This is a genomic window from Streptococcus mitis (genome assembly GCF_901542415.1).
GTDB lineage: Bacteria > Bacillota > Bacilli > Lactobacillales > Streptococcaceae > Streptococcus > Streptococcus mitis_BL.
On sequence record NZ_CABEHV010000004.1, the window covers coordinates 1,921,430 to 1,979,100 of the forward strand.

A 57,671-nucleotide genomic window follows, 5' to 3' on the forward strand; every position below is an offset into this window, starting at 1 on the left:
ATTATTAACCGTTACCGTCCAGAAGGTGAGGGCTTTGTCCGTATAGATACTCAAAACAATATGCCTACCGCAGCGGGCTTGTCATCAAGTTCTAGTGGTTTGTCTGCCTTGGTCAAGGCTTGTAATGCTTATTTCAAGCTTGATTTAAATCGGAGTCAGTTGGCACAGGAGGCTAAGTTTGCCTCAGGGTCGTCTTCTCGTAGTTTTTATGGACCGCTAGGAGCCTGGGACAAGGATAGCGGAGAAATTTACCCTGTAGAGACAGACTTGAAACTAGCTATGATTATGTTGGTGCTAGAAGACAAGAAAAAACCAATTTCTAGCCGTGACGGTATGAAACTTTGTGTGGAAACATCGACGACTTTTGATGACTGGGTCCGTCAGTCTGAGAAAGACTATCAGGATATGCTGGTTTATCTAAAGGAAAATGACTTTGCCAAGGTTGGGGAGTTAACGGAGGAAAATGCCCTTGCTATGCACGCTACGACAAAAACAGCATCACCAGCCTTTTCTTATCTGACGGATGCGACTTATGAGGCCATGGACTTTGTTCGCCAGCTTCGTGAGCAAGGGGAAGCCTGCTACTTTACCATGGATGCAGGTCCCAATGTCAAGGTCCTCTGTCAGGAGAAAGACTTGGAGCATTTATCAGAAATCTTCGGTCAGCGTTATCGCTTGATTGTGTCAAAAACAAAGGATTTGAGTCAAGATGATTGCTGTTAAAACTTGCGGAAAACTCTATTGGGCAGGTGAATATGCTATTTTAGAGCCAGGGCAGTTGGCCTTGATAAAGGCTATTTCTATCTATATGAAAGGCGAGATTGCTTTTTCTGATAGTTACCGTATCTACTCGGATATGTTTGATTTTGCAGTGGACTTGACGCCAAATCATGACTACAGCTTGATTCAAGAAACAATTGCTTTGATGAATGACTTTCTTGTTGATCGTGGGCAAACCTTGCGACCTTTTTCTTTGGAAATTCGTGGAAAAATGGAACGAGAAGGGAAAAAGTTTGGTCTGGGTTCTAGTGGTAGCGTCGTTGTTTTGATCATCAAGGCTCTGCTAGCTCTGTATAAGCTTTCGGTTGATCAGGAGCTCTTATTCAAGCTGGCTAGCGCGGTCTTGCTCAAGCGCGGAGACAATGGTTCTATGGGGGATATTGCCTGTATTGTGGCAGAGGGATTGGTTCTTTACCAGTCATTTGATCGCCAGAAGGTGGCTGCTTGGTTGGAAGAAGAAAACTTGGCGACTGTTTTAGAGCGTGATTGGGGCTTTTCTATCTCACAAGTGCAACCAGCCCTAGAATGTGATTTCCTAGTGGGGTGGACCAAGGAAGTGGCTGTATCGAGTGATATGGTTCAACAAATCAAGCAAAATATCAATCAGAATTTTTTAAGTTCCTCAAAAGAAACGGTGGTTTCTTTGGTAAAAGCTTTGGAGCAGGGGGAATCAGAAAAAATTATCGAGCAAGTAGAAGTAGCCAGTAAGCTTTTAGAAAGCTTGAGCGCAGATATTTACACGCCTTCGCTTAGACAGTTGAAAGAAGCCAGTCAAGATTTGCAGGCTGTTGCCAAGAGTAGTGGCGCTGGTGGTGGTGATTGTGGTATTGCCTTGAGTTTTGATGAGCAATCAACTGAAACCCTAAAAAAACGTTGGGCCGATCTGGGGATTGAGCTCTTATACCAAGAAAGGATAGGACATGACGACAAATCGTAAGGATGAGCACATCCGCTATGCCCTTGAGCAGAAAAGTTCCTATAATAGCTTTGATGAGGTGGAGTTGATTCATTCTTCCCTGCCTCTTTACGATCTGGATGAAATCGATCTGTCGACAGAATTTGCTGGTCGAAAGTGGGATTTTCCTTTTTATATCAATGCCATGACAGGTGGGAGTGAAAAAGGTAAAGAAATCAATCAAAAACTAGCTCAGGTGGCGGAAGTCTGTGGTATTTTATTTGTAACGGGTTCTTATAGCGCAGCCCTCAAAGATCCAGCAGATGGCTCTTTTTCTGTCAAGTATGATCATCCAAATCTCCTTCTTGGAACCAATATTGGATTAGACAAGCCTGTTGAGTTGGGACTTCGGACTGTAGAAGAGATGAATCCTCTTCTCCTGCAGGTGCATGTCAATGTTATGCAGGAGTTGCTCATGCCCGAGGGAGAAAGAAAGTTTAGAAACTGGCAATCGCATCTAGCAGACTATAGCAAGCAAATCCCCGTTCCTATTGTCTTAAAGGAAGTCGGCTTTGGGATGGATGTGAAGACCATCGAAAGAGCCTATGAATTGGGCGTTCGAACCTTTGACCTGTCAGGTCGTGGTGGTACCAGCTTTGCTTATATTGAAAACCGTCGCAGTGGTCAACGTGACTACCTCAATCAATGGGGTCAGTCTACCATGCAGGCCCTTCTCAATGCCCAAGACTGGAAAGACAAGGTCCAACTCTTGGTCAGTGGAGGGGTTCGGAATCCACTGGATATGATTAAGTGCCTGATCTTTGGCGCCAAAGCTGTAGGACTGTCTCGAACAGTTCTGGAATTGGTTGAAACCTATTCAGTCGAAGAAGTGATTGGCATTGTCCAAGGCTGGAAAAACGATCTGCGTTTGATTATGTGTGCCCTTAATTGTGCCACCATAGCAGATCTGCAAAAAGTAGACTATCTTCTTTACGGCAAACTAAAAGAAGCAAATGATCAGATGAAAAAGGCGTAATCACCGCCTTTTTTCCATCTTCAGACCGAGGTGACTTTTTTGAGTTGTGATAAAATAGAAGGGAGAGGATGCACCTATGAGAAAATTTAAAATCTTTTTATTTATCGAAGCCTGTCTTTTGACAGGAGCTCTGATTTTGATGGTTTCAGAGCATTTTTCGCGTTTTCTGCTGATACTTTTTCTCTTTTTGCTTTTGATTCGCTATTACACTGGTAAAGAGGGGAATAACCTTCTTTTAGTGGTGGCAAGCATTCTCTTCTTTTTCATCGTCATGCTCAATCCTTTTGTGATTCTAGCTATTTTTGTTGCGGTTATCTATAGCCTCTTTCTTCTTTATCCAATGATGAACCAGGAAAAAGAGCAGACCAATTTGGTTTTTGAAGAGGTGGTGACAGTTAAGAAGGAGAAAAATCGTTGGTTTGGGAATCTCCATCATTTTTCAAGTTATCAAACTTGCCAGTTTGATGATATCAATCTCTTTCGTCTCATGGGTAAAGATACCATTCATCTGGAGAGGGTGATTCTAACCAATCATGATAATGTTATTATCCTCAGAAAGATGATAGGAACGACAAAAATCATTGTGCCTGTTGATGTAGAAGTTAGTCTTAGTGTTAACTGTCTCTATGGGGATTTGACTTTTTTCAACCAGCCCAAGCGAGCCCTCCGAAATGAACACTATCATCAAGAAACAAGAGACTACCTTAAGAGTAACAAGAGTGTCAAGATTTTCTTGACCACTGTGATTGGGGATGTGGAGGTGGTCAGAGGATGAAAAAACAAGCCTATGTAATCATTGCTCTAACCTCCTTTCTGTTTGTCTTATTTTTCTCCCACAGCTTGCTGGAAATTCTTGATTTTGACTGGTCTATTTTCCTGCACGATGTCGAAAAAACAGAAAAATTTGTCTTTTTGTTGTTGGTGTTCAGCATGTCCATGACCTGTCTCTTAGCCTTATTTTGGCGAGGTATTGAAGAGCTTTCTCTAAGAAAAATGCAGGCTAATCTCAAGCGTTTGTTGGCAGGGCAAGAAGTGGTTCAGCTTGCAGATCCAGATTTGGATGCCAGTTTCAAGTCCTTGTCAGGTAAACTTAACCTCTTGACAGAAGCTCTTCAAAAAGCTGAAAATCACAGTCTTGCTCAGGAAGAGAAAATCGTCGAGAAAGAACGGAAGCGGATTGCTCGGGATTTGCACGATACAGTCAGTCAGGAGTTGTTTGCGGCCCACATGATTTTATCGGGTATCAGTCAGCAGACTTTGAAATTGGATAGAGAAAAGATGCAGACCCAGTTGCAGAGTGTCACAGCTATTTTAGAAACAGCCCAGAAGGATTTGCGTGTCTTGCTCTTGCATTTGCGACCAGTTGAACTGGAGCAGAAGAGTCTGGTTGAGGGAATCCACATCCTCTTAAAAGAGCTTGAGGACAAGAGTGATCTCAAGGTTAGTTTCAAGCAAAATGTGACGAAATTGCCTAAGAAAATCGAGGAGCATATCTTCCGTATCCTGCAAGAGTTAATCAGCAATACCCTACGCCATGCCCAGGCCTCTTGTTTGGATGTTTATCTCTATCAGACAGCTGTTGAATTGCAGCTGAAGGTGGTGGATAATGGGATTGGTTTCCAGTTAGGGAGCTTAGATGACTTGAGTTATGGACTGCGAAATATCAAAGAGAGGATTGAAGATATGGCTGGAACGGTTCAGTTATTGACAGCTCCCAAGCAAGGACTGGCAGTTGATATCCGTATTCCCCTGTTAGATAAGGAATGATAAAGGAGTAAAGATGAAAATTTTACTAGTAGATGATCATGAAATGGTCCGCTTGGGCTTGAAAAGCTACTTTGACCTCCAAGACGATGTAGAAGTTGTGGGTGAGGCGTCCAATGGGTCTCAAGGCATTGAGTTAGCCTTGGAATTGCGTCCAGATGTTATTGTCATGGATATCGTCATGCCTGAGATGAATGGGATTGATGCGACCTTGGCTATCCTCAAAGAATGGCCTGAAGCTAAGATTTTGATTGTGAGTTCTTATTTGGACAATGAAAAAATCATGCCAGTCTTAGATGCAGGTGCTCGTGGCTATATGCTTAAGACTTCTAGCGCAGACGAACTACTCCATGCTGTCCGTAAGGTAGCTGCTGGCGAGCTGGCTATTGAACAAGAGGTCAGCAAGAAGGTCGAATACCACCGCAATCACATAGAACTACATGAGGACCTGACTGCGCGTGAGCGAGATGTTCTCCAACTCATCGCCAAGGGCTACGAAAATCAGCGTATCGCAGATGAACTCTTTATCTCTCTCAAGACGGTCAAGACACACGTGTCTAACATTCTTGCCAAACTTGAAGTCAGCGATCGCACCCAGGCTGCGGTTTATGCCTTTCAGCATCATTTGGTAGGGCATGAGGAGTTTTAGTAGTTATATAAAATAATGTTGGAGAAATGATTTGATTTAGTATCAAAGAAGCGAGTAAGTATCTCTAGCGTGATAAAATAATTTTTTCACAATATTTTTATGTTATTTGTTGACATTCATTTTATAGGGGAGTAAAATAGAGTTAGAAATATTTAGATTAACATATATATTATAAAATATAAAAAATCCGAAAGGAGGTTAAAATCATGTCTCCGTAAATTATCAAAATAAGGTCACTAGAGCGTTAAGGAATTTTGAAGAAAGGATTTTTGTCATGAAAAAATATATTACTTATGCAGCTTTATTACTTACTTCAGGAGCTTTGTTATCAACTACTTATGTAGTTAATGCAGAAACTACAACGTCTACCACTAAAGTGACTACATCACAAACAACTTCACAGTATACAAGCGAGAAAGAAGCAATTGATCAACTTGTTAAAGAAGGTAAAATTAAGGTTGAAGATGCAGAACAAGTTAAGTTGGTAGGATTTTCTCCTAGAGAGTTAACGCAAGTAGAAGGCAATCAAGAAAAAATAGCATTTAATCAAAATAGAGATGATAAAGGAACCTGGATGAAAACAGATGGTCGCTGGTGGTTCAAATATACTTCAGGTGGGTATGCTAAACATTGGGAATGGTTAGATAAGAAATGGTATTATTTTGATGATCAAGGTTGGATGAAATCAAATGAGTGGATTAACCCAGATGGTAATTGGTACTATCTTTCAAATGACGGTTCCATACTAACTGATTACAATAGAGTTAATGGGAAACCTTATTTCTTCAGATCTAACGGTGTTTGCGTAGAAAATAAGGGGCAGGCAATTGCTGAATATGCAGAAACATTTGTAGGGAAATTGCCATACAAATCTAAAAAAGCCACTTTAGATGAGAGTATTGGTGCTGATTGTTCTGGGTTCACCCAAGCAATTCATGCCAGTTTTGATATTTATATTGGTAGATCAACCCAAGAACAAGCTACAGGAGGAAAATTCGTATATAGTGGCTCACAACTTCCTGGAGATTTAATATTGTACAATACCGACGAAGGTTCAAATCAACATGTGAGTATTTATGTTGGTGGTGGTAAGGTAGTACATGCTCCATTTGAAGGTCGTAAAGTCTCTTACATGGATGCTTACTACTTATCATATTCTGTAAGTAGAAGATACTGGGAATAAAATTATTCTTTCTATATCTGTATAATTTTTATAACAGGAGGAAATGGCTATGAAAAAATCTAAACTACTTACACTTGGTTTGCTTGCAGGTGCTGGTCTGCTTTTGTCTATCAATCAAGCACAGGCTGCAGATACTTGGGTAAAAAATGGTGCTGACTGGAATCTTTCACAAGATGGCAGTCTCGCTAAAAACAAATGGGTGCAAAATGCTGGCTCTTGGTACCACTTTGACGGTTCTGGTAAAATGCAGACAGGCTGGCTCAAAGACGGCAATACTTGGTACTCACTAGCAGATAGTGGTGCTATGCGCACTGGCTGGTACAAAGAAAGTAGTACATGGTACTCACTCGCAAATAGTGGTGCTATGCGTACTGGTTGGTACAAAGAAGGGGCTACTTGGTACTACCTAAAAGGCAGTGGCGCTATGGCAACAGGATGGGCAACTGCCAATGGTCAATGGTCTTACTTTGAAAAATCAGGTGCTATGGTAGCAGATAGAGCTGTTCCAGCAAGCGATGGGGAAAGTTATGTCATTGGTAAGGATGGCTATATGTTGACTTTAAAAAATAGCCCTTATAAAGATGATGATATTGTTCGTTTAGGTGATGGATATGAGTATCTGATTAAATCAAAATTTGACGGACATAACTATACTGATGTTATCGTGGCTAAAAATATTTGGTATATCAAACCTGAGTTCAAGAAGTTTTCCGACAAATATGGGGATGAGGTTTCCAATACGATGTTGGCTCTAGTGGATAATAAAGAAGAAGGACAAGAAATTGATCCTAAAGCTGTTATTCGTAATTTCCAAAATCTACCAGGTCGATATTACTTTGGAGCAGATGGTCGTAGAGTATTACCACTTCCAGAGATGACAACTAGATCAGAAATCAAAAAAGTTGGCAATGATGTCTATTTAGAAAATCCAGGTGCACGGCTTAGACTTCCATCTGCTAACTTCACAATCAATAACAATAAACTATACTATTTAGAAAATGAGCAAGGTAAGCTCAAAACAGGTTACTTTGTACTGATTGATGATGGTATGGCTACAACCCACCATCACTTCCTTGTATATGCAGACCAATCTGGAGAAGTTCTTAAGATGAAACGCTTGCCATCAGGATTTTCAGATTATTTTGACAAAGAAATCGATGGTTTCTATGGTCAAAAAATTAAGATTACACAGCCAAATAAGTATGAATATTACAAGGTTCTTGTGGTTAAATAATACAAAACGAATCGCCTAATAAGGGATGTGTGGGCGATTCGTTTTTTACTGTAATCAGCCATCACTAAACATCTTTTATAAAATTATATTCGAATCCTAAAGAAAACTAAGAAGAAACCGTACCTCCCCCATCATTGAAAAGCGCAGTCATTACTTGAAAAAAGTCGCTCATTTATGTTATAATAGACTGTATTTAAAAAATTTTAAGGAGAAATGACAGAATGTCTGTATCATTTGAAAACAAAGAAACAAACCGTGGTGTCTTGACTTTCACTATCTCTCAAGACCAAATCAAACCAGAATTGGACCGTGTCTTCAACTCAGTGAAGAAATCTCTTAATGTTCCAGGTTTCCGTAAAGGTCACCTTCCACGTCCTATCTTCGACAAAAAATTTGGTGAAGAGTCACTTTACCAAGACGTTATGAACGCTCTTTTGCCAAACGCTTATGAAGCAGCTGTAAAAGAAGCTGGCCTTGAAGTCGTTGCTCAACCAAAAATTGACGTAACTTCAATGGAAAAAGGTCAAGACTGGGTTATCACTGCTGAAGTTGTTACAAAACCTGAAGTAAAATTGGGTGACTACAAAAACCTTGAAGTATCAGTTGATGTAGAAAAAGAAGTAACTGACGCTGACGTTGAAGAGCGTATCGAACGCGAACGCAACAACTTGGCTGAATTGGTTATCAAAGAAGCTGCTGCTGAAAACGGCGACACTGTTGTCATCGACTTCGTTGGTTCTATCGATGGTGTTGAATTTGACGGTGGAAAAGGTGAAAACTTCTCACTTGAACTTGGTTCAGGTCAATTCATCCCTGGTTTCGAAGACCAATTGGTAGGTCACTCAGCTGGTGAAACTGTTGACGTTATCGTAACATTCCCAGAAGACTACCAAGCAGAAGACCTTGCAGGTAAAGAAGCTAAATTCGTAACAACTATCCACGAAGTAAAAGCTAAAGAAGTTCCAGCTCTTGACGATGAGCTTGCAAAAGACATTGACGAAGAAGTTGAAACACTTGCTGAATTGAAAGAAAAATACCGCAAAGAATTGGCTGCTGCTAAAGAAGAAGCATACAAAGATGCAGTTGAAGGAGCAGCAATCGATAAAGCTGTAGAAAACGCTGAAATCGTAGAACTTCCAGAAGAAATGATCCACGAAGAAGTTCACCGTTCAGTTAATGAATTCCTTGGAAACTTGCAACGTCAAGGTATCAACCCTGACATGTACTTCCAAATCACTGGAACTACTCAAGAAGATCTTCACAAACAATACGAGGGAGAAGCTGAGTCACGTACTAAGACTAACCTTGTTATCGAAGCAGTTGCCAAAGCTGAAGGATTTGATGCTTCAGAAGAAGAAATCCAAAAAGAAGTTGAGCAATTGGCAGCAGACTACAACATGGAAGTTGCTCAAGTACAAAGCTTGCTTTCAGCTGATATGTTGAAACACGACATCACAATCAAAAAAGCTGTTGAATTGATTACAAGCACAGCAACAGTTAAATAATCTTATACTCTTCGAAAATCTCTTCAAACCACGTCAGCGTCGCCTTACCGTACTCAAGTACAGCTTGCGGCTATCTTCCTAGTTTGCTCTTTGATTTTCATTGAGTATTAATAAACAAAGGCTCTTTGTCAACTGTAGTGGGTTGAAGAAAAGCTAAGCTCGAGAAAGGACAAATTTCGTCCTTTCTTTTTTGATGTTCAGAGCAATAAAAATCCGCTTTTTGAAGTTTTCAAAGTTCCGAAAACCAAAGGTATTGCGTTTGATAAGTTTAATGAGATTATTGGTCACTTCTAATTTTGCATTAAAATAGGATAATTGAAGAGCGTTGATAATCTTGTCTTTATCCTTGAAAAAAGTTTTAAAGGAGGATGAACCTGCTTCAGATTGTCCTCAATGAGTCCGAAGAATTTTTCCGGATCCTTATTCTGAAAGTGAAAAAGCAAGAGCTGATAGAGATTATAGTGGTGTTTCAAGTCTTCTGAATAGCTTAATAGTTTATCAAGAATCTCTTTATTGGTTAAGTGCATACGAAAAGTAGGGCGATAAAAACGCTTATTGCTGAGTTTACGACTATCCTGTTGAATGAGTTTCCAGTAACGCTTGATAGTCTTGTATTCATGAGATTTTCGCTCAAACTGATTCATAATTTGAACACGCACACGACTCATAGCACGGCTCATGTGTTGGACAATATGGAAACGATCCAACACGATTTTAGCGTTTGGAAAAAGCTGTTTAGCCAAGTCATAGTAAGGGCTAACCATATCCATAGTAATGATTTTCACTCGACATCGGACGGCTCTATCATATTTAAGAAAGTAATCTCGAATGAGGGCTTGTGTTCTACCCTCAAGAACAGTGATGATATTGAGCTTATCAAAATCTTGCGCAATAAAGCTCATCTTTCCCTTTGTAAAGGTGTACTCGTCCCAGGACATAATCTCAGGAAGACGCGAAAAATCATGCTCAAAGTGGAAATCATTGAGCTTTCGAATGACAGTTGAAATTGAAATGGAAAGTTGATGGGCAATATCAGTCATAGAATTCTTTTCAATCAACTTTTGCGCAATTTTTTGGTTGATAATACGAGGGATTTGATGATTCTTCTTGACGATAGAAGTCTCAGCGACCATCATTTTCGAGCAATAATAGCACTTGAAACGACGCTTTCTAAGGAGAATTCTAGTAGCCATACCAGTTGTTTCGAGGTAAGGGATCTTAGACGGTTTTTGAAAGTCATATTTCTTCATTTGACTTCCACAATCAGAACAAGATGGAGCATCGTAGTCCAGTTTAGCGATGATTTCCTTGTGTGTATCCTTATTGATGATGTCTAAAATCTGGATATTAGGGTCTTTAATATCGAGTAGTTTTGTGATAAGATGTAATGGTTCCATATGATTCTTTCTAATGATGGTTTGGTTGCTTTTCATTATAGGTCATATGGGACTTTTTTTCTACAACAAATAGGCTCCATAATATCTATAGGGGATTTACCCACTACAAATATTATAGAGCCTAAACAAAAATCCCACCTGAATTGGTGGGTTTTCTGATGCACTATTTTCCAAAAATCTCTTTGAGGTCTGCGTCAGTAATCCCAATCATGGCGGGGATGCTGTCCCAGTTTTCTTCTGTCAGAATGTAGGATTGTTCAGAAGCGCTTGATGTGGCAGTTTCAGAGACAGCTGGTTGCTTTTCTTCAACATTCTCCAATAAATCACTGAAGCGTTCAATCAGATAGGTTTTTCGGGCAGTTCCGATATGTTGAGTAGCATAGTCGAAGGCCTGTAATTCGCCTAATAAGATAAGTTTGCTTTTGGCGCGTGTAATGGCTGTATAGATGAGATTTCGCTCCAGCATACGCCTGCTAGCACTGGTGATAGGTAGGATGACAACAGGGAACTCACTGCCCTGGGACTTATGGATGCTCATGGCATAGGCCAGGCGAATCTTGTACCATTCGTTACGTGGGTAAGAGACCTCGTTGCCATCAAAATCAATGACAATCTCATCTTGCTTCGACTCGGTGTATTTACCAGGAATCAGGTCTGTGATGGCTCCTAAATCTCCATTAAAGACATTGATTTCAGCATCGTTGACCAAATGAATGACCTTGTCTCCCTTGCGATAGTGGCACTGGGGAGCTTCAAAACTGAGTTGGTCTTTTTGTGGTGGATTCAGGAGGTCTTGCATGAGCTGGTTGATGGCATCAATTCCTGCCGTCCCTCGGTACATGGGGGCCAGAACCTGAATATCACGGGCAGGAATACCACTTCTTAGGGCAGCGCCTAAAATCTTTTCAATGGTAGCAGGAATATGTCCGCTAGCAATTTCAAAGTAGGAACGGTCTGCTTTTTTCTGGGTGAAATCAGCTGGCAAGATACCCTGTCGAATCTGACTAGCTAGGGTGACGATGGTTGATTCTTCGCTTTGCCGGTAAATTTTTTCCAAGCGAGTCTGAGGAATCAAAGGAATATGAAGCAGATCCGCTAGAACCTGTCCAGGACTGACAGAAGGTAACTGGTCGCTGTCGCCCACGATGAGGATTTTACTGTTTGAAGAGATGTTGGAGAAGAGTTGATTAGCCAGCCAAGTATCCACCATTGAGAATTCATCTACGATGATAAAGTCGGCATCCAGATAATCTTCCAGATGACTGGTATCATCGTCACCTGTCATTCCCAAGTGGCGGTGTATGGTCGCGCTAGGCAAACCTGTCAATTCATTCATGCGCCGAGCGGCTCGTCCGGTTGGAGCAGCAAGAAGAATCGGCAGATTGCTTTTTTTCCTGAGGTCAAGTCCTTCTAAAAGGGCATAAACAGCGATGATACCATTGATAACAGTTGTCTTACCAGTACCAGGTCCACCTGTCAGAATAAAGACCTTGTTCTGGATAGCATCACAGATAGCTTGTTTTTGAATGATATCATACTCAATTCCAAGCTCTTCCTCGACAGTAGTGATATGTTTTTGAATGGTTTCTAAATCCTGGCTCTTCTGTTTTCCTTTTTCAAGGATACGGACCAAGTGACTGCGGATGCCTTCCTCAGCGAAAAAGAGGCTATTATCAAAGATTTTGGTATCAATCTGCTGAACCTTGTCTTCTTCAATCAGGTAGGAGAGTTCTTGGGCCACTTGGCTGGGATCCAGTTCCACGGGGCGAGAAGATTCAAGGAGATTAAGGGTTTGTTCCAGCAAATCCCGTGCTTCAACATAGGTGTTCCCTGTTTCCATACAGGTCTGAAAAAGACTATGAACTAGACCGGCGCGGAAGCGCTCAGGAGCCTGACTTTCGATGCCTAGTTCTTCCGCTAATTGGTCAGCAATAGTAAATCCCAATCCTTTGATATCCTCAACTAACTGGTAGGGATAATTTTCAACCACATCAAGGGTTTCTTCCTTGTAAAAGTCTTGAATTTGAAAGGCTAGTTTATTGGGAATGCCGTAGTTGGCTAGTTTGGCCAAAACCATCTCCGTTCCGTAGTTGAGACGAAGTGTGGAGACGAATGCCTCGCGATTTTTGGCAGAGAGTCCTGCGATACCTTCTAGCTTTTCCGGGTGTTGTAAAATTTCGTCAATGGTATTGTCGCCATAGGTATCCACGATTTTCTGAGCTGTTTTGAGACCAATTCCCTTGAAATGGCTACTTGAAAAGTACTTGACCAAGCCCTTGCTAGTTGGTTTTGAGCGTTCATACCGGCTGATTTGCAGTTGTTCTCCATACTTGGAGTGCTGGACAATTTGTCCCCAAAAAGTATAGTCTTCTCCCTCAATCACGTCAGCCATGGTACCGGTGACAATAATTTCAAAATCATCAAAATCTTCTGCGTCCGTATCTTCGATTTCTAGGAGGAGGATGCGATAAAAATTGCTGGGATTTTCAAAAATAATCCGTTCAATGGTTCCTGAAAAATAAACTTCCATAAGATTCCTTTGCATAAATAGGTGAGAGTTAATACTCTTCGAAAATCAAATTCAAACCACGTCAGCTTCGCCTTGCCGTACTCAAGTACAGCCTGCGGCTAGCTTCCTAGTTTGCTCTTTGATTTTCATTGAGTATAACTTTGTTTCTATCTTAATCAAACTGGGTAGTGAATAATCATCTTCTCACGATAGAAGAAGAGGCTGAGATTGCTGATTCTCGGCCTCTTAGGTCTCTTAAAATGTTCCGATACGGGTGATTGGCCAGAAGCGGAATTTAGCTTCCCCTGTGATATCTTTTGCCTTGAAAGTACCTACATGGCGGCTGTCGCTCGAAACCAAGCGGTCATCTCCGAGGAGAAGGTATTCTCCTTCTGGAACAGTAAAGCTAAAGTTGGTGTTGTAGTTGACATCAACTGTGAAGGCTTGAGCTTTTTGAGCGATGCTTCTAAAGAAAGTTCCTTTATTTCCCTCAAATCCCTTGCCTGAGTAGGTGCTTTGGAGTTTGTCGTCCTTGAAGCGTTTGATGTAGTCAGCTAGGTAAGGTTCGTCTGTCTCTTTATCATTGATGTAAAGTTTATCGTTTTCGTAACGGATAGTGTCGCCAGGCATTCCAATCACGCGCTTGACGATGTCCTTATTGCCATCTTCCTCATGAGCAACCACGATATCAAAACGGTCAATAGGGAGGTGTTTAACAACAAAGAGGATTTCGCCATCCGCTAGGGTAGGATCCATGGAATGTCCTTCTACGCGGACGTTACTCCAAAAAAAGATACGGCTTAAAGCTAGTAATGACAGAATCAGGAGGAACAATCCCCACTCTTTTAGGAAATTTTTAAATGAATTCATAATTTACCTTTCTAAGCGTTTTTTCGCTTTTTCAGTATTTTTAAAGTGCAGTTTGGCACAGAAGTTGAGTCCCTGCATACCATAGGCTTGCAAAATCTGGCTTGCCACCTTATCAGAAGCCGTTCCAGCTCCACTTGGAAGTTGATAGCCCAATTCTCGTCCCAGATTTTCAAGATTTTCCAGAAAGAGATCACGCGCAATGATAGAAGAAACTGCGACAGCCAAGTATTTGCCCTCAGCTTTTTCTTCTAAGCTGATCGGATTGCTGAAACGATTGGCCTCTTGTGCCAAGTACTTGTCATAATTTTTAGCACTGGTAAAGGCATCAATCACAATTTTCTCAGGCTGAATGCCTTTTTGAAGGAGGAGATAGATAGCCTGATTATGGAGGGCAACCTTAACCGAAACAGCGTTGTAGCGGTCTCCGATGACCTCGTTGTACTTGCTGGGTGAGAGAAGCAGTGCCTGGTGCTGGATTTTTTCTTTGAGGATAGGGGCAATCTGACGGATCTTTTGGTCGGTCAGAGTTTTAGAATCTCCCACACCGAGTTTTCGCAAGAAGTCATGCTGGTCAGGTGTGACAAAGGAAGCCACAACTGCAAGCCCACCAAAGTAGGAACCATTTCCAACCTCATCTGTCCCAATCAAAGGGAGATTTTGTCCGCTGGTTTGCTCTACAACTTGATAGCCAAAGAAACTAGCATATTTCTCAGCTCCTTCACCCTGAATCAAGACCTTTCCAGAAGTATAGATAGAAACCGTTGCTTGAGGTAGTCGCAAAAAGTAGCGAATATAGGGATTCTTGCTGGGAGCCAGACTGGTCTGATAGTGTTCAAGAAAAGCCCGAATCTCCTTTTCGCTTGGTGTGAGTGTTATACTTGCCATAGTTTCTATTGTACCATAAAAGCAGGCAAATTTGTAAAAACTGACAAAGTTAGCGAATTTTGGTATAATATCGTGAGGTGAATTTTATGGCAAATCTAAATCGATTCAAATTTACATTCGGGAAAAAATCATTAACCTTGACAAGCGAACATGATAACCTTTTTATGGAGGAAATCGCCAAGGTTGCGATAGAAAAATACCAAGCAATTAAAGAACAAATGCCTAGTGCAGACGATGAAACAATTGCTCTTTTGTTGGCAGTCAATTGTTTATCAACTCAGCTCAGCCGTGAGATTGAATTTGACGATAAGGAGCAAGAATTAGAAGAACTCCGTCACAAGCTTGTGACTTGCAAGCAAGAACAGAGCAAGATTGAGGATTCCTTATGATTTCACTCCTTCTTCTATTGGTCTTGGCTTGGGGATTTTATATCGGCTATCGGAGAGGTCTGCTCTTACAGGTTTATTACCTGATTTCAGCCATGGCATCGGCTTTTATGGCTGGCCAGTTTTACAAGGGGCTGGGAGAACAATTCCATTTATTGCTCCCTTATGCAAATCCGCAGGAAGGTCAGGGAACTTTCTTTTTCCCATCGGATAAACTCTTTCAGTTGGATAAGGTCTTTTATGCAGGTATCGGCTACTTGCTTGTATTTGGGATAGTTTATAGCATCGGTCGTTTGCTTGGTCTCCTCTTACACTTGATTCCTAGTAAAAAACTGGGTGGCAAGTTGTTCCAAGTTTCAGCAGGGATTTTGTCCATGTTGGTGACCTTATTTGTCTTGCAAATGGCTTTGACCATCTTGGCGACTATTCCCATGGCAGCTATACAAAATCCTCTTGAAAAGAGTATCGTCGCAAAACACATCATCCAGAGCATACCGGTAACAACCAGTTGGATCAAACAAATCTGGGTGACAAATTTAATCGGATAAAAAGGGCAGGAATTTTCCTAGCCCTTTGTTTACAGATTGACTCGAATCTATCAGAATGTAAAAAGCTAATACTCTTCGAAAATCTCTTCAAACCACATCAGCTTCCATCTGCAACCTCAAAACACTGTTTTGAGCAACCTGCGGCTAGCTTCCTAGTTTGCTCTTTGATTTTCATTGAGTACAATACACCTAGATATTCAAAGACAAGGAAATAAAGATGAATAAGAAAATATTAGAAACATTAGAGTTCAATAAGGTCAAGGCCTTGTTTGAGCCTCATTTGTTGACAGAGCAGGGCTTGGAGCAATTGAGACAGCTGGCTCCGACTGCCAAAGCAGATAAAATCAAACAGGCTTTTGCTGAGATGAAGGAAATGCAGGCTCTTTTTGTTGAGCAACCGCATTTCACTATTCTTGCAACCAAGGAAATCGCAGGAGTCTGCAAGCGTTTGGAGATGGGAGCGGATCTCAATATCGAGGAGTTCCTCCTCTTGAAGCGCGTGCTTCTGTCTAGCCGAGAGCTGCAAAGTTTTTATGCCAATCTGGAAAATGTCAGCTTGGAAGAACTAGCCATTTGGTTTGAGAAATTACATGATTTTCCGCAATTACAAGGAAATCTCCAAGCCTTTAATGATGCGGGTTTCATTGAAAATTTTGCCAGTGAAGAATTGGCGCGAATTCGCAGAAAAATCCATGATAGCGAGAGTCAGGTACGCGATGTTTTACAGGACCTGCTCAAGCAAAAAGCTCAGATGTTGACGGAAGGAATCGTTGCCAGCAGAAATGGCCGTCAGGTTTTACCAGTCAAAAATACCTACCGCAATAAGATTACTGGTGTCGTTCATGATATTTCTGCTAGTGGAAATACCGTCTATATCGAACCCCGTGAGGTGGTCAAACTGAGCGAAGAAATTGCCAGTTTGCGAGCAGATGAGCGTTATGAAATGCTTCGCATTCTACAAGAAATTTCTGAGCGTGTCCGTCCTCATGCGGCTGAGATTGCCAATGACGCTTGGATTATCGGCCGTTTAGACTTGATTCGTGCCAAGGTCCGTTTTATCCAAGAAAGACAAGCAGTTGTGCCTCAGCTATCAGAAAATCAAGAGATTCAACTGCTCCATGTCTGCCATCCTCTGGTCAAAAATGCCGTCGCAAATGATGTCAACTTTGGACAAGATTTAACAGCCATTGTCATTACAGGTCCCAATACGGGTGGGAAGACTATCATGCTTAAGACTCTGGGATTGACGCAGGTTATGGCTCAGTCTGGTTTGCCAATTTTAGCAGACAAAGGAAGTCGTGTTGGTATTTTTGAAGAAATCTTTGCCGATATTGGAGATGAGCAGTCTATTGAGCAGAGTTTGTCTACCTTCTCTAGCCATATGACCAATATTGTGGATATTCTTGGCAAGGTTAACGAACATTCACTTTTACTCTTGGATGAGTTGGGAGCTGGTACAGACCCTCAAGAAGGAGCTGCTCTTGCCATGGCTATTCTGGAGGACCTTCGCCTGCGTCAAGTCAAGACTATGGCGACTACCCACTATCCAGAACTCAAGGCCTACGGTATTGAGACAGCCTTTGTGCAAAATGCTAGCATGGAGTTTGATACTGCAACTCTTCGCCCGACTTATCGCTTTATGCAGGGAGTTCCTGGCCGAAGCAATGCCTTTGAAATTGCCAAACGTCTAGGCCTATCTGCAGTTATCGTAGGGGATGCCAGTCAGCAGGTTGATCAGGACAATGATGTCAATCGTATCATTGAGCAACTGGAAGAGCAGACGCTGGAAAGCCGTAAACGCTTGGACAATATCCGTGAGGTGGAGCAAGAAAATCTCAAGATGAACCGTGCTCTAAAAAAACTTTACAACGAGCTCAATCGTGAAAAGGAAACGGAGCTCAATAAGGCGCGTGAACAGGCTGCTGAGATTGTGGACATGGCCCTAAGTGAGAGTGACCAGATTCTTAAAAATCTCCACAGTAAATCTCAACTCAAGCCCCACGAAATCATTGAAGCCAAGGCCAAGTTGAAAAAATTGGCTCCTGAAAAAGTAGATTTGTCTAAAAATAAGGTTCTTCAAAAGGCCAAGAAAAAACGTGCTCCAAAGGTGGGAGATGATATCGTTGTTCTCAGTTATGGACAGCGTGGTACCTTGACCAGTCAACTCAAAGATGGCCGCTGGGAAGCCCAAGTTGGCTTGATTAAGGTGACTTTAGAAGAGAAAGAATTTGACCTCGTTCAAGCCCAGCAAGAAAAGCAAGTCAAGAAGAAACAGGTCAATGTCGTGAAACGAACTTCTGGTCGTGGCCCACAAGCCAGACTGGACCTTCGAGGCAAACGTTATGAAGAGGCTATGAATGAGCTAGATGCCTTTATCGACCAAGCCTTGCTTAATAATATGGCTCAAGTTGATATCATCCATGGTATCGGAACAGGTGTCATCCGTGAAGGTGTCACCAAATACCTACAAAGAAACAAACATGTCAAGAGTTTCGGCTATGCCCCACAAAATGCTGGAGGTAGTGGTGCGACTATTGTGACATTTAAAGGATAAGAAAAAGCAAATGAACATATAAAAAAGAATCAAAATGAATTAGTTAATTGTTTTCTATCAATCAGAAATGGGAGTAATATGAAAAAGTTTTTATTAGCCACAATGCTTTTACTGACACTGGTTTTAGGAGGATGTCAGTATCTACCTTGGAACAAAAGCGCAGAAACACCATCTGATTCAACATCAGATACATCTGCATCAAGTCCAGAGATAGATTACAGCCAATATAACAAGGTTCTCGATGACTATGAAAAAGTAACCAAAGGTACCTTGCCGACCGGTATTGAGGTCAATCCTCTGGCTAGTCAAGTGAAGTCTTCTCAAGGTTTTTACACAGATGTAGTTTACCACAAGACAGATTTGAATAACGACGGAGAGGATGAACTCTTGCTTGCTCTTGAAATGAAGAGTGGCGAAAAGAGTTTACTTGATATTCGTACTTTGAAAGATGGAAAGGTGATCCGTCTGACCAATCAAGAAAATCGTTTAGACCAGATTGGTGAGAGAATGACGGTCGGTATCCTGCCAGACAATTCTCTGCTCTATCGTGGAGCTGGTACAGCAATGAGTCACATCTATGCCCACTACCAATTTAGTGATAATGGCCAGTCCTTGGTGAAGGCCAAGGAAGCTCAAGAGTTAGCAGATCTTGGTGTCGGTTCGCCCATTTCTCTAGAAACCCTAAGTTGGAAGTCAGTTTCAGATAAACTTCCTGGAGGAAGTAATTCAGACAAGGGGACAGCTGCAACAGCATCTTCAACTAGCAAAACAGCTTCAGGGAAAATGGATATAAACGCCATCAAAAATGGAGATTTTTCTAGTATTGAGGGAAGATGGAGTACAGGAAATGGGGGACAGGATCTAGTTTTTAGTAAAAATGGCTTAATAGAACCAGCAGAATTTTATGTGGATATCAATGATGCTGTTTTTAAAGATGGATATATAATTACAAGTTATAAAGCTCCAACTATTAGGGCGCAACTCGATATGATTCCTGCTGGAGTGGTTATTCCGACAGTTACTGAGCCAAATTTTGTAGAAGATGCATCTGATACTAGTAGAGACCGAATGATTATTCACCAAGCACCTCACGCACATGGGAATGCTCAATCCTTCTTCTACAAAGTCAAATAAGAATTTTTTAAAACACATTGACAAAAGCCAACATTTTTTGTAAAATAAGAATCAATTAAATACCAACACCGAATGAAGTTTAATAGAAGTGGGGAATCGTTTGATTTTTCATGACTGTAAATGGACGGAACTCTGGAGAGACCGTAAAGGCACCGAAGGGGCAAGGCAGGCAACTGCTCAAACTCTCAGGTAAAAGGACAGAGCTAGGATAGACCGCTTTTTAGCATTTATCTAAGCATTCCAGAGTACATGTATCTTGCATGTGCTCTTTCTTTTGGGGTTGAAAAGATAGGAGAAGGAAATGTTAGAATTGCTTAAATCAATCGATGCTTTTGCTTGGGGCCCACCCCTCTTGATTTTATTGGTCGGGACAGGGATTTACCTAACTGCTCGTCTAGGACTCTTGCAGGTTTTGCGTCTGCCCAAGGCCTTCCAGCTTATTTTTACAAAGGATAAGGGGCATGGCGATGTATCCAGCTTTGCGGCCTTGTGTACAGCACTCGCAGCGACAGTTGGTACGGGAAATATTATCGGAGTCGCGACGGCTATCAAGGTCGGTGGCCCAGGAGCTCTCTTTTGGATGTGGATGGCTGCTTTCTTTGGAATGGCAACCAAGTATGCGGAAGGACTCTTGGCAATTAAATACCGCACCAAAGACGACCATGGTGCAGTAGCGGGAGGTCCCATGCACTATATTCTTCTAGGGATGGGAGAAAAGTGGCGTCCCCTTGCCATCTTCTTTGCCCTGGCGGGTGTCTTGGTGGCTTTGTTGGGAATCGGGACCTTCACCCAGGTCAACTCGATTACAGAATCTATCCAGAATACAACGACTATTTCACCAGCCATCACAGCTCTTGTGTTGTCTGTCTTTGTAGCGATTGCTGTCTTTGGTGGACTCAAGTCCATTTCAAAGGTTTCAACTACTGTTGTTCCTTTTATGGCCATCATCTATATTTTGGGAACTCTTACAGTTATTTTCTTTAATATTGGGAAAATCCCTGCCACAATCGCTTTAATCTTGACATCAGCATTTAGTCCTGTTGCTGCGGTAGGTGGATTTGCCGGTGCTAGCATTCGGATGGCTATTCAAAATGGTGTGGCGCGTGGTGTGTTCTCAAACGAATCTGGTCTGGGTTCTGCTCCCATTGCAGCTGCTGCCGCTAAGACAAATGAACCGGTAGAGCAGGGCTTGATTTCCATGACAGGAACCTTTATTGACACTCTCATTATCTGTACTCTGACTGGTTTGACCATCTTGGTAACTGGTGTTTGGAGTGGTGATTTGAATGGGGTTGCCTTGACTCAGTCAGCCTTCTCAACAGTCTTTTCACACTTTGGACCTGCCCTTTTGACCATCTTCCTTGTACTCTTTGCCTTTACGACGATTCTAGGTTGGAACTATTACGGGGAACGTTGTTTTGAGTTTCTCTTTGGGGTTCGCTTTATCTGGCTCTACCGTGTGGTCTTTGTACTCATGGTCTTGTTGGGAGGATTTATCGAGTTGGATATGGTTTGGATTATCGCAGATATTGTCAATGCCTTGATGGCTCTGCCAAACTTGATTGCCCTCTTAGTCTTGTCGCCGGTCGTTATTGCTGAAACTAAAAAGTATTTTGACAAATAATGAAATCACACAGCTCGTGTGATTTTTTGCTTTCATAAAAAATTTCTATCGATGCAATTTAAAATATATATTATACAAGGTATAGAATCTGTGATAGACTAGATTTCAACAACATGAAAAGAGGTTTTATGATGACAACATTTACAATTCATACAGTCGAATCAGCACCAGCAGAAGTGAAAGAAGTTCTTGAAACAGTAGAAAAAGATAACAATGGCTATATTCCCAACCTAATCGGTCTCTTGGCTAATGCACCTACCGCCTTAGAAGCCTACAGAACTGTCGGAGCCATTAACCGTCGCAATAGCCTGACACCAGTTGAGCGTGAAGTGGTGCAAATCACGGCAGCTGTAACTAATGGTTGTGCTTTCTGCGTGGCAGGTCACACAGCTTTTTCCATCAAACAAATCCAGATGAATGATGACCTTCTGCAAGCCCTTCGCAATCGTACTCCAATCGAAACAGATCCTAAATTAGACACTCTGGCTAAGTTTACTTTGGCAGTTATCAATACCAAGGGTCGTGTAGGAGATGAAGCCTTGGGTGAATTTTTAGAAGCTGGCTACACCCAACAAAATGCCTTGGATGTGGTTCTTGGTGTCAGCCTAGCAAGCCTCTGTAACTATGCCAACAATCTAGCCAATACACCAATTAACCCAGAATTGCAACCCTATGCTTAATTCATATCTGAGTAAAATGAAGTCTGAAATAATCGGACTTCGTTTTTTTAGTCCTCATTTAAGCGCTTTTATGCTATACTGAAACTAACATGATTATTGGAGGTTAGGATGAAAAAACTCCCCTTGGTATTTTCTGGTTGTTTGCTAGGTTTGGCAGGAGCTGGAAATCTTATTTTAGATACGTTGCCGTTTCTGTCCCATCTTTTTAGTCTGACAGGTTTGATTTTGTGGATTTACTTTCTAATTCTGCATCTGTTTAATTGGAAGGAAACCAAGCAAGAGTTGACCAAGCCCCCTCTTTTATCAGGAATGGCCACCTTTCCCATGGCTGGGATGATTTTATCTACCTATGTCTTTCGTGTATTTTCTCATCTTCCTTTAGTAGCGCAAGGGCTCTGGTGGTTTTCATTTCTCTTGGATTTGGCCTTGATTGCTGGTTTCACTATAAAGTTTGCTTGTCCGGGTCGGAGGGTTCATGCCACTCCTAGCTGGACGGTTCTCTATGTGGGGATAGCAGTAGCAGCCTTGACCTATCCTCTTGTAGGCATCATAGAAATTGCCTATGCTACCTTGAGTTTTGGATTTCTCTTGACCTTCTATCTCTACCCGCTTATTTATAGCGATTTAAAGAAAACTCCACTCCCACTAGCACTGCTTGGACAGGAAGGAATCTACTGTGCTCCCTTCTCTCTGCTCTTGGCTTCTCTAGTTCGAGTTGGAGGAGAGAGTCTACCAACTTGGCTCATGATTGTCATGATCTTGGCTTCCCAATCCTTCTTTTTCTTTGTTTTGACTCGCCTGCCCAATATTTTAAAACAAGGCTTTCAACCATCCTTCTCAGCACTCACTTTCCCAACCATTATCACAGCTACTTCGCTCAAGATGGCTCAGGGAATCTTGAAACTTCCATTTCTGGATTATTTGGTACTGGCTGAAACGGTTATATGCCTAACTATTTTATTCTTTGTATTAGGCGCTTATCTGATTTGGTTACGAAAAAAGGTCTAGCTAGAAATAGCTAAACCTTATTTTTTATGGTTTGATAACTTCAGCTCCACCCATGTATGGACGAAGTGCTTCTGGGATGGTCACAGAACCATCTTCATTTTGGTAGTTTTCAAGAATAGCAGCCACTGTACGTCCGACTGCAAGTCCAGAACCGTTCAAGGTATGGAGCAATTTCACCTTGCCATCTGCTTCATCACGGTAACGGATTTGGGCACGACGAGCTTGGAAATCTTCTGTGTTTGAACAGCTTGAGATTTCACGGTAGGTGTTTTGTGCTGGAATCCAAACTTCTAAGTCGTAAGTTTTGGCAGCTGAGAAGCCCATATCTCCAGTAGAGAGAGCAACGACACGGTATGGAAGGTTAAGTTTTTGAAGGATGTTTTCAGCATTGGCTGTCATTTTTTCTAATTCTTCGTAAGATTCTTCTGGTTTGGCAAATTTAACCATTTCAACCTTGTGGAATTGGTGCAAACGAATCAAGCCACGAGTATCACGACCAGCAGAACCAGCCTCAGAACGGAATGAAGGACTCATAGCAGTGAAGTAGATTGGCAGGTCTTTACCATCAAGGATTTCATCACGGTAGTAGTTTGTCAGAGGAACCTCAGCTGTAGGAATAAGGACGTAATTGCTGTCGCTGAGTTCGAAAGTATCTTCCTTGAATTTTGGATATTGACCAGTACCAAACATAGAGTCATGATTAACCATGTAAGGCGTGATGACTTCCGTATAGCCTTCTTTTCCATGTTCATCCAACATAAAGTTATAGATAGCACGCTCCAAACGAGCACCGAGACCTTTATAGAAGAGGAAACGAGCGCCTGTTACCTTACCACCACGTTCCCAATCAAGGATACCAAGGTCTTCACCAAGATCCCAGTGAGCTTTAGGTTCGAAGTCAAACTCACGTGGAGTACCCCAACGGCGAACTTCCACATTGTCGTCTTCGTCAGCCCCAACAGGAACGCTGTCAGCTGGGATGTTTGGAAGAGTAGTGGTGAATTCTGTCAATTTAGCATCGATTTCTGCCAATTCAGCATCCAAGGCTTTAACCTCAGCAGATAGAGTTTGCATGGCAGCAATCTTGTCATCTGCATTTTCCTTGTTGCGCTTAGCTTGGGCAATCTCAGCAGAAACTGTGTTACGTTCTGCTTTTAAAGTTTCAACCTTGACCAAGATGTCACGACGTTTAGCATCGATTTCTTTCATCTCATTCAAGATAGCAGCATCTACACCACGTGTAGCTAATTTTTCTGCGACAGCATCAAAGTCTGTACGAATACGTTTGATATCTAACATAAGAACTCCTTTATGAAAAAAGCACACCTGACAAAGCGTTGGAGTGGCAGGGCCACGGTTCCATCCAACTTCACAGGTGTGCACTTGATTGTGTATGCAATTGTTACTAACGGTAGAATTTCACCTATCCCTCCTATCTGCTCGCAGCACCCGCAGACTTTCTGAAAGAAGAAGATAACCTACTTATCCGTTGCTATGATTATACTAAAGTTTCTACTTTTTTGCAAATAGATTTTTAAATTTTTGACCAATGGTTTGAATCAGGGTCGGAAGCTTGACGACCTTGTCATTGCCCAGTTTTTCACGAGCAATTTTGAGAATGGCACCTGAGTCTTTTGAAGCAAAGAGGAATTTTCCTCTGTCTGTAAAGACTTCGAAGTGGCGACTGATTTTGCGACCAGTAACATTAGCTCCAATTTGGTTGATATGGCTCCAAGGAATCTGGATAAATTGTTCAACATTGACATCGGGATAAAATTCCAAAGCCTGATCTCCGACAAGGAATTTCCCAACTTTTCCAGCTATAGAGAGGTAGGAGGTGCCTGTCGTATTGAGGAGCACTGTTTTGTTAAGTGATTGAGCCATGCTTAGTCTTCCTTACTTTCACCGAAAAAGGCATTGTAGAGGGCTTTAATAGCTGCTTTCTCTTGGTCCTTATGGACAACAAACATGATAGATACTTCACTAGAACCTTGAGACATCATCTGGATGTTGATCTTATTTTCAGATAGAGCACGTGTCGCAGTAGCAGTAACTCCGATATGACTCTTCATTTTTTCTCCAACAATCATAATGATTGAAAGGTCGTGCTCGATTTCTGCATGGTCTACTTCAGCCTTTTGAACCAACTGACGAAGGATTTCTTCTTCCTTGATAGGAGTTAGTTCGCGAGAACGGAGGATGATTGAAAGATCGTCGATACCTGTTGGCATATGTTCCCAACCGATGTTAAGATCTTCAAGGATTTGCAGAACCTTGCGACCAAATCCAACTTCACGATTCATGAGGTATTTCGACATGTTGATGCTGACAAAGCCTGAGTCACCAGCAATTCCCACAACTGGAAATTCATCACTACTGTGTTTTAGAACGATACGAGTACCTGGATGGTCAGGGTTGTTGGTATTCTTGATAACCAGAGGAATTTTTCCTCGATAGGCAGGGAGAAGAGCTTCGTCATGAAGAACTGAGAATCCTGCATAAGCCAACTCACGCATTTCACGGTAGGTTAACTCAGGAATCGAGTGTGGTTGGTGGATGATTCCTGGGTGAGCCGCAAAGATACCATCAACGTCTGTAAAGTTTTCATAGAGGTCTGCCTTAACACCGGCAGCAATGATAGAACCTGTAATGTCTGATCCTCCACGTGAGAAGGTACAGATTTGATTTTCCTTGGTAACTCCAAAGAAACCAGGAATGACAAGAACTTCATTTGTATTTGTCAATTCTTCAATTTTGTCATAACTTGATGGAATAATGCGAGCGTGACCAGGTTCACTTGTGACCACAATACCAGCTTCTCTCGGGTGAACATAGCGTGCATCGAGGCCATTTTGATTAAAGTAGGCTGCGATCAATTTAGCATTGTTATTTTCACCCGCTGCTAGGAAAGTATCGTAGAGAAATTCGTTTTCTTCGATAGGAAGACTTGCCAAGGCACGAATGCTTTTTGAAATTTTTTCTAGAACAGCTGGTTTAAGACCTAGTTCACTAACCATAGCAGCATAGCGGTCGATAATCCAGTTTTGACTCTTGCTAATATCGTTACCAGCAACATAGTCGCGATAGTATTTAATCAAGGCATCCGTAACCTTAGTATCTTCAGCATTGCGTTTACCAGGCGCAGAAACGACGACAAAACGACGCTCTGAATCGCTTTTGACGATGTTTAAAACTTTTTCTAATTGACTAGCAGAGGCAAGAGAGCTACCTCCAAATTTAACAACCTTCATAAGAACTCCTAAAGTAAGTATTTTATACGATTATAGCAGAAAGAAAGCCTTTTTTCAATGAAGAAAATAAGATGCGTTCTAGTATAAAGCGAGCCTTTCTAATCGGCCGAGACACTTTCAGTTGATTTTTTCTTGTTTTCTGATTTAAAAAAAGATATACTTTGAAAATAAAATAATATAAATTGCTTATAAAATAAAAAGGAGTCCCGATGGAACATATTATATATCAGCTTGAAGAGGACTTGGCAATTCTTACCTTGAATCGTCCTGAGGTCGCGAATGGTTTTCATATCCCTATGTGTGAGGAGATTTTAGAAGCTCTGACTTTGGCAGAAGAGGATCCGGCTGTGCATTTTGTCTTAATCAACGCGAATGGCAAAGTCTTCTCCGTTGGGGGAGATTTGGTTGAGATGAAGCGGGCAGTGGATGAGGATGATATTCCATCATTGACGAAAATCGCAGAATTGGTCAATACGATTTCTTATAAAATCAAGCAAATAGCCAAACCTGTTTTGATGGAGGTTGATGGGGCTGTTGCAGGTGCCGCAGCGAATATGGCTGTTGCTGCAGATTTCTGTTTAGCGACCGATAAGGCTAAATTTATCCAAGCCTTTGTTGGAGTTGGTTTGGCTCCAGATGCAGGTGGGATTCATCTCTTGAGTCGTAGTATTGGTGTGACTCGTGCTGTTCAATTAGCTATGACAGGAGAAGCTTTAACGGCAGACAAAGCTTTAGAATGGGGCTTGGTTTATCGAGTCTGTGAAGCTGACAAACTCGAAAAGACCAGAGAACAGCTTCTTAAAAAATTAAGACGTGGTTCAAGTAATTCCTATGTTGCCATCAAGAAGTTGGTTTGTGAGAGTCAATTTAAAGATTGGCAAGATTATGCTACTTTAGAATTGAAGCTACAGGAATCTTTGGCCCAAACAGAGGATTTCAAAGAGGGAGTTCGGGCTCATTCGGAGAGAAGAAGGCCTAAATTTACAGGAAAATAAAAAAATACTTGCACTGTTCTTTGAACTTTGATATAATTTTTCTGTCAAATGTTTTGATTGTGAAAGTTTTTTGAAAAGGAGGGAAAAGAGATTGGACTACCAACGAATTAATGAATATTTAACATCTATATTTAACAATGTCCTCGTTATTGAGGAAGTTAGCTTGAGGGGTAGTCGTTTCAAGGATATCTCCATCAAATAAGTCCATACAATCGATGTAATTGGAAAATTCCCAGATGTGACGCCAAGTCAAGTGTCGAAAGAGTTGATGGTGACTCTTGGGACGGTTACGACGAGTCTGAATAATCTTGAACGAAAGGGTTACATTGAACGCATTCGCTCAGAGCAGGACCGTCGTGTGGTGCATCTGCATTTGACAAAGAAGGGGCGCTTGGTTCATAGACTACATAAACGCTTCCACAAGGCCATGGTTGAAAAAATCATTGATGGTATGAGTAAGGAAGAAATTGATGTTATGAGCAAAGGGTTGACCAATCTTTATCAATTTTTGGAGGATTTGAAATAATGGCTTTTGCAAAAATAAGCCAGGTTGCTCATTATGTACCAGAGCAAGTGGTTACAAATCATGATTTGGCTCAGATAATGGATACCAATGATGAGTGGATTTCAAGTCGGACGGGAATACGACAAAGGCATATTTCAAGAACAGAATCTACCAGTGATTTGGCTACAGAGGTTGCCAAGAAACTGATGGCAAAAGCTGGAATCACTGGGGAGGAGTTGGATTTTATCATCCTAGCTACCATTACTCCAGATTCGATGATGCCCTCAACAGCTGCTCGTGTCCAAGCCAATATTGGTGCTAATAAGTCCTTTGCTTTTGACCTAACAGCAGCTTGCAGTGGATTTGTATTTGCTCTTTCAACTGCTGAAAAGTTTATCGCTTCTGGTCGCTTTCAAAAAGGATTGGTGATTGGTAGTGAGACCCTCTCTAAGGCAGTCGATTGGTCAGACCGATCAACAGCTGTTTTGTTTGGAGATGGTGCTGGTGGAGTTTTGCTAGAAGCTAGCGAGAAAGAGCATTTTCTGGCTGAGAGTCTCAATAGTGATGGGAGTCGTAGCGAGTGTCTGACCTATGGACATTCAGGGTTACATTCTCCATTTTCAGATCAAGAAAGTGCAGATTCATTTTTGAAGATGGATGGGCGTGCAGTCTTTGATTTTGCTATTCGAGATGTAGCCAAGTCTATCAAACAGACTATTGATGAGTCTCCTATAGAGGCGACAGACTTGGATTGTCTGCTACTTCATCAGGCTAATGACCGTATTTTGGATAAAATGGCTAGAAAAATCGGTGTCGACCGAGACAAACTTCCAGCCAATATGATGGAATATGGCAATACCAGTGCAGCCAGTATCCCGATTTTACTTTCAGAGTGTGTAGAACAAGGTCTCATCCGCTTAGATGGTAGCCAGACTGTTCTACTATCAGGCTTCGGTGGAGGCTTGACATGGGGCACGCTCATTCTTACAATTTAGGTAATCATGTGGTGAACACATTGTTATAAAAAAACTATTTATTTTAAAGGAGTCCTATCATGGCAGTATTTGAAAAAGTACAAGAAATTATCGTTGAAGAACTTGGGAAAGACGCATCAGAAGTAACACTTGAATCAACTTTTGATGATTTGGACGCAGATTCATTGGACTTGTTCCAAGTAATCTCAGAAATCGAAGATGCTTTTGATATCCAAATCGAAGCAAAAGATGACTTGAAAACAGTTGGTGACTTGGTTGCCTACGTTGAAGAGCAAACAAAATAAGCAGAATATAAGATAGAAGGAGTAGGGAAACCCGCTCCCTCTTGTTTAGGCAATAGTTTGATTGTCAAATTATGACGGTATCGAACTATTACGTAAGCAAGAAACGATGGAGGCACTATGAAAACGCGTATTACAGAATTATTGAACATTGATTATCCTATTTTCCAAGGAGGAATGGCCTGGGTCGCTGATGGTGATTTGGCAGGGGCTGTTTCCAAGGCTGGAGGACTAGGGATTATCGGTGGGGGGAATGCCCCGAAAGAAGTCGTCAAGGCAAATATTGACAAGATCAAATCGTTAACGGATAAACCTTTTGGTGTCAACATCATGCTCTTGTCTCCCTTTGTGGAAGATATTGTAGATCTCGTTATCGAGGAAGATGTTAAGGTAGTAACAACAGGCGCAGGAAATCCTGGTAAATACATGGAACGCTTCCATGAAGCTGGTATTACGGTTATTCCTGTTGTGCCAAGTGTTGCCCTAGCTAAACGCATGGAAAAAATCGGTGCGGATGCCGTTATTGCAGAAGGAATGGAGGCTGGGGGGCATATCGGTAAATTAACTACCATGACCTTGGTGCGTCAGGTTGCTGCTGCTGTATCTATTCCTGTTATTGCTGCAGGAGGGATTGCGGATGGTGAAGGTGCTGCTGCTGGATTTATGCTAGGTGCAGAGGCTGTTCAGGTTGGAACTCGCTTTGTCGTTGCCAAAGAGTCTAATGCCCATCCAAATTATAAGGCGAAAATTTTAAAAGCTAGAGATATTGATACTACAATTTCAGCTCAATACTTTGGACATGCTGTTCGTGCGATTAAAAATCAGTTGACTCGTGATTTTGAAAAAGCTGAGAAAGATGCCTTTAAACAAGAAAATCCCGATTTGGAAATTTTTGAACAAATGGGAGCAGGTGCTCTAGCTAAAGCGGTTGTTCACGGAGATGTGGATGGAGGCTCTGTCATGGCAGGTCAGATTGCAGGTCTTGTTTCCAAAGAAGAAACCGTTGAAGAAATACTAAAAGATTTGTATTACGGAGCAGCTAAGAAAATTCAAGAAGAAGCCTCTCGTTGGGCAGGAGTTGTAAGAAATGACTAAAACAGCCTTTTTATTTGCTGGTCAAGGTGCCCAGTATCTAGGTATGGGACGGGATCTCTATGATCACTACCCTATTGTCAAAGAGACGATTGATCAAGCGAGTCAGGTACTTGGTTATGATTTACGTCATCTCATTGATACGGAGGAAGAAAAACTCAATCAGACCCGCTATACGCAACCAGCTATTTTAGCAACTTCAGTTGCTATTTACCGTTTATTACAAGAAAAGGGCTATCAGCCTGATATGGTTGCTGGTTTGTCTCTTGGAGAATACTCTGCCTTGGTGGCCAGCGGTGCTTTGGATTTTGAAGATGCGGTAGCCCTGGTTGCTAAGCGTGGAGTCTATATGGAAGAAGCGGCTCCTGCTGGCTCTGGCAAGATGGTGGCAGTTCTTAATACACCAGTAGAGGTCATTGAGGAAGCCTGTCAAAAAGCTTCTGAACTTGGAGTGGTTACCCCAGCCAACTATAATACACCTGCACAAATCGTGATTGGTGGAGAAGTGGTTGCAGTCGATCGAGCTGTTGAACTCTTGCAAGAAGCAGGTGCCAAACGCTTGATTCCTCTCAAGGTTTCAGGACCTTTTCATACTGCTCTTCTTGAACCTGCTAGTCAGAAACTGGCTGAAACACTAGCTCAGGTAAGTTTTTCAGATTTTACTTGTCCCCTAGTCGGCAATACAGAAGCTACAATTATGCAAAAAGAAGACATTGCTCAACTCTTGACGCGTCAGGTCAAGGAACCAGTTCGTTTCTATGAAAGTATTGCAGTTATGAAAGAAGCAGGCGTAACCAACTTTATCGAGATTGGACCGGGGAAAGTCTTGTCAGGCTTTGTCAAAAAAATTGATAAGACAGCTAAACTAGCCAATGTTGAAGATCAGACTAGTTTGGAAACTTTGCTAGAAAACAAGTAATCCCTTCTCCCATAAATACAAAAGGAAACAGGAGAAAAGAATGCAACTAAAAAATAAAAATATCTTTATTACAGGTTCGAGTCGTGGAATTGGTCTTGCCATCGCCCACAAGTTTGCACAAGCAGGAGCCAATATCGTCTTAAACAGTCGTGGATCTATCTCAGAAGAATTGCTCGCTGAATTTGCAGACTATGGTGTCAAGGTGGTTCCTATTTCAGGAGATGTATCAGATTTTGCAGACGCTAAGTGTATGGTTGATCAAGCTATTGCAGAGCTGGGTTCAGTAGATGTTTTGATCAACAATGCAGGGATTACCCAAGATACCCTTATGCTCAAGATGACAGAAGCAGATTTTGAAAAAGTGCTCAAGGTTAACTTGACTGGTGCTTTTAACATGACACAATCAGTCTTGAAACCGATGATAAAAGCTAGAGAAGGTGCTATCATTAATATGTCTAGCGTAGTTGGTTTGATGGGAAATATCGGTCAAGCTAACTATGCAGCTTCTAAGGCTGGTTTGATTGGTTTTACCAAGTCTGTGGCGCGTGAAGTGGCCAATCGCAATATCAGGGTTAATGCTATTGCACCTGGAATGATTGAGTCCGATATGACAGCTGTTCTATCAGACAAGGTAAAAGATGCTATGCTGGCACAAATTCCTATGAAAGAATTTGGGCAGGCAGAGCAGGTTGCAGATTTAACAGTATTTTTAGCAGGCCAAGATTATCTAACTGGTCAAGTGGTTGCCATTGATGGTGGCTTAAGTATGTAGCAGAAGCTAGAGGTAAAAAAGATGAAACTAAATCGCGTAGTAGTAACAGGTTATGGAGTAACATCTCCAATCGGAAATACACCAGAAGAATTTTGGAATAGTTTGACAACTGGAAAAATCGGAATTGGTCCAATTACAAAATTTGATCATAGTGACTTTGATGTGCATAATGCAGCGGAAATACAAGATTTTCCTTTTGATAAATACTTTGTTAAGAAAGATACCAATCGTTTTGATAACTATTCTTTGTATGCCTTGTACGCAGCTCAAGAAGCCGTTAATCATGCAGGTCTTGATGTAGAGACTCTTGACAAGGATCGTTTTGGTGTTATCGTGGCCTCTGGTATTGGTGGAATCAAAGAAATTGAAGATCAAGTGCTTCGCCTAAATGACAAAGGACCAAAACGTGTGAAACCATTGACCCTTCCAAAAGCCTTACCAAATATGGCTTCAGGAAATGTTGCTATGCGTTTTGGAGCAAACGGTGTTTGTAAGTCCATCAATACTGCCTGCGCTTCATCAAATGACGCGATTGGGGATGCCTTCCGCTCAATTAAATTTGGTTTCCAAGACGTTATGTTGGTAGGTGGTTCAGAAGCCTCTATCACACCTTTTGCTATTGCTGGTTTCCAAGCCCTAACTGCTCTCTCAACTACAGATGACCCGACTCGTGCTTCCATTCCATTTGATAAGGACCGTAATGGTTTTGTCATGGGTGAAGGTTCTGGGATGTTGGTTCTTGAAAGTCTTGAACACGCCGAAAAACGTGGCGCTACTATCCTTGCTGAAGTGGTTGGTTACGGAAATACCTGTGATGCCTACCATATGACTTCTCCTCATCCAGAAGGTCAAGGAGCTATCAAGGCCATCAAACTAGCCTTGGAAGAAGCTGAGATTTCTCCAGAGCAAGTAGCCTATGTCAATGCTCACGGAACGTCAACTCCTGCTAATGAAAAAGGAGAAAGTGGTGCCATCGTGGCTGTTCTTGGTAAGGAAGTACCTGTATCATCAACCAAATCATTCACAGGACATTTGCTGGGTGCTGCAGGTGCAGTAGAAGCTATCGTAACAATCGAGGCTATGCGTCATAACTTTGTACCAATGACAGCTGGAACAAGTGAAGTATCAGATTATATCGAAGCCAATGTAGTTTATGGACAAGGCTTGGAGCAAGAAATTCCATACGCTATTTCAAATACCTTTGGTTTTGGTGGCCACAATGCAGTTCTTGCTTTCAAACGTTGGGAGAATAAATAAGTATGAATTTAAACGATATTAAAGACTTGATGGCTCAATTTGACCAGTCAAGTTTGAGAGAATTTTCTTATAAAAATGGGACGGATGAGTTGCAGTTTAGCAAGAATGAAGCTAGACTTGTACCTGAAGTTGCAGCTCAAGTCGCTCCAGCGCCCGTTCTAGCAACACCAAGTCCAGTAGCGCCTTCATCTGCTCCAGCAGAAACTGTAGTGGAAGAAACTTCGGCGCCAGTAGAAGCAAGTGTGGCTGCTGAGGGAGATGTTGTAGAGAGCCCACTTGTTGGGGTGGCTTACTTGGCTGCTGGTCCAGATAGACCTGCCTTTGTAACAGTTGGTGATAGTGTTAAAAAAGGCCAAACATTGGTAATTATTGAAGCCATGAAAGTCATGAATGAAATCCCAGCTCCTAAGGATGGTGTGGTAACAGAAATTCTCGTTTCTAATGAAGAAATGGTTGAGTTTGGTAAAGGATTGGTACGTATCAAATGATCGATATTCAAGGAATCAAAGAAGCCCTTCCTCACCGTTATCCTATGCTCCTAGTGGACCGTGTGTTGGAAGTGAGCGAGGATACCATTGTTGCCATCAAAAATGTAACCATCAATGAGCCCTTCTTCAACGGTCATTTTCCTCAATACCCTGTCATGCCAGGTGTTCTGATTATGGAAGCCTTGGCGCAAACAGCTGGTGTCTTGGAGTTATCAAAATCTGAAAATAAAGGTAAACTAGTCTTTTACGCTGGTATGGATAAGGTTAAGTTCAAGAAGCAAGTTGTACCAGGTGACCAATTAGTTATGACGGCAACATTTGTAAAACGTCGTGGCACCATAGCTGTGGTTGAAGCAAAGGCTGAAGTGGATGGCAAGCTTGCGGCCAGTGGAACTCTTACCTTTGCAATAGGGAACTAAGGAGGTTCTCCATGTTTCGAAAAATTTTAATTGCCAATCGTGGTGAAATCGCGGTTCGTATTATCCGTGCGGCGCGTGAATTGGGGATTGCGACGGTGGCGGTTTATTCAACTGCTGATAAGGAAGCCCTTCATACGCTTTTGGCAGATGAAGCAGTTTGTATTGGTCCTGGCAAGGCAACAGAGTCTTATCTCAATATTAATGCGGTTCTATCAGCTGCAGTCTTGACTGAGGCAGAAGCCATTCACCCCGGTTTCGGATTTCTCAGTGAAAATTCCAAATTTGCTACCATGTGTGAAGAGGTGGGAATCAAGTTTATCGGTCCATCTGGTCATGTTATGGATATGATGGGGGATAAGATTAATGCGCGCGCTCAGATGATCAAAGCGGGCGTGCCTGTTATACCAGGTTCGGATGGAGAAGTGCATAACTCTGAGGAAGCTTTGATTGTTGCTGAAAAAATTGGCTATCCTGTGATGCTCAAGGCTTCAGCAGGTGGAGGTGGTAAAGGGATTCGTAAGGTTGAAAAACCAGAAGACCTCGTTTCAGCCTTTGAAACGGCCTCTAGCGAAGCCAAGGCCAATTATGGCAATGGTGCCATGTACATAGAACGGGTCATCTATCCAGCTCGTCATATCGAGGTTCAAATCTTAGGAGATGAACACGGAAATGTGATTCACTTGGGGGAACGGGATTGTTCTCTTCAACGGAATAACCAAAAGGTTTTGGAAGAAAGTCCTTCAATTGCAATCGGCAAAACGCTACGCAATGAAATTGGTTCTGCTGCTGTTCGAGCTGCAGAGTCTGTTGGTTATGAAAATGCAGGGACCATTGAGTTTCTTCTTGATGAAGCCAGTGGAAAATTCTATTTCATGGAAATGAATACTCGTGTTCAGGTGGAACATCCAGTAACAGAATTCGTTTCAGGTGTGGATATTGTTAAGGAACAGATTCGCATTGCGGCAGGTCAGCCTCTGTCTGTTAAGCAAGAAGATATTGTTCTGCGTGGTCATGCCATCGAGTGTCGTATCAATGCAGAAAATCCTGCCTTCAACTTTGCTCCAAGTCCAGGTAAGATTACCAATCTCTATCTGCCAAGTGGTGGAGTTGGATTGCGCGTGGATTCAGCAGTTTATTCAGGTTATACCATTCCGCCTTATTATGATAGCATGATTGCCAAAATCATCGTTCATGGTGAAAATCGTTTTGATGCACTTATGAAAATGCAACGTGCCCTCTATGAATTAGAGATTGAAGGAGTGCAGACCAATGCAGATTTCCAGCTTGACCTCATTTCAGATCGCAATGTCATTGCTGGAGATTATGATACTTCCTTCTTGATGGAAACCTTTTTACCCAAGTATCAAGAAAAAGAATAAAATGACTTCAAGAGTTTAAACCGAAAAGGGGAATCAATGGCTCTATTTAGTAAAAAAGATAAGTATATTCGAATCAATCCCAATCGTTCGGTTAGGGAAAAACCTCAAGCTAAGCCAGAGGTTCCAGATGAATTATTCTCCCAGTGTCCGAGCTGTAAGCATACCATCTATCAGAAGGATCTGGGAAGTGAGCGTATCTGCCCACACTGTAGCTATACCTTTCGTATTTCTGCCCAAGAACGCTTGGCTTTGACGATTGATATGGGAACCTTCAAGGAATTGTTTACAGGGATTGAAAGCAAGGATCCCTTGCATTTCCCTGGCTATCAAAAAAAACTAGCAACTATGCGTGAAAAAACTGGTCTGGACGAAGCCGTTGTGACAGGAACAGCTCTTATAAAAGGTCAGACTGTGGCTCTTGGGATTATGGATTCCAACTTTATCATGGCTTCTATGGGTACGGTTGTAGGTGAGAAAATCACTCGTTTGTTTGAGTATGCGACTGTCGAAAAATTGCCAGTTGTTCTATTCACAGCCTCTGGTGGAGCCCGTATGCAGGAAGGAATCATGAGTCTCATGCAGATGGCCAAGATCTCTGCAGCAGTTAAACGGCATTCTAATGCTGGTCTCTTTTACCTGACCATTTTGACAGATCCAACGACAGGTGGTGTGACAGCTTCTTTCGCTATGGAAGGTGATATCATTCTGGCTGAACCACAAAGTTTGGTTGGTTTTGCTGGGCGTCGTGTCATTGAAAATACAGTTCGTGAAAGCTTGCCTGAGGATTTCCAAAAGGCAGAATTCCTATTGGAACATGGTTTTGTGGATGCTATCGTCAAAAGAAGAGATTTGCCAGATACGATTGCAAGCCTAGTCAGATTGCATGGAGGTGGTCCTAGATGAATATTGCAAAAATAGTCAGAGAAGCGCGTGAGCAGAGTCGCTTGACAACCTTGGACTTTGCGACAGGCATTTTTGATGACTTTATCCAATTACACGGCGACCGTTCTTTTCGTGATGATGGTGCAGTTGTTGGTGGTATTGGCTGGCTTGGAGATCAAGCTGTAACAGTGGTTGGTATCCAAAAAGGCAAGAGTTTACAAGATAACCTCAAGCGGAATTTTGGACAACCGCATCCAGAAGGCTACCGCAAGGCCCTACGGTTGATGAAACAGGCTGAAAAGTTTGGTCGTCCAGTTGTGACCTTTATCAATACTGCAGGTGCCTATCCTGGTGTCGGTGCGGAAGAACGTGGTCAAGGGGAAGCTATTGCTCGCAATCTCATGGAAATGAGTGACCTGAAAGTTCCTATAATTGCCATCATTATTGGTGAAGGTGGTTCAGGTGGAGCTCTGGCTCTAGCTGTCGCGGACCGTGTTTGGATGCTGGAAAATTCTATCTATGCCATTCTCAGTCCAGAAGGTTTTGCTTCTATTCTATGGAAGGATGGCAGTCGTGCTATGGAAGCGGCAGAACTGATGAAAATCACTTCGCATGAACTGTTAGAAATGGACGTGGTGGACAAGGTGATTTCTGAAGCAGGACTTTCTAGTAAAGAACTTATTAAGAATGTTAAAAAAGAACTTCAAGCTGAGCTAGCTAGACTTTTACAAAAACCGCTAGAAGAGTTGTTGGAAGAGCGTTATCAACGATTTAGAAAATACTAATATTTCAGAATACGCAAAAACTAGAACTGGTAGCCAGTTCTAGTTTTTATGTGGTTCTTATACTCAATGAAAATCAAAGAGCAAACTAGGGAACTAGCCGCAGTCAGCTCAAAACACTGTTTTGAGGTTGCAGATAGAACTGACGAAGTCAGTAACATCTATACGACAAGGCGACGTTGATGCGGTTTGAAGAGATTTTCGAAGAGTATTATTCTGTGCAGAGGGGAAAGTAAAAAAGTGCTTGGAAGACCAAACACTTTTTCGCTTATTCATTTTCTTCAGTTACAAATTGACTAAGCAGTCCATTGATAAAACGAGCTGATTTTTGATCTGAAAAATTCTTAGCAAGTTCAATGGCTTCATTGACTGCTACCAACTGAGGTGTATCAAATGATGTGATTTCAAAGATTCCCAAGCGTAGTAAGTTTTTTTCGACCAAGGTCAATCGTTCAACTGTCCAGCCTGATTTGAGGTGCTGGTTGATTTGTTTATCCAACTCGTCTTTTTGAGCTTGAACGCCAGAAACCAAGTTCAGAAGAAAGGCAGGGATTTGCACATCTGCATTTTCACGGTCATGCGTGTAGGCAAAGTGACAAGCTGTTTCCATATCTGTACCGAATTCAAGACTCATAAGAGCTTGAAAAGCGCATTTACGAAGTTCGCGTCTAGATTCTAATAATGGACTAGTCATTGAGGAAGTCCTCGTTAAATAGATCTTTCAACTCAGGTTTTGGTGTTTTATCTGGAACGATTCCTGCAACATGGATGTTGACAGCAGAAAGTTCCACATCAGCCATATCACGGACAGCATCTTTTACTGCTTTTTGAATAGCAAGAGCGACTTTTGGTACCTTCACACCGTACTCAAGATAGAGATAGATATCAGCTGTCAGCTCTTCTTCGATATTTTTAAGATAAACGCCACGACCAAGAGAGAGTTTTGATAGGGTATCAGATACGGATTTATTTGAAAATGAGTGGACACCATCAACTTTAGCAGTTGCGATAGCAATGATTTTTTCAAGTACACGTGGAGCGATAACGATTTCGCCAAATTGTTCTTCAATTCCCATAGAATGACCTCTTTCTAGAGATTAGGCACGAGAAACGTAAGTTCCTTCTGCAGTGTTGATGATCAATTTTTGTCCAGCTTCGATGAAGTCAGGAACGTTGACAACAAGTCCAGTTTCCATAGTTGCTGGTTTACCAGAACCTGTAACAGTAGCACCTTTGATAGACGGTTGTGTTTCAGCGACTGTCAATTCAACAGTAGTTGGTACAGTTACACCGATTACTTCAGTTCCGTAGAATTGGATTTTCACATCAGAGTTTTCAAGGATGTAAAGCAATTCATTTTCAACATTTACGACTGGGATTTCGTATTGGTCGTAAGTTTCAGTATTCATGAAGTAGGCAGTTTCATCCATTTTGTACAAGTATTGAGCTGGAACAGTTTCGATAATAGCTTGTTCGAATTTTTCTTCTGGACGGTAGCTTGTGTCAAATGTAGAACCAGTACGGACATCACGCAATTTCATACGCATAATCGTGTTCCCTTTACCTGGTTTGTGGTGGCTAGCTTCCAAAACGCGGATCAATTTTCCGTCTGCAGTTTCAAATGTCATACCAGCTTTCAATTTGCTTGCTTCAATCATGTTTTTACCTCTTTAATAAATATTATTACTCTTCATTTTACCATAAAAGGAATGAAAAAGAAAGTTGGAGGTGGGATAATGGAAATATTTATATAAATGTATACTTGTGTGAAAAAATGTTTTAGAAGGGTATATTTTTTAATGAAATTTATAAATAAATATCTTAACAGTTACTTTGAAATATGATATAATTTATACAGTATATTTGTACCTAAGTATATATACAAGGAGAAAAAATGTTTAAATTGTCAAGATAACAAAAAGATCATCGATATTTTTGTGGAAATAGATACGAAAAATATTCGATTAAAAAATTAAAAGTTGGTGCTGCGAGTGTCTTAATCGGGGCAGGATTTTTGTTTGGTTACAATGTAGATACGGTAGAAGCAGACTCTGCTACTGAAACGGTAGTGACGAAGGATGCTGATACGGGACTAAGCCAAGCGCAAGGAAATGCTCAAGCAGGAACGATCTCTGAGCCAAAAGTAGATAGTGCAGGGAAAGCGGAGTTAGCTGAGCAGCCAAAAGCAACTGAAGAGACAGAAAAGCCTGTAAAAGCGGCCGAAAAACAGACAGACCAAGCTTTAACAGTTTTAGAGAATGCTAATACAGAAGTGACTGAGACAAAAACATCTGTCGATTTATCTCTCTTGCAAGCAAAATTAGCAGATTTGGAAGCTCAAATTGAACGCATCCGAGGAAATGAAAAACAAGCTTCTCAAATCCAAAATGCTGAAAAACTAGTTGCAGAAGCTAAGCAATATTTAAGTGCATTGGATGCAACACAGTCAGGAGCTGATAAAAAAACAAAAGAAATTAGCTCATTAACTTCTATTTTAAAATCGATTAAAGGAGTAGAAAAGAAAGAAGTTTCTACAAAAAACGAAGCAACTGAAAACTCTACTGCAACTAAAGAAGGATTAAAGAAATTAGCAGATGAATTAACAGAAGCTGTTTCAAAAGTAGTAGATTTATCTTCTGAAGATGAAAAGAAAACAATTGCTGAAGCCCGTGAGATTTTAAAGGAAGTACAATCTTTTAATGAAAATCAAAACGAAACAGAATTAGTAAAACTATATCAAAAAGTTCAAAGAAGTAGAAACTCTATTGTAAACTTATCTACACGTACATTTAGTGGTAAAAGAGACATTCGTAACGGAAAAGAAATTCCTAAGGAAGATTTACGTGCAGATGCTAGTGTAAGTAATGATGCACTTTATGGACATTTATCGTTTTTAGATTCTAATGGGGTAAGTAAAAATATAAGTGAAGATACTATTCCAGTAGTGAGTAACGGAGATGGAAAACGTGTCTTGAAATTACAATTAGGTTTTTCAAGTTCATCTGCAACACCGATTAAAAATGGTAAAATTCGTTATATTATTCCTAAAAATCATTTAAATACAGATGTAAAACCATCACTTTCTAACTCAGCGTTAGCAAGTGGAAGTCCAAAAGATCTTTCAGATGAAAATAACTTTATCTATGAAATTCCTCTGAATACGATTACTGGTGGTGCTGTAGGTCAACTTAATATCGAACATCAAATTAGTTCTTCAATTGATAAGAGTCCGTCAGCTGGTGATACAACTATTGCTAGAGCAGAATTTTATAATGGAGACGAACTAATTTCCACAACAACTGCTACAGCAAAATATGAGTATTTATCTCAAATTCTTTATAAAGAATCTGATAAAAAAGAAAATAAAAATCTTTTTGATTATGTTCCAGGCTACTATGATAGAGATTTAATTGTTGGATCTAAAAATTCCGATGGAACATTTAGTCCAATTAAGGGGAATACTTTTACTCTGCCATTTATTACCTACGATAGAGGGAAAGACTTCTTACAAGGTACAGATGTAGGGGATAAAAATGGTAATGGTCGTCTTACTGATGTAGATTATACAATTACAGGTATTCCAGAATTCCTAGAATTAGTTCCAACAGTTGAAACAAACCGTTATTGGACATTAGAAGGAAATGTTGCTAAGTTAAATTACGATAAAACATCTGTAGATGCATATAAGAGACCTACCAGAGTTGGTGCAGAAATTAATAATAATGGTCCAGTCTTCCGTGTAAAAGAAGGATATTTTGATACTCCACAAAAAATGGAAGAATATTTAAGTTCTAATGGCGGTAAAAAAATTAATATCGAGTACAAAGCAATTGGTCATCGTCCAGATGGATCTACTTATACTCAAACATTAGCAACATCAGAAGCTTTAAATAATCAATTGAAATTCTCGATTGGTGATGATGTTCCAGCACCTATTCCTGCACAACGTATGGCTACGGGTGTTACTACACCAAATAAACAACGTTTATTCTCTAATCAGAGTGATACGGATGAATTTAATGTTTATTATGCCTACAATTCAGGTCCGTTAAGAGATGCAAATGGCGCAATGACTCCAAGAGCATTAAAAGGTAATGGAGATAAACTAGATAATAATTATTTCGTATATTCTGTACCAACAGATAAACCAAATACTTACTTTACTCACTTCCAATTAACTGAGACACATGCAAATGTCATTCAAAAAGATGGAACAACTAAGTTAGAATATTATAATAATTCAGAAGCGAGTAAACAAAGCTTTAACTATACATTTGCAAAACCATTTAAATTATATGGGGTAAAAGCAGATGGAACTCGTGAAGAGTTAAAAGAAATGTCAACAGCTAATCAATTATATGAAGAAGTTGAAATTGATAAATCAAAACAATTTACACGTTTAGTCTTAGAGCATCCAGATATCGCTGATAAATATATCGAAGCTGGAGATAATTATGTTCCATTAGGATTTAGATCGACTGTTAGAACAACGATGGCTAATTGGCAAGAGATGGCAGCTGATGATAGTATTACACGTCATGAAAATAATATTGCAGTAAGTCTATCAACTAGCGGGAATTCATTAGATGCTGCTACAAAGATGACTTATCCAGCAACAGTTAAGAAAGATAGTTATAATACTGCTGTTCATACCAAAGAACGTTTCACGGCTGAATTAGCTATCAGTCCGGTATTACCAAATAGTGATAAAAATGCAGCAAGTTATGATGCAAACCGCGGAAATGATAAGAATAATATTAGTCGTCAACAAATTGTACCATTTATGGTTCGTTATAAAGCAAGTGAATACTATAATAATGCCATTAAGACAGTAGATGGTAAAAAAGTACTAAATAATGACGACTTGGATGAAAAGATTCAAAATGCGACAGTGATGCTTGTTGCGGACTCAGCACTTCCATTAACGAATTTCCGTATGCCAATGGATAATAAACTATTTTCAAACAAGTTCTCAGCACAAGGTAGATCGAACTACAGTGCAGGAAATTATGAAGATGTTGTTAAAGATACAGATGCCATTAATCCAGATAAAATTATCAAAGATTATAAAGGTGAAAAAGGAAAAACAGCTTATATCTTTAAAGCAAAAGATTTAGGCTTGAAGTCTGTTGACTTAAATTTAAACCAATTGAACACTGATGGTCCAGTTGCTTTAACCTTTGAAGTTGTCAACAATGGTCAAGCAGAAAACGGTACGTATCATATTGATTCATACTTAGTATGGGACAAAGAATCAAATCGTTTAGTTGGTAAAGACCCAAGCTTAAGTGCAGACATTTTAGAAGGTCATGAACCTGGAAGACAAGTTGTCAAAGCAAGTACAGATGTAACATTAAAAGTGGCATCGGAATACTATACTCAATTAACCATTGCGAAGAAAAATGAAGTTGGAGTAATGGGAATTATCAACGTTAAAAATGGTGAAGATGTTGTTCTTAACCCATCTGTAGTAAATGCTGCCGATGCACCAGCAGTTTTAAAAGAAGTAATGGTTGAGATTCCTAAGAACTATGGTGAACCACATAAAGTAGCTGAAACAAGTCTGAAAGGTCCTATTGCAGCTACAGCTGATTATCATGTGGAATATACAACTTCTAAAGGAACAAATGCTGAAAAAACAGTAGCTCCGTTTGTTCGTGCAGATCAAATTACGGACTGGAGTACAGTTACCGCTGTTAAATATGTATTCGATAGAGAATATACTCTTAATAAAGGGGAAAAATTCCAAACAAGTTTTGATGTTAATGTTCATACAGATAACCCTAACTTGGTTGAAGGACAATCACAAGTTTGGTTGAAAGATGGAAGAAATACATGGTTAGAATCTAATAAAGTAGGATTAATTACAGAAGATCAACGTGGTAAATTAAAAGTAAGACACGTTAACTTGTCAGGTAATGATATTATGTCAGAAACTACTGATAAAGGATTCCAAGATGATCCATATACTACTTCATCATACGGTATCATCGATAGAGCTAATGATGGAAAAGCTTATATTTATAGCCATGTTCATAATGAGTCTGATCCTACTGACGGTATTTATGAAAAACAACAAACGAAAAAAGTAATTTATGTTTATGTAGAAGCTGATCGTAAAGAAGAACGTAAAGATGTAACTCGTACAATCAACTATGTAGAAAAAGATAATGAAGGAAATGTCATTTTCCCTCAGAGAACATATACACGTCCAGCTAAACGTGTCGTTTATACAATTAAAGAGGGCCCCAGAACTGGAGAGAAAATTTATGGGCCGTGGGAAAGAGTTCGCAATTCAACTCCTTTAGATTGGCCAACTGAAGTTTCTCCGACTGGTAATAATGATTATACTTTAGTTGGTAGAAAAGATGATGAAACAATTAAAAATGTTGAAAAAGAACCAATTGTTACTTGGAAAGCTCCAAATGAAGATATTCAAGTAGATCCAGTTACAGGAAAAGTTACGATTGCAGCTGATAAGGTAAAAGCTGGAACAGGAATTTCTGTAGTAACCAAAGATTCAAACAGTAGATTAACAAATGTTTCTTCAACGGATAATGGAGGCAATAAAGTTATTTCTCCATTAGCTTCAGAAACTACAAGATTAGAAATCACTTATATTCCTAAAGGTCAAAAAGAACCAATTACTTCTATCGTTACTAAAGAAGGAAATAGATGGACTACAACAGATACTAACCTTACTTTAAATGCAAGTAGTGGTGAGGTAACGATTTCTAAAGATAAGAGAGAATTTGGCCAAAATGTTACAATTGTAGCGAAAGATAATAATGGTAATAGTACAACTTTACCTGCAATTAGTAATAAGAAAGATGCTGTCATTGGACCAGTAACTGAAGCATTTACTATGGATATTACGTATACTCCTGCTGGGCAAGAATCACCAGTAACAGTAACTGTATCAAGAGAAATAATTGAAAATAAAGAATATACTGTTCTTTATGAGGCTAGAAAAGGTTCAATTAATATTAATTATGAAGATACAGAAGGTAATGTCATTAAAGCTAAACAGGCTTATGTATCTAATCAAAAATTAACAAATGCTACGGATGTTGATGGTACAGAGCTTACAGGACCTAATAAATCAGGGTTTAGTATGGGTGCTCTTCAAGGTGAGAAAAGAGAAAAATTCAGACCTGATAAGATTACATTGGAAGATGGAAAAATCTATAACTTGAGAAGAGTGAAACCAAACACACCAAGAGATTACGGTAATTTAGTAGAGGGAACTACAGAGATTACTTATGTCTATGAATTAGCCAAAGGTACTGTAAGAGTTAAATATCAAGATACTGATGGTAGAGGATTTGGTTTAGCTGATAAGGTTATTAAAGATAATGTTCCAACTGGAGAAGCGTACGATACTACAACTTCGGAAAATAAACCAACTCGTTACGAAACAGCTGACGGAAAAGTTTATGAATTAGTAACTACTGCTAAGACAGACGGTAATGTTCAATATGATGCTAATGGTGTGAGAACGAATGTAAACCAAGCTACAAAAGCAGAACCATCTGGTACAGTTGCTGAAGGAAATAAAGAAATTACGTATATTTATGAGTTGAAAAAAGGAAGCGTAGTTGTTCACTATATCGATACAGAAGGTAATAAAATTAAAGACGACCGTACTGATAAAGATAATGTAACGACTGGAACACAATATAATGTAACTGATGCTACAAATAAACCAGCTAAAATTACAACGACAGAAGGAAAAATCTTTGAATTAGTAACTGAAGCAAAAACTGAAGGTGAAGTTCAATATGATGCAACAGGACTTAAGAAAGATTCTGCAGCAGTAACTGGACGAGTAAAAGCTGAAACATTAGAAGTAACTTATGTTTATAAAGAGAAAAAATCTGGTGTTAATGTTAAATATGTAGATAGTCAAGGTCGTCCAATTGCAGGAACTGCAACAATGCCTGGCGATACAACTGAAACAGTAACAGTAGATGGATTAAAACCTGTAACAGACGCAAGTATTAAATCTGACTATGATGTTACAAGTAAAAAAGCAACTAAGATTACAACTGAAGATGGTAAAGTTTACCGACTAATTGCTGATAGAGATGGTTTACAAGCAGGTTCTAAACCAGCAACTGGTAAAGTAGAAGAAAACGAAATTACAGTTACTTACCAATATGAGTTACTAGGAAGCGTAGTGACTAAATATGAATTATCAGATGGTACTAAATTAACAGGTGCATTAACATTTGATAATGCAACATCTGCAACAGAAGTTGGAGAAAAAGGGTTAGCAGTTGCAAATGCAACAGATGTATCAAATGGTACAAATTATGATGCGAGCACTCCAGCTAACAAACCGAATAAGATTACAACAGCAACTGGAGAAGTATATTACCTAGTATCTTCTGATAATGGAGTAAAAGCTGACTCAGCACCAGTTACTGGAACAGTAGAAGAAGGTAAAACAAAAGAAGTTACTTATGTCTACGAAAAAGCAGGTTCAGTAGTCATCAAATACATTAGTACTGACGGTACTGAAATTAAAACATCTGTACAAGATTCTACAAATGCTAAACCAGGAACAGCCTATAACGCAGCTGAAACTGATGAAAAACCAGCAACAATTGAATTTAACAACAAGAAATATAAACTAGTTACAAAAGAAGGTACTACTACAACTAATGCAACTTACTCTGCAGAAGCAGTCGTAACAAACGGAGAAAACGTTGGAGCTGCAGAAGGACAAGTAGTATCAGGAAAAACTCTTGAAGTAACATATGTTTATGAAGAAGTTAAAGGAAATGTACTTGTTAAATATGTAGATGAAACAGGAGCTCCACTAGCAGGAACTGCAACAATGCCAGGAACTACAACTGAAACAGTAACAGCAGATGGCGTAAAAGCAGTCACTGAAGCAGAATTAGGAACAAGTTATGATAACAAAGTAGCTGAGAAAAAAGCTACTAAGATCACAACAGCAGATGGAAAAGTATATGAACTTGTAACTGAAAACAATGGATTATACAATACCTCAGAGCCAGAAACAGGAACAGTAACAGAAGCTGATAAAGTTGTAACATTCGTTTACAAAGAGAAAAAATCAGCAGTAAATGTGAAATATGTTGATAAAGATGGACAACCAATCGCAGGAACTGCAACAATGCCTGGTGATGCTACTGAAACTGTAACAACTGATGGATTAAAACCTGTAACAAATGCAAGTGTTAACAGTGATTACAATGTTGCAGACAAAAAAGCATCTAAGATTACTACAGCAGACGGTAAAGTATATCGATTAATTACTGAACGTGAAGGATTATTAGATGGATCTAAACCAGTATCTGGTAAAGTTGAAGAAAACGAAATTACTGTAACTTATCAATATGAGTTAGTAAATGGTAACGTAACAGTAACTTACAAAGATACTGAAGGTAATACAATCGAAGGCTACGAAACACCTAAGGACGCAGAAAAAGATGCACCAACAGGTAAAGACTTCAATACAGCAACAGACGCGTTGAAACCAAGTAAGATTACAACGCCAAGTGGCAAAGTATACAACCTAGTACCAGCACGTACAGAAGGAACTGAAAGTGGCAAAGTAACAGAAACCCCACAAAACGTGACTTATGTATATGAATTAGCTAAAGGTGATGTAACAGTAACTTACAAAGATACTGAAGGTAACAAGATCGAAGGCTACGAAACACCTAAGGACGCAGAAAAAGATGCACCAACAGGTAAAGACTTCAATACAGCAACAGACGCGTTGAAACCAAGTAAGATTACAACGCCAAGTGGCAAAGTATACAACCTAGTACCAGCACGTACAGAAGGAACTGAAAAAGGTAAAGTAACAGAAACCCCACAAAACGTGACTTATGTATATGAATTAGCTAAAGGTGATGTAACAGTAACTTACAAAGATACTGAAGGTAACAAGATCGAAGGCTACGAAACACCTAAGGACGCAGAAAAAGATGCACCAACAGGTAAAGACTTCAATACAGCAACAGACGTGTTGAAACCAGCTAAGATTACAACGCCAAGTGGCAAAGTATACAACCTAGTACCAGCACGTACAGAAGGAACTGAAAGTGGCAAAGTAACAGAAACACCACAAAACGTAACATATGTATATGAATTAGCTAAAGGTGACGTAACAGTAACTTACAAAGATACTGAAGGTAACAAGATCGAAGGCTACGAAACACCAAAAGATGCAGAAAAAGATGCACCAACAGGTAAAGACTTCAATACAGCAACAGACGCGTTGAAACCAAGTAAGATTACAACGCCAAGTGGCAAAGTATACAACCTAGTACCAGCACGTACAGAAGGAACTGAAAGTGGCAAAGTAACAGAAACACCACAAAACGTGACTTATGTATATGAATTAGCTAAAGGTGATGTAACAGTAACTTACAAAGATACTGAAGGTAACAAGATCGAAGGCTACGAAACACCTAAGGACGCAGAAAAAGATGCACCAACAGGTAAAGACTTCAATACAGCAACAGACGCGTTGAAACCAAGTAAGATTACAACGCCAAGTGGCAAAGTATACAACCTAGTACCAACACGTACAGAAGGTACTGAAAAAGGTAAAGTAACGGAAGAACCACAAAACGTAACATATGTATATGAATTAGCTAAAGGTAACGTAACAGTAACATACAAAGATACTGAAGGTAATACAATTGAAGGCTACGAAACACCAAAAGATGCAGAAAAAGATGCACCAACAGGTAAAGACTTCAATACAGGAACAGACGCGTTGAAACCAAGTAAGATTACAACGCCAAGTGGCAAAGTATACAACCTAGTACCAGCACGTACAGAAGGAACTGAAAGTGGCAAAGTAACAGAAACACCACAAAACGTGACTTATGTATATGAATTAGCTAAAGGTGACGTAACAGTAACATACAAAGATACTGAAGGTAACAAGATCGAAGGCTATGAAACACCTAAGGACGCAGAAAAAGATGCACCAACAGGTAAAGACTTCAATACAGCAACAGAAGCGTTGAAACCAAGTAAGATTACAACGCCAAGTGGCAAAGTATACAACCTAGTACCAGCACGTACAGAAGGAACTGAAAGTGGCAAAGTAACAGAAACACCACAAAACGTAACATATGTATATGAATTAGCTAAAGGTGACGTAACAGTAACTTACAAAGATACTGAAGGTAATACAATTGAAGGCTACGAAACACCAAAAGATGCAGAAAAAGATGCACCAACAGGTAAAGACTTCAATACAGCAACAGACGTGTTGAAACCAGCTAAGATTACAACGCCAAGTGGCAAAGTATACAACCTAGTACCAACACGTACAGAAGGAACTGAAAGTGGCAAAGTAACAGAAACACCACAAAACGTGACTTATGTATATGAATTAGCTAAAGGTGATGTAACAGTAACTTACAAAGATACTGAAGGTAACAAGATTCCAGGTTATGAAACACCTAAGACTGTGGAAACACAATCACCAACAGGAAAAGAGTATACTACTGTAACAGAAGCGTTGAAACCAACTAAGATTACAACGCCAAGTGGCAAAGTATACAACCTAGTACCAGCACGTACAGAAGGAACTGAAAGTGGCAAAGTAACAGAAACACCACAAAACGTGACTTATGTATATGAATTAGCTAAAGGTGATGTAACAGTAACTTACAAAGATACTGAAGGTAACAAGATTCCAGGTTATGAAACACCTAAGACTGTGGAAACACAATCACCAACAGGAAAAGAGTATACTACTGTAACAGAAGCGTTGAAACCAAGTAAGATTACAACGAAAGATGGCAAAGTATACAACCTAGTACCAACACGTACAGAAGGAACTGAAAAAGGTAAAGTAACGGAAGAACCACAAAACGTAACATATGTATATGAATTAGCTAAAGGTGACGTAACAGTAACATACAAAGATACTGAAGGTAACAAGATTCCAGGTTATGAAACACCTAAGACTGTGGAAACACAATCACCAACAGGAAAAGAGTATACTACTGTAACAGAAGCGTTGAAACCAAGTAAGATTACAACGAAAGATGGCAAAGTATACAACCTAGTACCAACACGTACAGAAGGAACTGAAAAAGGTAAAGTAACGGAAGAACCACAAAACGTAACATATGTATATGAATTAGCTAAAGGTAACGTAACAGTAACATACAAAGATACTGAAGGTAATACAATTGAAGGCTACGAAACACCAAAAGATGCAGAAAAAGATGCACCAACAGGTAAAGACTTCAATACAGCAACAGAAGCGTTGAAACCAATTAAGATTACAACGCCAAGTGGCAAAGTATACAACCTAGTACCAGCACGTACAGAAGGAACTGAAAGTGGCAAAGTAACAGAAACCCCACAAAACGTAACATATGTATATGAGGTGGAACCAAATAAACCGGTGGAACCAACAAAACCAACTCCTGAAGTGAAGGAAAAAATAACATCATATGTAGATGAAAAAGGAAAAGAAATCAATCCATCCGATAAAGGAACAAAGGATAAGAAAGACATTCCAGAGTACACATTCAAAGAAACGAAGAAAGATAAAGATGGAAATACAATTCATGTATATACTAAGAAATCTTCTTCAACACCATATTCACCAACACCTTCAACTCCAAGTAATGAAGAAAGTAAATCAACAGTTTGGAAAGATACTGAAGGTAATGTTCTAAAACCTCAAGAAGATGGTACAAAAGATAAGGGAACATTTACTGGCTATGAATATGTCAAGACTATTTTAGTTGGAAATGTAACAACTCATATCTTTAAGAAAGTGGTTACTCCAATTCATGATGAAACCCCTTCTCATTCAGATGTTCCTGGACAATCAGATATCCCAGCTCATTCAGATGTAACAGCAACATCAGATAAATCAACTCAAATAGTGAATTCAAATGAATCAACATTTGTAGATGGTAAACGGGAACTTCCGAATACAGGTACTCAATCATCAACTTCATCTCTCCTTCTTGGAGCTCTAGCAGCAATAACTGGCTTAGGATTAGTTTCAAGACGTCGTAAAGATGATAAAGAGTAAGAAATGTATAAAGCGCAATAAGTAGCTTATCTATCATTCTGAAGTTTATGATAATCAAGAAAAGCCTTTCCTCTATTCTTAGGGGAAGGGCTTTTTGAAATAGGATATGTAGGTAAGGTAAACCCCAATAACGAGGTATATTGAAAAATCTCCAGACTAGAGAACTCACTGATAGTTCCTAATCTGGAGATTATTTTTTACTCTTCTCTCAACTTCGCTAATTCCTGGGCAAGAAGTTTAAGGGCAACTTGTGGGTTGGCTTGGCCTTTGGTTGCTTTCATGAGGAATCCTGTAAAGGCCTTGTCTGCGTTACGTTTGCCTGACTTGAAGTCAGCAACGGCAGCTTCGTTATCCGCAAAGACTTGATGGATAATTGGAATCAAGACAGCTGGATCTGAAATTTGAACCATACCTGCTTTTTCCACGTATTCACGAGCTCCACCGCCATTTTTAGCCAGGTGGACAAAGACTTTCTTGGCAATCTTAGAAGAAATAGTGCCGTCTTCGATGATGGCAATCATTTCAACCAAGTTTTCTGGTGTTAGTTCGATTTGTTCAAGTGTCTTGCCTTCAGCGTTCAAGAACTGAGCAACCTCACCTTGGAGCCAGTTAGAAACTTGTTTAGCATCACCACCGAGAGCCACAGCTTTTTCAAAGAAGTCAGAAGTGACTTTATTTGCAGTCAACTGGCTAGCATCGTAGTCTGACAAGCCAAGGTCAGCCACGTAACGCGCACGGCGTTCTTTCGGAAACTCTGGCAACTCTGTACGCATTTCCTCAATCCACTCGTCTGAAATTTCAAAGAGAGGTAGGTCTGGTTCTGGGAAGTAGCGGTAGTCAGCAGCGCCTTCCTTGACACGCATGAGGATGGTTGCCTTGTTGGCTTCATCGTAACGGCGTGTTTCTTGGCGGATTTGACCACCTGAGCGAAGGATTTCAGCCTGACGTTGGACTTCGTATTCAAGACCCTTGCGAACGTTTGAGAAGGAGTTAAGGTTCTTCAACTCAGTCTTGGTACCGAATTTTTCTTGACCATAAGGACGAAGGGAGATGTTGGCATCCACACGCATAGAACCTTCTTCCATCTTAACGTCAGAAATGCCAGCGTACTGGATAACTTCCTTGAGGGCAGTTAGGTAAGCATAGGCTTCTTCTGGCGAACGCATGTCAGCTTCAGATACAATCTCAATCAAGGGAACCCCTTGACGGTTGAGGTCGACATAAGAGTAGCCATCTGTACCGTGGGTGTTTTTACCAGCGTCTTCTTCTAGGTGGGCGCGTTCGATACCGATTTTCTTAGTTGTACCGTCTTCTAGCTCCACTTCAATCCAGCCCTTGTAACCGATTGGCTCATCAAACTGAGAAATTTGGTAGGCTTTTGGATTATCAGGGTAGAAGTAGTTCTTGCGGTCAAAGTGCATCTTTTGGTGGATGTCCATGTTGAGGGCAAGAGCAGCCTTGATACCGGCATCGACAACACCTTTGTTGAGAACCGGAAGTACTCCTGGGAAAGACCAGTCAATCACGTTAGTGTTGGCGTTTTGGTCATTTCCGAAGTGGGCAGAAGTAGGTGAGAAGATTTTTGAATTGGTGTTGAGCTCTACGTGGACTTCAAGTCCAATGACTGTTTCAAAGTTCATTAGTTATCACCTCCAAAAATCACGGGTTGTTGTTTGTGGTAGTCTGTTGTTGCTTCAAAAGCAGCAGCAGCTTGGTAAATGGTTTCCTCAGAGTACTTAGGACCAATCAATTGCAGTCCGACAGGCAGACCTTGAGAGAATCCAGCTGGAATCGAAATTCCTGGTAGACCAGCTAAGTTGACTGGGATAGTCAAAAGGTCAGCCAAGTACATAGCAACTGGATCGTGGTTGAGAGAATCCAAGTCATAGGCAACACTTGGAGCAGTTGGACCCAAAATCAAATCGTAATCCGCAAAGACTTTTTCGAAATCTTGGATGATGAGGGTACGAACCTGTCCAGCTTTCTTGTAGTAGGCATCGTAGTAACCTGATGAAAGGCTGAAAGTACCCAGCATGATACGACGTTTCACTTCTTCACCGAAACCTTGGCTACGGCTGTTTACATAGATTTCATCAAGGTTGGTCGCATCCTCTGCACGATAGCCGTAACGGATACCATCAAAACGTTGCAAGTTTGATGAAGCTTCAGATGAAGCGATGATGTAGTAGACGGCAACCCCGTATTTAGAGTGAGGCAGGCTGACTTCTTCAACGATAGCACCAAGTTTTTCAAAGTGCTTAGCAGCATTAAGAATGGTTTCCTTAACCTCTGGGTCAATCCCTTCGCCAAGATATTCTTTAGGTAAAGCAATTTTCATGCCCTTGATGTCTTGACCGATTTTTGAAGTAAAGTCGGCAATGCGGACAGGAGCAGAAGTAGAGTCTTTAGCGTCTTCGCTGGCAATAGCATTGAGCAAGAGAGCATTTTCCTTAACAGTAGGAGCAAAAGGTCCAATCTGGTCTAATGAGCTACCAAAGGCAATGAGACCGAAACGAGAAACCGTTCCGTAGGTTGGTTTGAGACCGACAATCCCATTGAAGGCAGCAGGTTGGCGGATAGAACCACCAGTATCAGATCCAAGAGACAAGCGGACTTGCCCAGAAGCTACGGCTGCGGCAGAACCACTTGATGAGCCACCAGGAACTTTGCTTTGATCCCAAGCATTTTTAGTGGCCCCATAGTGAGAAGTCTCACCTGAACCACCCATGGCAAATTCGTCCATGTTGGTCTTTCCGACGACAATCATGCCTTTCGCTTTTGCATTGGAAACGGCTGTCGCATCAAAAATAGGCTCATAGTTGTAGAGCATTTTTGAAGCAGCAGTTGTGAGAATACCATCAGTAGAGATGTTATCCTTAACTGCAAGTGGAATTCCTGAAAGGACATTATCAGCATCGATTCCTGCTTCATCAATAGCTTTCGCTTGCGCAAGGGCTTGTTCCTCAGCGACGGTAACAAAAGCGTTGATAGCTGTCTCTCGAGACTTGATATCTTCAAGTGTTGCTTGTGTCAACTCAGTTGCTGAAATTTCCTTAGAGACCAGGAGATTGTGCAAGTCTTCAATGGTTTTATTGTTGAAAGTCATTAGGCATCTCCTCCATCGTCTAGGATAGCTGGTACCTTGATATAGTAGTTGTCTTTTTCAGGTACGTTTTTAAACAAGCGATCACGGTCTGTTCCTTCTTCGGCCACATCAGGGCGGAGTACAGTCTTGCGGTCAGCCATGGTCGTAGTAGGTGCGACACCAGTTGTGTCAACTTCGCCCAGCAATTCAACCATGTCAACAATCTTAGACAAGGTAGTCGCAAAGGCAGCAGTTTCTTCTTCAGAGAATCTTAATTTTGAAAGATTGGCAACGTGTGTTACCTCTTCTTGCGTAATTTTCATCTTGCATCCTTTCGTGAAATGATGATTTTTAGTCTGTTCTATTTTACCATATTTTCCTATAAATAAGGGAAGGAAAGATGAAAAAAGACGGGTATAGGATGGAGAACGGATTTTGATGATGATTTATTTGAAAAGCGGATTTCAAAGGGGAAAATATATGGTACAATAGTTTAACAGAGAAGTGAAGACGGTGGTTACGAAATCGAAAGGATGGTGATGCTTATGTGCAGAACCTGTAAAATCTTAGTAGAAAGGAGTAACCAGATTTGTCCCCTTTTGAGGCTTTGACACTCATGTTTGTAGCTGGTAACTTTGTTATCACGCTCCTAAAGTTCATCCTTGAATTGGTAAAAGAGACAAAAAAATAGCCGTCCTAACTTTGGCGAGTTAACGAGCTATTTTTTAGTTATGTAACTACAGCCACCGTCTTAAACGGCTCTGTGGGGTGTTGTTGACGCAACACCTTTTTCTATATTCATTGTAACATTTATTTTAAAAATTGCAAGTGGAATTATTATGCTTTAGCAGTGTCTGATATAAAATAGAAATTGAAAAAAATGCTAAAATCCGATATAATGGAATGTTGAAAGGAATGGTACAATCCAATGTAAAAATCATTCTGAACTATTGAAACAAGAAAAAGAATAGAGAATCAAAGAAAGAGAACTTATGAATATTCAAGAAGAAATTAAGAAACGTCGTACCTTTGCCATCATCTCCCACCCGGACGCGGGGAAAACAACCATCACTGAGCAGTTGCTCTACTTTGGGGGAGAGATTCGTGAGGCTGGTACGGTAAAAGGAAAGAAAACAGGAACTTTTGCCAAGTCTGACTGGATGGATATCGAGAAGCAACGTGGGATTTCGGTTACTTCATCTGTTATGCAGTTTGACTACGATGGTAAGCGCGTGAATATCCTAGACACCCCAGGGCACGAGGATTTCTCAGAAGATACCTATCGTACCTTGATGGCGGTGGATGCTGCCGTCATGGTGGTGGACTCTGCTAAGGGTATCGAGGCTCAAACCAAGAAATTGTTTGAGGTTGTCAAACACCGTGGCATTCCTGTCTTTACCTTTATGAACAAGCTGGACCGTGACGGTCGTGAGCCACTAGACCTCTTACAAGAATTAGAAGAAGTCTTGGGCATTGCTAGCTACCCAATGAACTGGCCTATCGGGATGGGGAAAGCCTTTGAAGGCTTGTATGACCTCTATAACCAACGTTTGGAGCTCTATAAAGGGGATGAGCGTTTTGCTAGTCTAGAAGATGGGGACAAGCTTTTTGGTAGCAATCCTTTCTACGAACAAGTCAAGGATGATATTGAACTATTAAATGAAGCTGGAAATGAGTTTTCAGAGGAAGCTATTCTGGCTGGAGAATTGACACCAGTCTTCTTTGGTTCGGCCCTCACAAACTTTGGTGTGCAGACCTTCCTTGAAACCTTCCTCAAGTTTGCTCCAGAACCACATGGACACAAGAAAACAGACGGCGAAATTGTGGATCCTTATGACAAGGATTTCTCAGGATTTGTCTTTAAGATTCAAGCCAACATGGACCCTCGTCACCGTGACCGTATCGCCTTTGTCCGTATCGTATCGGGTGAATTTGAGCGTGGTATGAGTGTCAACCTACCTCGTACTGGTAAGGGTGCCAAACTGTCGAATGTTACCCAGTTTATGGCGGAAAGTCGTGAGAATGTAACCAATGCTGTGGCAGGTGATATCATCGGGGTTTATGATACAGGTACTTATCAGGTTGGGGATACATTGACTGTTGGCAAAAACAAGTTTGAATTTGAACCACTGCCAACCTTTACTCCTGAAATTTTCATGAAAGTTTCTGCTAAGAATGTCATGAAGCAAAAATCCTTCCACAAGGGGATTGAGCAATTGGTGCAAGAAGGAGCCATTCAGCTCTATAAGAATTACCAAACTAGCGAGTACATGCTAGGCGCTGTTGGTCAACTCCAGTTTGAAGTCTTTAAACACCGTATGGAGGGCGAGTACAATGCAGAAGTAGTCATGAGTCCAATGGGTAAAAAGACTGTTCGTTGGATCAAGCCTGAGGATTTGGATGAACGGATGTCATCAAGTCGCAATATCTTGGCTAAAGACCGTTTCGACCAACCAGTATTCCTCTTTGAAAATGATTTTGCCCTCCGTTGGTTTGCGGATAAGTATCCAGACGTAGAGTTGGAGGAAAAAATGTAAATCAGTACCAATAATTGGAACTAAAGTTCCTAATTGTTGGACGCTAGTCGCTATTTGGCGAACTAGCTAACTGCCTTACTAACTGAGTTTTACAAATGGAATCGATTTGTAAAACTCATCGTCGTCATCTAACAATCGCTAACCTTTATGTTGATTGACTTAAATATCCTAATAAGAGAAGTCCAGGGATGCTATATTCTTGGGCTTTTTCCTTGTGGCAAATGGGAGGTTGGCTTGCCTATCTCGGTGTCTTGGTTTTGAATCGGTACTACTATAGAGCTTGATATCAATCTCCTGTTAAGAAGATCCTGTGAATCTTATGGTATTACGGGCTTTTTTGTAAGAGTCAGCAAGTCTAGCTACTTGCCTTACTAATAGTCAATTAAAACCAAAATACCTCTTTTTCTTGCTGGTCTGCTCAAGAAATATAGTAGTTAAGCTATATTTCTTGAAATTTACTATCTCTTCATTCTAATGGAAACAGAGAGTAGTTCCGTGAATAACATACAATATATATGTCTATGTGAAGAAAATGATGCTCTTTTTAATTTTGGATAAGTATGATGTATTAATCGGTAAAAATAATGGATTTCTCTTTATTAGAGCCTAGTCAATGAGGGATTTGGTTAGCTAGTATATTAATTTTATTTCTCAATGGGACCTCCATGCAAAATCAAGCAGAAAATGCTTTATTTTTTAGTAAATATACTAAAAAATAAGTTGACTTAACATAATGATTTGTGTATAATAGAAAACGATTGCATTAAAATGACCACTGTAGCACTTTTTGGAGGAAAAAATAAATGTTTTTCAGACGTCAAAAGGGTCAATATCGCGAAACTGATCGTGTGACTCGATACAAACTGGTAAAATCCGGTAAGCATTGGTTGAGAGCCTCAACCTCTCTTTTTGGCTTGTTCAAGGTTTTGCGTGGTGGTGTAGACACTACTCAAGTTATGACCGAAGTAGTAGAAAACCAAACTAATCAAACCATTACAGGTCTTGATATTATAAGGGGTATTGCAGCTACAGGAGCTGTATTGGGTGGGGCTGTTGCTACTCAGACAAAAGTTTTTGCAAACGAAGCGGTAGCTCTTGAAAAAACGTTAGATAGTTCAGATGCTCTAGCAACGCATGATACAGTTGTTCTTGGCACAACTGCAAAAGTGGATGCGGAGAATTCGGCAAGTCTGTCTAATTCAGCAAGCGAGAGTGTATCTACTTCAGAATCAGTATCCACTAGTCTATCAGCTAGCGTTAGTTCTTCTGCTAGTATGTCAACAAGCGCTTCAGAAAGCGCATCAACTTCGGCTAGCGTCTCAGCAAGTACCTCTGTAAGTTCTAGTCAGTCGATGGTGGCTTCAGACAATAGTGTACATTCTACTACTGCTTCTGAGACTTCTGGAAAAGCAGAGTCTGTGTCAAAAGAAAGTCAGTTGACTAAAGAAGAATTACCTACCTCTAAGCTAAGTGCTCCCGTATTGGAATCAGCTAAATTGGAAAAAGGTTTGGTTGATACGAATGCAGAAATAAGTAGTTTGGCAGGAGTAACTGCGGGTGCCATCGCAACAAGGGAAGTTTCAGCTAAACAACAGGATGAAAATCGTAAGAAGTTAACCAAACTTTCAGCTGAGATGGGTGAGTACTTGGCTAAAGCTGTAGGATTGCCGAATGCGGACTCTGCTATTACCAAAGTGAATACTGCCGTTACGGAGATTGAAAAAGCCTTGGCGGATCCGACTAGTGATTTGACATCAGTAGTACAAAAAGCTACCTCTGCTCGTAATTCCATTGTCAATGCTGTTTTAGGTGCACATTCAGGTCAACGTGATAGTCGTAACGGACAAGCGCTAGAGAGAGGAGCGTCTCCTAGGGCATCATTCTCTAGTCATGGAACGACAGCTTCAATTGAGTCTGGTAGATATGATAGAAATAGTAATGAAGTTGTTTGGCGTATCAATATGCACGCGAACAGTGCCTTGCATCATGTAGGGCTGATTGCGGATGTAGATCCTAATACGACTATTACTCGTGTGATCTTTAATAATGTACAAGAAATGGAGAAACGTGGTGGCTCAGGAAATGAGTATGTCTATGATATCCGCCATGATAAACAAAGAAACCTAGAAGCAACGATTGAAGTTCATGCTACTGTAAATGATAAGTCAGCAACTGCAACATTGGATGCAAGAGTTGCTACAAGTAGCCAACCATTTACAAGTGCGGATACTTTTGGGGACGATACTCCTTCTATGCATAATGAAGTAGCTACTAGAGTATCGCATGCCCCACGTATGAATAGAAGTATAGTAGTTCCTAATCGTGCAGCAGGTC

44 protein-coding genes, 3 pseudogenes and 1 riboswitch (2 of these 48 running past the window's edge) are annotated in these 57,671 nt (G+C 40.6%); of the genes and pseudogenes, 34 read left to right on the top strand and 13 right to left on the bottom strand.

The annotated features are described in order from the left end of the window. The 9 genes from mvaD to tig all read left to right on the top strand — a co-directional run. On the top strand, window positions 1-723 hold the 3' portion of the coding sequence (gene mvaD / locus FQT24_RS09910; RefSeq protein WP_143952891.1) for a diphosphomevalonate decarboxylase. It extends 231 nt beyond the left edge of the window; 723 of the gene's 954 nt are visible here — the last part of the coding sequence; the start codon falls outside the window, past its left edge; its stop codon occupies window positions 721-723. Beyond that, window positions 710-1,717, top strand: coding sequence for a phosphomevalonate kinase (locus tag FQT24_RS09915; RefSeq protein ID WP_143952892.1), 1,008 nt, complete (start codon window positions 710-712; stop codon window positions 1,715-1,717). The genes mvaD and FQT24_RS09915 overlap by 14 nt, the downstream gene beginning before the upstream one ends. Continuing rightward, window positions 1,701-2,711 (top strand): type 2 isopentenyl-diphosphate Delta-isomerase, encoded by a 1,011-nt coding sequence (gene fni / locus FQT24_RS09920; RefSeq protein WP_143952893.1) that lies wholly within the window; start codon window positions 1,701-1,703, stop codon window positions 2,709-2,711. The genes FQT24_RS09915 and fni overlap by 17 nt, the downstream gene beginning before the upstream one ends. Before the next feature lie 76 nt (window positions 2,712-2,787). Further along, the gene (liaF, locus tag FQT24_RS09925; protein WP_143952894.1) at window positions 2,788-3,486 is read left to right on the top strand and encodes a cell wall-active antibiotics response protein LiaF; all 699 of its coding nucleotides are present in this window, start codon (window positions 2,788-2,790) and stop codon (window positions 3,484-3,486) included. Next, complete coding sequence (locus FQT24_RS09930; RefSeq protein WP_143952895.1) at window positions 3,483-4,478, top strand: envelope stress sensor histidine kinase LiaS; 996 nt, start codon at window positions 3,483-3,485, stop codon at window positions 4,476-4,478. The genes liaF and FQT24_RS09930 overlap by 4 nt, the downstream gene beginning before the upstream one ends. Before the next feature lie 13 nt (window positions 4,479-4,491). Then, window positions 4,492-5,124 carry a response regulator transcription factor gene (locus FQT24_RS09935; RefSeq protein WP_143952896.1) on the top strand — a complete coding sequence of 211 codons (633 nt, stop codon included), beginning with the start codon at window positions 4,492-4,494 and terminating at the stop codon, window positions 5,122-5,124. A gap of 274 nt (window positions 5,125-5,398) precedes the next feature. Next, window positions 5,399-6,307, top strand: a complete 909-nt coding sequence (locus FQT24_RS09940; protein WP_143952897.1) for a C40 family peptidase — start codon at window positions 5,399-5,401, stop codon at window positions 6,305-6,307. Window positions 6,308-6,356: 49 nt separating this feature from the next. Continuing rightward, window positions 6,357-7,541, top strand: coding sequence for a PspC-like choline-binding domain-containing protein (locus tag FQT24_RS09945; RefSeq protein ID WP_143952898.1), 1,185 nt, complete (start codon window positions 6,357-6,359; stop codon window positions 7,539-7,541). Window positions 7,542-7,762: 221 nt separating this feature from the next. Continuing rightward, window positions 7,763-9,046, top strand: a complete 1,284-nt coding sequence (gene tig / locus FQT24_RS09950) for a trigger factor (RefSeq protein WP_143952899.1) — start codon at window positions 7,763-7,765, stop codon at window positions 9,044-9,046. Between the two features lie 153 nt (window positions 9,047-9,199). Here tig and FQT24_RS09955 read toward each other — a convergent pair. The 4 genes and pseudogenes from FQT24_RS09955 to rnhC form a co-directional block, all read right to left on the bottom strand. Beyond that, window positions 9,200-10,479: pseudogene (locus FQT24_RS09955) on the bottom strand (ISL3 family transposase). A gap of 127 nt (window positions 10,480-10,606) precedes the next feature. After that, a complete protein-coding gene (gene recD2, locus FQT24_RS09960) occupies window positions 10,607-12,973 on the bottom strand; it encodes an SF1B family DNA helicase RecD2 (RefSeq protein ID WP_143952900.1) in 2,367 nt (788 codons plus the stop codon). 234 nt (window positions 12,974-13,207) lie between these two features. Then, window positions 13,208-13,822 carry a signal peptidase I gene (gene lepB / locus FQT24_RS09970; RefSeq protein ID WP_001083986.1) on the bottom strand — a complete coding sequence of 205 codons (615 nt, stop codon included), beginning with the start codon at window positions 13,820-13,822 and terminating at the stop codon, window positions 13,208-13,210. A 3-nt stretch (window positions 13,823-13,825) separates the two neighbouring features. Next, window positions 13,826-14,707: a ribonuclease HIII gene (gene rnhC, locus FQT24_RS09975; protein ID WP_143952901.1), complete on the bottom strand. Its 882-nt coding sequence runs from the start codon at window positions 14,705-14,707 to the stop codon at window positions 13,826-13,828. 86 nt (window positions 14,708-14,793) lie between these two features. Here rnhC and zapA point away from each other — a divergent pair, with 86 nt between their 5' ends. The 7 genes from zapA (at window position 14,794) to FQT24_RS10010 (ending at window position 22,641) form a co-directional block, all read left to right on the top strand. Beyond that, a complete protein-coding gene (gene zapA, locus FQT24_RS09980) occupies window positions 14,794-15,096 on the top strand; it encodes a cell division protein ZapA (protein WP_143952902.1) in 303 nt (100 codons plus the stop codon). Continuing rightward, the gene (locus FQT24_RS09985) at window positions 15,093-15,641 is read left to right on the top strand and encodes a CvpA family protein (RefSeq protein ID WP_143952903.1); all 549 of its coding nucleotides are present in this window, start codon (window positions 15,093-15,095) and stop codon (window positions 15,639-15,641) included. Before zapA ends, FQT24_RS09985 begins: the two co-directional genes overlap by 4 nt. A 217-nt stretch (window positions 15,642-15,858) precedes the next feature. Then, complete coding sequence (locus FQT24_RS09990; RefSeq protein ID WP_143952904.1) at window positions 15,859-18,195, top strand: endonuclease MutS2; 2,337 nt, start codon at window positions 15,859-15,861, stop codon at window positions 18,193-18,195. A 78-nt stretch (window positions 18,196-18,273) separates the two neighbouring features. Next, window positions 18,274-19,329 carry a DUF6287 domain-containing protein gene (locus FQT24_RS09995; RefSeq protein ID WP_094753843.1) on the top strand — a complete coding sequence of 352 codons (1,056 nt, stop codon included), beginning with the start codon at window positions 18,274-18,276 and terminating at the stop codon, window positions 19,327-19,329. Window positions 19,330-19,451: 122 nt separating this feature from the next. After that, a riboswitch (glycine riboswitch) is annotated at window positions 19,452-19,540 on the top strand. Between the two features lie 90 nt (window positions 19,541-19,630). Beyond that, entirely contained in the window at window positions 19,631-20,953 is a 1,323-nt protein-coding gene (locus tag FQT24_RS10000; protein ID WP_049487020.1) for an alanine/glycine:cation symporter family protein, read from the top strand. Window positions 20,954-21,084: 131 nt separating this feature from the next. After that, a complete protein-coding gene (locus FQT24_RS10005; protein ID WP_033686525.1) occupies window positions 21,085-21,633 on the top strand; it encodes a carboxymuconolactone decarboxylase family protein in 549 nt (182 codons plus the stop codon). A gap of 108 nt (window positions 21,634-21,741) precedes the next feature. Next, window positions 21,742-22,641 carry a TDT family transporter gene (locus FQT24_RS10010; protein WP_143952905.1) on the top strand — a complete coding sequence of 300 codons (900 nt, stop codon included), beginning with the start codon at window positions 21,742-21,744 and terminating at the stop codon, window positions 22,639-22,641. Window positions 22,642-22,665: 24 nt separating this feature from the next. Here the strand turns inward: FQT24_RS10010 and serS are convergent, their stop codons facing one another. The 3 genes from serS to FQT24_RS10025 all read right to left on the bottom strand — a co-directional run bounded on the left by serS (window position 22,666) and on the right by FQT24_RS10025 (window position 25,892). Continuing rightward, window positions 22,666-23,940: a serine--tRNA ligase gene (gene serS, locus FQT24_RS10015; protein ID WP_084927831.1), complete on the bottom strand. Its 1,275-nt coding sequence runs from the start codon at window positions 23,938-23,940 to the stop codon at window positions 22,666-22,668. Between the two features lie 213 nt (window positions 23,941-24,153). Further along, window positions 24,154-24,525: a DUF956 family protein gene (locus tag FQT24_RS10020; RefSeq protein ID WP_000079349.1), complete on the bottom strand. Its 372-nt coding sequence runs from the start codon at window positions 24,523-24,525 to the stop codon at window positions 24,154-24,156. A 2-nt stretch (window positions 24,526-24,527) separates the two neighbouring features. Continuing rightward, window positions 24,528-25,892: an aspartate kinase gene (locus tag FQT24_RS10025; RefSeq protein ID WP_143952906.1), complete on the bottom strand. Its 1,365-nt coding sequence runs from the start codon at window positions 25,890-25,892 to the stop codon at window positions 24,528-24,530. Window positions 25,893-26,101: 209 nt separating this feature from the next. Here FQT24_RS10025 and FQT24_RS10030 point away from each other — a divergent pair, with 209 nt between their 5' ends. The 13 genes and pseudogenes from FQT24_RS10030 (at window position 26,102) to FQT24_RS10090 (ending at window position 36,661) form a co-directional block, all read left to right on the top strand. Beyond that, window positions 26,102-26,887, top strand: coding sequence for an enoyl-CoA hydratase (locus FQT24_RS10030; protein ID WP_143952907.1), 786 nt, complete (start codon window positions 26,102-26,104; stop codon window positions 26,885-26,887). A 91-nt stretch (window positions 26,888-26,978) separates the two neighbouring features. Next, window positions 26,979-27,413 (top strand): annotated as a pseudogene (gene fabT, locus FQT24_RS10035) (fatty acid biosynthesis transcriptional regulator FabT). Next, window positions 27,413-28,387 carry a beta-ketoacyl-ACP synthase III gene (locus FQT24_RS10040; protein WP_143952908.1) on the top strand — a complete coding sequence of 325 codons (975 nt, stop codon included), beginning with the start codon at window positions 27,413-27,415 and terminating at the stop codon, window positions 28,385-28,387. Before fabT ends, FQT24_RS10040 begins: the two are co-directional and overlap by 1 nt. A gap of 59 nt (window positions 28,388-28,446) precedes the next feature. Next, entirely contained in the window at window positions 28,447-28,671 is a 225-nt protein-coding gene (locus FQT24_RS10045; RefSeq protein WP_000257843.1) for an acyl carrier protein, read from the top strand. A 117-nt stretch (window positions 28,672-28,788) separates the two neighbouring features. After that, window positions 28,789-29,763, top strand: a complete 975-nt coding sequence (fabK, locus tag FQT24_RS10050; RefSeq protein ID WP_143952909.1) for an enoyl-[acyl-carrier-protein] reductase FabK — start codon at window positions 28,789-28,791, stop codon at window positions 29,761-29,763. After that, window positions 29,756-30,679, top strand: a complete 924-nt coding sequence (gene fabD, locus FQT24_RS10055; RefSeq protein ID WP_143952910.1) for an ACP S-malonyltransferase — start codon at window positions 29,756-29,758, stop codon at window positions 30,677-30,679. The genes fabK and fabD overlap by 8 nt, the downstream gene beginning before the upstream one ends. A 40-nt stretch (window positions 30,680-30,719) precedes the next feature. After that, complete coding sequence (gene fabG, locus FQT24_RS10060; RefSeq protein WP_143952911.1) at window positions 30,720-31,451, top strand: 3-oxoacyl-[acyl-carrier-protein] reductase; 732 nt, start codon at window positions 30,720-30,722, stop codon at window positions 31,449-31,451. A 21-nt stretch (window positions 31,452-31,472) separates the two neighbouring features. After that, window positions 31,473-32,708, top strand: coding sequence for a beta-ketoacyl-ACP synthase II (gene fabF / locus FQT24_RS10065; protein WP_143952912.1), 1,236 nt, complete (start codon window positions 31,473-31,475; stop codon window positions 32,706-32,708). A 2-nt stretch (window positions 32,709-32,710) separates the two neighbouring features. Then, the gene (gene accB, locus FQT24_RS10070) at window positions 32,711-33,196 is read left to right on the top strand and encodes an acetyl-CoA carboxylase biotin carboxyl carrier protein (protein ID WP_143952913.1); all 486 of its coding nucleotides are present in this window, start codon (window positions 32,711-32,713) and stop codon (window positions 33,194-33,196) included. Beyond that, window positions 33,193-33,615 carry a 3-hydroxyacyl-ACP dehydratase FabZ gene (fabZ, locus tag FQT24_RS10075; RefSeq protein WP_000565518.1) on the top strand — a complete coding sequence of 141 codons (423 nt, stop codon included), beginning with the start codon at window positions 33,193-33,195 and terminating at the stop codon, window positions 33,613-33,615. The genes accB and fabZ overlap by 4 nt, the downstream gene beginning before the upstream one ends. Window positions 33,616-33,626: 11 nt before the next feature. Then, the gene (locus FQT24_RS10080) at window positions 33,627-34,994 is read left to right on the top strand and encodes an acetyl-CoA carboxylase biotin carboxylase subunit (RefSeq protein ID WP_143952914.1); all 1,368 of its coding nucleotides are present in this window, start codon (window positions 33,627-33,629) and stop codon (window positions 34,992-34,994) included. A 36-nt stretch (window positions 34,995-35,030) separates the two neighbouring features. Next, a complete protein-coding gene (gene accD / locus FQT24_RS10085; protein WP_143952915.1) occupies window positions 35,031-35,897 on the top strand; it encodes an acetyl-CoA carboxylase, carboxyltransferase subunit beta in 867 nt (288 codons plus the stop codon). Beyond that, window positions 35,894-36,661, top strand: a complete 768-nt coding sequence (locus FQT24_RS10090; protein WP_143952916.1) for an acetyl-CoA carboxylase carboxyl transferase subunit alpha — start codon at window positions 35,894-35,896, stop codon at window positions 36,659-36,661. The genes accD and FQT24_RS10090 overlap by 4 nt, the downstream gene beginning before the upstream one ends. Before the next feature lie 265 nt (window positions 36,662-36,926). On the opposite strand, the gene nusB is transcribed toward FQT24_RS10090, so the two are convergent. From nusB to efp, 3 genes are read right to left on the bottom strand one after another with little or no spacing between them, the layout of a single operon-like run. After that, complete coding sequence (gene nusB / locus FQT24_RS10095; protein WP_143952917.1) at window positions 36,927-37,352, bottom strand: transcription antitermination factor NusB; 426 nt, start codon at window positions 37,350-37,352, stop codon at window positions 36,927-36,929. Further along, on the bottom strand, window positions 37,345-37,734 hold the full coding sequence (locus FQT24_RS10100) for an Asp23/Gls24 family envelope stress response protein (protein ID WP_125411107.1): 390 nt from the start codon (window positions 37,732-37,734) through the stop codon (window positions 37,345-37,347). Before FQT24_RS10100 ends, nusB begins: the two co-directional genes overlap by 8 nt. A 21-nt stretch (window positions 37,735-37,755) precedes the next feature. Next, window positions 37,756-38,316 carry an elongation factor P gene (gene efp / locus FQT24_RS10105; protein WP_000568643.1) on the bottom strand — a complete coding sequence of 187 codons (561 nt, stop codon included), beginning with the start codon at window positions 38,314-38,316 and terminating at the stop codon, window positions 37,756-37,758. 287 nt (window positions 38,317-38,603) lie between these two features. Here efp and FQT24_RS11245 point away from each other — a divergent pair. Together FQT24_RS11245 and FQT24_RS11250 are read left to right on the top strand one after the other, a co-directional pair. Beyond that, window positions 38,604-38,678 (top strand): annotated as a pseudogene (locus tag FQT24_RS11245) (YSIRK-type signal peptide-containing protein); the annotation flags it as partial. A 3,396-nt stretch (window positions 38,679-42,074) separates the two neighbouring features. Continuing rightward, window positions 42,075-49,715, top strand: coding sequence for a MucBP domain-containing protein (locus tag FQT24_RS11250; RefSeq protein ID WP_391592445.1), 7,641 nt, complete (start codon window positions 42,075-42,077; stop codon window positions 49,713-49,715). Between the two features lie 197 nt (window positions 49,716-49,912). Here the strand turns inward: FQT24_RS11250 and gatB are convergent, their stop codons facing one another. Genes gatB through gatC form a run of 3 tightly spaced genes read right to left on the bottom strand, consistent with a single transcriptional unit; the run spans window position 49,913 to window position 53,123 of the window. Then, entirely contained in the window at window positions 49,913-51,355 is a 1,443-nt protein-coding gene (gene gatB, locus FQT24_RS10115) for an Asp-tRNA(Asn)/Glu-tRNA(Gln) amidotransferase subunit GatB (protein ID WP_143952919.1), read from the bottom strand. Beyond that, the gene (gene gatA / locus FQT24_RS10120; protein WP_143952920.1) at window positions 51,355-52,821 is read right to left on the bottom strand and encodes an Asp-tRNA(Asn)/Glu-tRNA(Gln) amidotransferase subunit GatA; all 1,467 of its coding nucleotides are present in this window, start codon (window positions 52,819-52,821) and stop codon (window positions 51,355-51,357) included. Before gatA ends, gatB begins: the two co-directional genes overlap by 1 nt. Continuing rightward, window positions 52,821-53,123, bottom strand: coding sequence for an Asp-tRNA(Asn)/Glu-tRNA(Gln) amidotransferase subunit GatC (gatC, locus tag FQT24_RS10125; protein ID WP_000705419.1), 303 nt, complete (start codon window positions 53,121-53,123; stop codon window positions 52,821-52,823). Before gatC ends, gatA begins: the two co-directional genes overlap by 1 nt. 293 nt (window positions 53,124-53,416) lie before the next feature. Here gatC and FQT24_RS11140 point away from each other — a divergent pair, with 293 nt between their 5' ends. The 3 genes from FQT24_RS11140 to FQT24_RS11145 all read left to right on the top strand — a co-directional run. Then, on the top strand, window positions 53,417-53,491 hold the full coding sequence (locus tag FQT24_RS11140; RefSeq protein WP_232610068.1) for a hypothetical protein: 75 nt from the start codon (window positions 53,417-53,419) through the stop codon (window positions 53,489-53,491). Window positions 53,492-53,792: 301 nt separating this feature from the next. Beyond that, window positions 53,793-55,337 carry a peptide chain release factor 3 gene (locus tag FQT24_RS10130; protein ID WP_143952921.1) on the top strand — a complete coding sequence of 515 codons (1,545 nt, stop codon included), beginning with the start codon at window positions 53,793-53,795 and terminating at the stop codon, window positions 55,335-55,337. 803 nt (window positions 55,338-56,140) lie between these two features. Next, window positions 56,141-57,671, top strand: the beginning of a protein-coding gene (locus tag FQT24_RS11145) for an accessory Sec-dependent serine-rich glycoprotein adhesin (protein WP_143952922.1). The gene runs 6,701 nt beyond the window's last position; 1,531 of the gene's 8,232 nt are visible here — the first part of the coding sequence; it begins with the start codon at window positions 56,141-56,143; its stop codon lies off the right edge, out of view.

Coding starts and splice junctions, on each gene's coding strand:
- FQT24_RS10025 (WP_143952906.1), bottom strand. CDS start 25,892: ATGAAGGTTGTTAAATTTGGAGGTAGCTCTCTTGCCTCTGCTAGTCAA.
- FQT24_RS10040 (WP_143952908.1), top strand. CDS start 27,413: ATGGCTTTTGCAAAAATAAGCCAGGTTGCTCATTATGTACCAGAGCAA.
- zapA (WP_143952902.1), top strand. CDS start 14,794: ATGGCAAATCTAAATCGATTCAAATTTACATTCGGGAAAAAATCATTA.
- rnhC (WP_143952901.1), bottom strand. CDS start 14,707: ATGGCAAGTATAACACTCACACCAAGCGAAAAGGAGATTCGGGCTTTT.
- gatA (WP_143952920.1), bottom strand. CDS start 52,821: ATGACTTTCAACAATAAAACCATTGAAGACTTGCACAATCTCCTGGTC.
- FQT24_RS10020 (WP_000079349.1), bottom strand. CDS start 24,525: ATGGCTCAATCACTTAACAAAACAGTGCTCCTCAATACGACAGGCACC.
- fabG (WP_143952911.1), top strand. CDS start 30,720: ATGCAACTAAAAAATAAAAATATCTTTATTACAGGTTCGAGTCGTGGA.
- FQT24_RS10100 (WP_125411107.1), bottom strand. CDS start 37,734: ATGGGAATTGAAGAACAATTTGGCGAAATCGTTATCGCTCCACGTGTA.
- FQT24_RS09945 (WP_143952898.1), top strand. CDS start 6,357: ATGAAAAAATCTAAACTACTTACACTTGGTTTGCTTGCAGGTGCTGGT.
- FQT24_RS09995 (WP_094753843.1), top strand. CDS start 18,274: ATGAAAAAGTTTTTATTAGCCACAATGCTTTTACTGACACTGGTTTTA.
- FQT24_RS10005 (WP_033686525.1), top strand. CDS start 21,085: ATGACAACATTTACAATTCATACAGTCGAATCAGCACCAGCAGAAGTG.
- FQT24_RS10030 (WP_143952907.1), top strand. CDS start 26,102: ATGGAACATATTATATATCAGCTTGAAGAGGACTTGGCAATTCTTACC.
- FQT24_RS10080 (WP_143952914.1), top strand. CDS start 33,627: ATGTTTCGAAAAATTTTAATTGCCAATCGTGGTGAAATCGCGGTTCGT.
- liaF (WP_143952894.1), top strand. CDS start 2,788: ATGAGAAAATTTAAAATCTTTTTATTTATCGAAGCCTGTCTTTTGACA.
- FQT24_RS10010 (WP_143952905.1), top strand. CDS start 21,742: ATGAAAAAACTCCCCTTGGTATTTTCTGGTTGTTTGCTAGGTTTGGCA.
- FQT24_RS09990 (WP_143952904.1), top strand. CDS start 15,859: ATGAATAAGAAAATATTAGAAACATTAGAGTTCAATAAGGTCAAGGCC.
- FQT24_RS10000 (WP_049487020.1), top strand. CDS start 19,631: ATGTTAGAATTGCTTAAATCAATCGATGCTTTTGCTTGGGGCCCACCC.
- serS (WP_084927831.1), bottom strand. CDS start 23,940: ATGTTAGATATCAAACGTATTCGTACAGACTTTGATGCTGTCGCAGAA.
- FQT24_RS11250 (WP_391592445.1), top strand. CDS start 42,075: ATGGGAATTATCAACGTTAAAAATGGTGAAGATGTTGTTCTTAACCCA.
- FQT24_RS09940 (WP_143952897.1), top strand. CDS start 5,399: ATGAAAAAATATATTACTTATGCAGCTTTATTACTTACTTCAGGAGCT.
- lepB (WP_001083986.1), bottom strand. CDS start 13,822: ATGAATTCATTTAAAAATTTCCTAAAAGAGTGGGGATTGTTCCTCCTG.
- FQT24_RS10045 (WP_000257843.1), top strand. CDS start 28,447: ATGGCAGTATTTGAAAAAGTACAAGAAATTATCGTTGAAGAACTTGGG.
- efp (WP_000568643.1), bottom strand. CDS start 38,316: ATGATTGAAGCAAGCAAATTGAAAGCTGGTATGACATTTGAAACTGCA.
- fni (WP_143952893.1), top strand. CDS start 1,701: ATGACGACAAATCGTAAGGATGAGCACATCCGCTATGCCCTTGAGCAG.
- recD2 (WP_143952900.1), bottom strand. CDS start 12,973: ATGGAAGTTTATTTTTCAGGAACCATTGAACGGATTATTTTTGAAAAT.
- FQT24_RS10130 (WP_143952921.1), top strand. CDS start 53,793: ATGAATATTCAAGAAGAAATTAAGAAACGTCGTACCTTTGCCATCATC.
- gatB (WP_143952919.1), bottom strand. CDS start 51,355: ATGAACTTTGAAACAGTCATTGGACTTGAAGTCCACGTAGAGCTCAAC.
- fabK (WP_143952909.1), top strand. CDS start 28,789: ATGAAAACGCGTATTACAGAATTATTGAACATTGATTATCCTATTTTC.
- FQT24_RS09935 (WP_143952896.1), top strand. CDS start 4,492: ATGAAAATTTTACTAGTAGATGATCATGAAATGGTCCGCTTGGGCTTG.
- tig (WP_143952899.1), top strand. CDS start 7,763: ATGTCTGTATCATTTGAAAACAAAGAAACAAACCGTGGTGTCTTGACT.
- FQT24_RS09930 (WP_143952895.1), top strand. CDS start 3,483: ATGAAAAAACAAGCCTATGTAATCATTGCTCTAACCTCCTTTCTGTTT.
- gatC (WP_000705419.1), bottom strand. CDS start 53,123: ATGAAAATTACGCAAGAAGAGGTAACACACGTTGCCAATCTTTCAAAA.
- fabZ (WP_000565518.1), top strand. CDS start 33,193: ATGATCGATATTCAAGGAATCAAAGAAGCCCTTCCTCACCGTTATCCT.
- accD (WP_143952915.1), top strand. CDS start 35,031: ATGGCTCTATTTAGTAAAAAAGATAAGTATATTCGAATCAATCCCAAT.
- fabD (WP_143952910.1), top strand. CDS start 29,756: ATGACTAAAACAGCCTTTTTATTTGCTGGTCAAGGTGCCCAGTATCTA.
- fabF (WP_143952912.1), top strand. CDS start 31,473: ATGAAACTAAATCGCGTAGTAGTAACAGGTTATGGAGTAACATCTCCA.
- accB (WP_143952913.1), top strand. CDS start 32,711: ATGAATTTAAACGATATTAAAGACTTGATGGCTCAATTTGACCAGTCA.
- nusB (WP_143952917.1), bottom strand. CDS start 37,352: ATGACTAGTCCATTATTAGAATCTAGACGCGAACTTCGTAAATGCGCT.
- FQT24_RS09915 (WP_143952892.1), top strand. CDS start 710: ATGATTGCTGTTAAAACTTGCGGAAAACTCTATTGGGCAGGTGAATAT.
- FQT24_RS10090 (WP_143952916.1), top strand. CDS start 35,894: ATGAATATTGCAAAAATAGTCAGAGAAGCGCGTGAGCAGAGTCGCTTG.
- FQT24_RS09985 (WP_143952903.1), top strand. CDS start 15,093: ATGATTTCACTCCTTCTTCTATTGGTCTTGGCTTGGGGATTTTATATC.